Genomic DNA, 57,671 nt, shown 5'->3' on the forward strand with positions numbered 1-57,671 from the left:
TATTCAAAGTGTTATGATAATTCTAACTTTGTTTGTGGGGATAGTCAATAAGTACAGGAAAATCAGTAAGAGCTGTTATCAATTTAACAGCTCCCTTATCAAGTGCATAACTATTAAGTTTTAACGGCAAATTTCATAACAATTTTAGTCTATTTCATAGAAGCACTTCCGGCAGCAATATTAGCCTCAAGTATATATTTCTGTCCAAAAAAGTAAGTAATAAGTGGAGGAATGGTTAAAAACATTGCTCCTACCATAACCAGATGCCAATTAGGAACTGCGTTTCCGGAAGATGCCTGCATATACTTAAGCGCCACTGCAAGAGGATATTTTTCTCTATCTTGTATGAATACCAACGGACCGTAAAACCATCCCCAGTTAAACTGAAAGGTAAATAACGCAACCGCTATCAGTATTGGCTTCATCAGGGGAAGAACAATTCTTCTGTATATTCCAAAATATCCCAGACCATCTATTTTTGCAGCATCATCGAGAGTAGTAGGAATTGTCATAAAAAACTGACGCATAAGGAAGATGTTAAATGCTCCTCCACAAAAATTAGGTACTATTATCGGGAGATAGGTGTTGAGCCAGCCTATTTTCTTAAATAACATAAACTGCGGTATAATATAAACATCCTGCGGTATCATTAAAGTAGCTAAAAGCATAAGAAACAATATATTTTTCCCCTTTGCCCTAAGCCTTGCAAAGCCAAATGCTACAAATGAACTTGAGAATACCTGCCCAACTATGCAGAAAAATACAAAGATTATACTATTTCTCAAATGAGCACCCATAGCGGAATTCTTTTCAAATATTTTAAGATAATTTTCAAAATGAAATTCCTTAGGTATTAAGGTAAATGCTCCTTTTACATTAGTCGAGTCTGAGGCAAGTGAAATAGATATCATAAAAATAAATGGTGATAAAAACATTATTCCTATGAAAATGAGTAAAGCATATACAATAATCTTTTCAACCGGCTTTCTTTCTTTTCCCATTTATTTTCACCTCTCCTTCGTAAAATACAAACATTGCAGATGAACGAAATACTATTGCACTTAAAATTATGATTATTATGAAGATTATCCAACCCAGTGCACAGGCATATCCCATCTCGAAGTCAGAAAATCCCTTGAGGTATAGATAGTTACTTATCATCAGTGCTGCATTGTTGGGCTTGTAATATCCATCAGTAAGCACATAAGACTGTGTGAATACCTGCAAAGAACCAATAAGACCTGTAATAAGGTTGAAGAACAAAACCGGCGAGACAAGTGGAACCGTAATCTTCCAAAACTGTTTCCATACACCCGCTCCGTCAAGGCTTGCCGACTCATATAAGGCCCTTGGCACTCCGTTTATGGCTGCAAGTACCAGTACAAGGCTTCCACCTCCTTGCCATAAGCCCATAAAAACGATGACATATTTTATAAGATTTTCATCGTATAGCCAGGATAGTGGCTCTATGCCGAACAGCCCCAAAAACTGATTCGCAAGACCTATCTGTGTATTAAATATCCAAAAGAACACAAAGGCCACAGCTGTGAGAGGCACTAAAACCGGCAAGTAGTATATGGTTCTGAATATTTTCATCCCTCGAACCCGGAAACTTAATAAAAAAGCTAGAAGCAAAGATATTATCAATGAAAGTGGAACGGTTAATCCCGCATAAAAAAATGTATTAAATAGGCTCTTGTAAAAATTTTTATCCCCAGTCAGCAGCTTTATATAATTTGAAAATCCTATAAAGCGTGGTGTTTCAAACATATTCCAATCTGTAAAGCTATAAAAAAAAGAGGCTATCATTGGACCAAGAGAAAAAAATAAAAAACCTAATACCCAGGGCGAAACAAAAATATAAAACCAAATCGCTTCTCTCCTTGATGCTTTCATTTTGGAGCCCATGGTCTCCCTCCTTCCATTTCAATAAGGGCCACCGTGGCGGTTCTTATCCGTCACGACAGCCCTCCATTCTTAATACAAGTTGTTTATTTTATTACTTCATTGAGTTCTTTTTCTATCTTTTTAAGTGTTTCAGAACAATCTCCTCCTTCAGCAAACAACACACTGAAGTTTTCATCAAATACACGCTGTATCTCATTCCACTTTGGATGAAGAGGAGGAGAAACTATAATATCAGCTGATTCAGCGAACGCATTAAAGTTCATGTTCTTTCCCTCTGCCCATGCAGGCTTTAAGAAAAGGTCACTTTGAAGAAGTTCTACATTTGCAGGTGCATCCTGCTTATTCTCAACTATAGGCTTCTGTCCTTCAAGACTTGTCAAAAATTCAATTGCTTGAAAAGCTGCCTCAACATTTTTTCCTCCTTTAGGAATTGCTAACCCACTTCCAAAGGAGAAGGTCGCTCCAACTTTATTTTTCCACATTGGCGCCATATCCCAATTAAGTCCTTCTACACTTTCAAGAGAACCTACATTCCAAAATCCAGTAATATTTATAGCGCAATGTCCCTGCGCAAATAAAGGATCAGGCTGTCCATCTTTAAGTCCAAAGCGGCTATAGTCATCAGCTGAAGGTGCTACTTTATACTTATGCACAAGGTCAGTATAGAAATTAATAGCTTCTACATTTTCAGGAGAGTTAACTGTAACCTTTTCTAGATTGCTATCTAATATGCTTCCACCGTTCTGATACATAAAGCTCATCCACCAAGGCCACCAGCCACCGGCTGCAAAACCGTACTGCTCTACAACTCCATCTTTAGTAATTGTTAGTTTCTGTGCCGCTTCAAGCAAGTCTTTCCAAGTCCAATCTTTTGTAGGATAGGATACTCCCGCCTTATCAAACATATCCTTGTTATAATACACTATCATAGCTCCGCCTCTATCAGGCATTGCATACAAGGTATTCTGCCAGGTATATGTAGAAGTTGCTGTTCCAAATCTCTTTGCAAGATCAAGTCCTGCGGCTTCCGATAATTTGGTCAAGTCTTCTAAGACTCCCTTAGAAGCGTAGGAGTTACTTGCTTCTCCTACCTGTATAATATCAGGTGCATCACCCGAAGCTATCATGGTTTGTACTTTAGTGTCATATCCATCATTTGGTATAGCCATTACCTCAAGCGTTATCTCAGGATATTTTTCATGTACCAATGCTGCTCGCTCTTCATAAGTCTTAATGTCATTTTCACTTCCCCAGCAAGCCATCTTTAGGGTTACTTCTTCCTTAGATTTTTCGCCCGAGGTTTCAGTCTTTGCTACAGATGCTGTCTTCGCACTTCCATCTGATGCCTTCGACTCCTTCTTAGAAGAGCCACTACTTGAGGCTGCCCCACACCCTGACAGAATCATTCCTGTGACCAAAGCTACTGCCAGTACCCGTAATTTAGATTTTTTCATACCTTTCCTCCTCCATTTTAGCTAAGAATTTTTAATACTCCTCCTATTTTCTGATTTAATTACCAAGTTTTTTACTAGGATAACCAGGCTAATAGTTTAAGTGTATTAGGATAACATTATTAATTATGTCTTTTGAAACCCATTTCATATTTTGATTATAGTTACTTTTTTACAATGTGTCAATAATAAATTCATTATTTTATAAATATTTTTCTTAAATCTTCTTAGGTGACAAGTTTACCTCACTATCAAATACGTCCACAAGAATCTTTAATCAACACCTCAGTATCTATAATATATTTCCTTTTTACTTTGTCTCCAATAGTAAGCTTATCAATAATTTCTATCGCTTTTGCTCCTAGTTCAGAGTAATTTTGTGAAACAGTTGTAATCCTTGGACGAACTGCATCAGTCATATAAATTCCATCAAATCCTGTAACTGAAATATCCTCGGGTACCCTTATCCCTCTGTCTTTTGCTGCATTAATCGCTCCGATGGCTGTGAAATCATTTACCGCCATCACAGCTGTAGGCAGCTTTTTACAATCTAATAACTTATTCATACTTTCATATCCGTCTTCAACAGAAAAGTTACTATCTATTATCCATTCTTTCCTGCTTTTAAATAACTTATTATCAACGGCCTCCATGAAAGCTTTAAGTTTTATATCTGTTGAGGTAATACCTTTTCGACCACCAATAAAGCCCACCTTTTTATGTCCAAGTTCTGCTAAATAATATATCAGTTCTTTCATTCCTTTTTTCTCATCTGCTGCCACATGATAACTTTTAACCCCTGACATTGCACCGTTTATAAATACAACCGGTATCTTTTCAGTTATAGCCTTAAGTTCCTCAACCTGATCTTTGCCTGACTTTTTTTCATTTGCCCTGCCCCCCATTATGACTATACCATCTACCTGTTTTTCACGAAGCAGGTCTAAATACAGGGATTCTACACCGGTACGATTCATCCTGTTATCGTTCATAGAATTGCATAAAATCATTGTGTATCCAAGGCTTAGTGCTTTTTTTTCAGCCTCTAAGAACACTCCCGAAAAAAATGGATTTGTAATATCAGGTACTATAAATCCTATTGTTTTCGTTGCTTTATTAATCAACCCTCTTGCAAGAGCGTTAGGCTTAAAATCATTTTCTTTAATTATACTTAAAATCTTCTCTTTTTTATCTTCTTTTACTCTTGCATTTCCGGTTAAAACCCTTGAAACAGTAGCAGGAGATACTCCTGCTGCCTTAGCTATATCATAAATAGTCATTATCTTTTCCTGCATACTTTGCCTACTTTCCTTATGTTTCATCATCAAATACTAAAGTTGTTACAGAATACGGAGTAATCTCATATATACCACTTGTATCTGCTTTTATCTTCAGCAAGCTCTCTGTCTCAGAGCTCCTGTATAGATTACAATTGTTAGGTTGATGAGTACTCACATTCTGAATTTTGAGTATCTTGGCTTTCTCGCTGTCATTTACAACCACTATAACCAACTTCCTATTATTTTCATTCATCGCTATTACAATGTTTGAATCTTCACTATCATACACCATCATTCCAGGTCTTATAAACTTGGCATAGTTTCCTAAGATATAATACTGCTTGGTCAAAAAGAACTCTTCTTTTCCTTCAAAATTTGCGTGCATAAGTCCATGGTTATGCTTCATTAGTTCATTTTCGACCGCTTGCCAATAAATCCAGGAGGATGCTTTCATTTCATTTAAGTGAACTCCTATGTTTTTTGCCAATTCCATACCAGCGCTGACATCACCATGATTATGCTCCGCATTTCCACCGCAGCTTATTTCAGACATACACAGCGGTTTATTAAGTCTCCGTGCTATTTCGCAAAGTTCTTTTCTACTCTGTTCATTGCTGAAATAAGAATGTGTATTTATCTGTTTTACCTTACTCAATGCATGTGCAGAATAATGGTTGATACAATATATAGTCTCAAAAGTACTCCAACACTCAGGTGCACTTATCTTAGTTTCGTTAAGACCTGCATCTTCTATTGCTTTTGCTAATACCTCAATAAATCTACTTTGTTCATCTACATCAAAGTGGCAGCCTTCCTGATTATTGCCGCTTTTCCACCAAAAAGACACAGGTTCATTGAATGGAGCTATACTCGATATTTTCATACCAACTTCATTTTCTATAGCCAATGCACTTTTTACTATAAATTGTGCTAAGTCTTCTTCCATCCCTTTTCTTAAATTACAAAGTCCGTCATCTGCACCTGCAGTCGATGGATATTTTAACATAGCTAACGGTGGACTATTCAAGAACAATTCAACAGTATCAAGTCCATATTTAATCGCCTTCTTTAATATACTTAACTGTGCTTTATCAGCTTCCAAGTTAATACTGCCATCAGGCATTAGTATACATGGTATATCTGCCCCTACCCTAAAGTTTTTCTTATTTGGTGGATTTTCACCTCCTCCTAAGTTATAGCGTAAAATATTAAGCCCAAGTCCATTAGTCTTGTCAAATAATAGGGCACAGATTTTCTCAACTAATTCCTCATCTTCCCATCTCCCTATGACATTACCCCACCAACAAAGGGAAGTTCCGAATCCTTCAAATCTTCTCCCCTTATCTAACTGCGAAATATCTACAGAAATAATATTATTATCCGACATAATATCCTCCATATTTGTAAATTTGAAATGGGTTAATTAAATTATATGAAATGGGTTTCATGAAGTCAATATAGTTTTAAAAATATGGCAGGAACAAGCCAAATTGTTTGTTCCTGCCATGTTAAAATGCTAATTCAAAATGCAAATTAAAACTCGTAACAACTCGCCTTAATTATTGACGGTTCTTCTTCTAGTCTGATATATTGCTCATCTCCATTTAAATCCATATATTTCTTCCAATTACAATATTCATCATATGTTCCCTTTTCCAGTGACAAGAAATCCACTTGTTTCCCTTCATTTATACTCTCTAACTCGACCCTATATCCATATCCTATGAATAAAAGTTCATCTGTCGCTATCTGGATAACCATTCCTGCCCCTGGGATAAATTCGTTATTATCATCTATCTTATGATAAAATTCTATATTCAATACATATTTTCCTATATTACATTTATATTTGCTTTCACCCTCTTTTTGTGAAAAACCCGTCATTTTATCTGTCCCATAGTATTTTGTAATTATAGGAATCATATGATTAAATAATCTATAGCTCTTTGAAAGATAATCTTTTACCGCCTCACTTGATACATTTTTATCATTAACATCTGTGTGAAAGATTCCCGTTATAAATGATTTATCCTCGCCAATACTCTCTGCTCCAAAAGGTGAATAACATAATGTATTATACTTTCCTATAGCCACATATAAGTTCGGTATAGCCCACTTATCCCTCCTTGTTTCCGGTATGAACAAAGGATTGTCTTCTCCTGAATATAAATCTGCAATTTTCTCAAATTCAAATGCGTATATGTCAGGTGATAAAAAGTCCAAGTTTGGTGCCACAGCTTTCCATATTCCTAACATCTCAGGCTCAGGTCCTCCACTAGGATACGTTCCCGCCTCTTCGCCTTCACCCTTAAGCCATACATTAGTAAACAACGGTAGTCTATATACTTCCTTTCCTGTCCTTGCCAATTTATCCAAGTATGAAGCATAATTTGCACACATGAATGCTTCAGCAGCATTTTCTCTAAATACTTCTTCCCAGTTACCATTATCTGCTGCTATCAAATTTGTAGTACTATTACTTTTAATGTTTTCTATTAAATCTTCATTTATGTATCCCTTATATGCTTCGCCTGCTTCTTTTCTAAAATCCCTTGTAGGGCCAAGAATACCTACTTCATTTTCCACCTGAATTGCTAAAACCGTCTGTTCTTTTTCATCAAAATCTTTTATAAATTTCATAAAAGTTTTAAATGCATTGATTTCTACTGATAAGATATCACTTTTAAACATGCTTAAAATTTTTGTTTTCATCCCTGCTTCGCTCTCTACTCTCGGAAATCTGGCTAAATCCAGTTTAACCCAGTTAGGAGTATATGTTGACAAACTATTTTTCCAGCTTCCAAACCATAGTAGTACAAGCTTAACCCTATTTGTACGCGCTTCTATAATTAAATGTTTTACCATAGTAAAATCAAAATCATTCTCTTGCTTTTCTATCATATTCCAGTAAACAGGCACAAGAAGTGTATTACAGTTTAACTCCTTCACTCTTTCCCAGACGATTTTCATATACTCTGCTGAGGATGCAGCAGAATTATGCACTTCCGCAGCAAGCATGATATATGGCTTACCTTCAACAAAAAGCATATATCCCCCATTAAATCTTTTAATCTGTGGCAAGTCTTTCATTCTACCTTTCTCCTTTTCAGCTTATTTTCGTTGAACCTCTTACTATAAGCTCTGTACTAATTGATTTTCTGGTATTTTTTGCAACACTTTCAATATTATTGATTATATTAACTATAGTTTCTGCATACTCCTTAAAATTGCAAGCTACTGTAGTTATACCGGGATACACAAAGCTTGATATATCGAGTCCATCATAGCCTGAAATTGCAATATCTTCCGGAACCTTTATATTATTTTTATAAGTCTCACTAAGTGCTCCTATTGCCACTAGATCATTTATACATATTATTGCTTCGGGCATTTTCCCGCACTTTAAAAGCTGTTGCATTGCAATGTTGCCACCTTCGACAGAATAATCGCTTTCTATTATTTTTTTTCTTATCTTTATTCCATATTTTCCAGCACTTTCTATTATCTCATTTCGTCTCTCTGCTGTGGTTCTGATGTTCCCAAAGCCCCCAAGCAATGCAACATCTTTATATCCCTCTTGCGCCAAATGTTCTAAAAGCTCTTTACTGCTTAACTTTTGTTCCTGATATACTTGAACACAATTTAATTCAGCAACGTCTACACAGGCAATAATTGGGATTTTTTTATTGATTTTTTTCAATTCATCCAGATATTTTTTATCAATGTTTGTATCGTCTAGCCTACCTCCCATAAAAACAATTGCTCTCACATTTGCAGACATAAATGTATTCAATATATTACTCTCAAGGTGCTTATCTGATTCTGAATTGCACAACAAAATCGTGTATCCCATCTTTTTTGCTGCAATTTCGGTCTCATAAAATATTCTCGCGTAATATGGGCTGTTTATGTGCGGAACAACGAAACCAACTGTATTCGACCTGCTTGCCTGTAGAGCCTTAGCTATTTGATTTGGTCTGTAATCATATCTATCGATTAACTCTAGTATTTTTTCTTTCTTTTCTTTTTCAACTTTTCCCGTATCGTTAATTACCCTTGAAACCGTTGCTGTAGATACTCCAGCCATTTCAGCTAATTCTACAATAGTAATTTTCTTATTCATATCATTTTCTCCGACGTTCTTATATTTAGCTTTTCAAGCATTCATTGTTTATCCTTTTAATCCACTTGATACTATACCTCTAATAAAATATTTTTGGAAGCAAGAATAAAGTATTATTATAGGTAAAACTGTTAATAATGCCATTGCCATTACCGGTCCCTGATCTAATGCGTCTTTATACCCACTTATTGAAGAATTTAAGAATATAAGTCCAACTGCTAAGGTATATTTTGGCTCATCATTTAAAAAAATTGCAGGACCAAAGTAATCATTCCACGTCCACACAAACATAAAAATTGCAACTACAAATAAAATTGCCTTTGAATTTGGAATAACCATCTTGAACAAAATTTTAATTTCACTGCAACCGTCTATTCTGGCCGACTCTTCTATTTCCTTTGGGAAACTCTTAAAGAACTGATGTAAAAGAAAAATACTAAAGCTGCTTCCAGCCAGCATATTAGGTAGAATTAACGGTAATATGGTATTCGTAAACCTAAGCTTAGCGTATATGTTGTACAAGGGTATTATTGTTACAAAGTAAGGCACCATCATTGTTGAAATGAGGATAGTAAACCAAAACCCCTTTAACTTTGCATCGTACTTTGCAAATCCATAAGCTACTAAAGTGGTACTTATTAGAGTTCCTATAATATTTAGTATTGTTATTATACTACTATTCTTAAAATACATAAAGAAGTGCGTGCTTTCAAATATATATTTAAATGATCTTAATGTAATTGGAGATGGAAATATCTCAGGTGGATATTTAACTATCTGCTCGGTTCCCATTAATGAAGTGGATAGCATCCAAATAAATGGAAGTAGAAATATTATTCCTAAAATACAGCATATTATAATCCAAACTAATAAGCTTGCTTTCTTAAGCATAGTCCCATCCCCTTTCTATTCTGTATAATTCATAAGTTTTCTTAGCGACCTTAATACAACTAAACTTATGAATAAAATGATTATATACATAATCCACGCAAGAGCAGCTGCATATCCAAATCTACCATGGCTAAATCCACTGTCATATATATACATTCCATACATATAGGTCTTCTTAAAAGGTCCTCCCTCAGTCATGATAAGCGGTTGAACAAATACCTGAAAAGCTCCTATTATTCCCATAATCAGGTTAAATACAAACACATTGGCTATGAGTGGAAATGTTATCTTAAAAAAGCACTTTATACTTCCAGCCCCATCTATTTTTGCAGCCTCATAGTAAGAGACGGGGATCTGCTTAATGCCTGCTAAAAATATAAGCATTTGCTGCCCACAGAAGATAAGGTTTGCAATTACAAGGGAGGTCATTGCCCATTTTGTATCGGTTAACCAGAATGGACCTTCTATATGGAATATTGATAATATATAATTTATCAATCCTCCCTCGCCTCTTAACAAGTATTTAATAACCGCAAAAACCGCTGCTCCTGCTGCAATTGAAGGGAAGTAGAAAATTATTTGAAAAATATTACTTATTTTAACTTCCTTGGATAATAAAAATGCCATAAACAGTGCTAGTATCAAGCTTGTAGGAACAGCTAATATAGCATAGTGAAAAGAGTTTATAAGACTTTTCCTAAATAAATCATCATAAAGCAATAAATCAATGTAGTTTCTTAGTCCTATAAATTGTGGCATAGTAATACCATTGTACTTCGTGAGCGAAAGATAAATTGAATACACCAGTGGCATAAAGGTTAACAGAAAGAAACCCAAAAACCATGGCATTATAAACAGATAAAAGTATTTCGCCTGATTCTTCTTATGCCTCATAATCATTCCTCCAAATATTACTTTCTGTATTTTTAGTTAAATTTTGGTGCCTTGTGCTAAATACTTTACCACAAGGCACCGGAAAATAATGTTACTCTTTCATTCTATCTAACTTAAGCTGTCCCTTTGTCTGGATATTCTTTAATGTTGTATCAAGATCCTGTTCGCCTGAAAATAGCAATTCAAGTTCAACCTTAATTATTTCATCCTGTATTTCATTAAGTACCACTCCATCCACTGCGTAATCAAGAGCATCAAAAAATACTGATTTATTAAATTTCTTCCATCCCTTTGGTATATTGTTAATAAAGTTACTATCCTCGCTTATTGCCTTTAACGCAGGAAGGCCTATAACCTCCATTTCTTCCTGCACTTTTCCTTGGGCAGACATATATTTAATATATTCCCAAGCCTCATCCTTATGAGGACAGTCTGCTGAAATACCAATAGCTGTTGTCCAAAGCGGTGATCTCCATTTACCGTACTTTGAATTTGAAGGAAAGGTTACGATATCCCATTCAAATTTATCTCCAATAGCCTCGTTAAAGCTTGCCATATCCCAAGAAGCTCCTACAGTCATTGCGTACTTGCCTGTTTCAAAAGTTCCTCCTACATCCTTAGCCATTGTAGGAGTTGGGGAAATCTTGTGAACTCTATACAAATCTGTCATAAACTGGACACCGTCCTTAAATCCCTCGGTATCAGCGGTCATCTTTCCTGACTCCCAATCCCAAGCCTTGTATCCGTCGTAGAGATTTCTCGCAAGGGAATATGCCCACCAGGATGAGAAATCTGCTCCCCAAACCTTGTTATCACCTTCTCCTTTTGTTAATGCCTTGGCTGCCTTTAGAAAATCTTCTTCTGTCCAATCGTTAGTTGGTAGAGGCACATTGTTTTCTTCAAACATTGTCTTATTGTAAATAATGAAGCCTGAATAAAAAGTGGTTGGTGCAGCATAAACGCTTCCATTGTAAGAAAGCCCACTCATAAGGCTATCTACCCAAGCACCTTTTAACCCGTCTTTTTCAATATATGAATCTAATGGAGCAAATATGCCCTTCTTAAAATATTCACCGCCGAAGTCTCCGGCAATCTGTACTAAATCAGCAAGTGTGTTTGAAGAAACTTGTACTGTGAGTTTGTCATGAAAGCCTTCTGGTATCGCTTCGAGATTTACTTTAATATTATCATGTGTTGCATTAAACTCATCTGTCCACTTGGTTTTGTACTCAATTTCTTTCTGGTTTCCCCATAAAAGAAATCTAAGCTCTACTTTCTCATTTGATGCAGTATCATCGCTCTTAACAGTACTCGTTTTTGTGACACTACTGTCTGCTTTAGCTGTATCTGCTTTACTTCCGGTCTGATTTGGTGTTGACTCTCCACAAGCACTTATTGCAAAAATAGCTGCCATAACAGCTGCCAGTAGTTTTACACTTCTTAAATGTTTCATTGACATTTCCCCCTTTGTATAATATAATTAATTTGTACTACTTGTAAACGTTTACATTTTATCATATTGCTGTATGTTTGTCAATATCAATTATTATCAACATTATTTTTCACAATAAACAAGGAGGTTTTATGAATAAATTGAAAAGTATTACCAAGGGATTAGTCAGCTGCTCACTCGTGCTATTTGTTATATTATCTTTTTTGTTTTCACCTACACAAGCTAAGGATACAATAAATGTCATCATTAGCCCTGAGTACTCTTTTCAAACTCTTAAAGGATGGGGAACTTCTCTGTCTTGGTGGGGTAATGCAATCGGTAGTTGGAAAAATGAGACAAAGAAGAACGAAATACTGGATTTAATATTTGACGAGTCGAATGGTTTGGGATTTAATGTTGCTCGTTATAATATCGGTGGTGGTGATAATCCAAGTCATACGCATATGAGAAATGGTGCTATGCTTGAAGGTTATCAGCCATACCCCGGCGTTTGGGATTACAATGCGGATGCCACACAACGACAGATTTTAAATGGTGCAATTGAAAGAGGTGTCAACATAGTTGAGGGATTTTCAAAAACTCCACCTTTCTGGATGACTTATAGTGGTTGCTCTGCTGGGAATATCGACGGAAAAAGCAATCTAAGACCTGATTATTATGATGATTATGCAAATTATTTGGCAGAAGTCTATTTACTTTTCAAAGATAGATTTGGCGTCACATTCGACTCTATTTCTCCTATTAACGAGCCAAACGGTCCTTGGTGGAAAGTTAACAATAGACAGGAGGGATGTCACTACACTAGAGAGGAGCAAAATAAGCTATTTAAAGTCATGAAAGATGTATTTGCTTCAAAGGAACTTTCTAATGTTACTTTAGCGGGTCCTGAGGGGTTTGAATTTAAATCTACATTATCATCTTGGGATACCTATGATGACAATGCAAAATCTGCTATTGGCAAAATCAATACTCATTCATATTTTGGAAATGAAAGATTGCTTCTTAATTCAATCTCGCTTTGTACCGGAAAACGCTTGTCTGTGTCAGAATTTGGAGTAGGTGTAGGCGAACATGATCATAATGCCATTGATAGCGCGCTTGTCTTAGCGCATAAAATTAGAGATGATGTTAGGGAGTTACAACCTGAGACTTGGGTATATTGGCAAGCTGTTGAAGAAGAGTTTTACACTAACAATTGGGGCCTTATTCATGCTAACTTTAAGGGCGATGAGGAATATGAGATAACCAAACAGTACTATGGTATGGCTAATTTTTCAAAGTTCATAAGACCCTGTTCCACTATTATAGGCGCCAATAACCCAAACATTCTGGCCTCATTGAATAAAGATACAAACAGGCTATGTTTTGTTGTGATTAATGATTCTAAATATAGTCATAACTACACCTTCGATTTGTCAAAGTTTTCTACTTTAGGGAGCGATGTTAGCATATACAGAACATCCCCTAATGAGAATCTAAACATGCTTGACAATATGCCTATTGACGGTAATTCACTTAATGTTGTTATTTCTCCTCAGTCAATAACTACGTTTGTCATCGAGAATGCTATGACTAATCTCGAACCTGCTTTTGATAGAAATTCTGTCTATAAAATAGTAAATAAATCAGACAACACTAAGGTTTTGGACATAAGAAATTCTTCTCCTGAAAATAGTGCAGAAATAATAATAGCAGAAAAATCAGACAGTAGTAAGAGTCAAGGCTGGAAACTTATTTGTAATGACTTAGGTGAATATTATATAGCAAATGTTAATGCAGCAAAGATGCTTGATGTCCCTCGAGCATCAAGGAGAAACGGTGTGATCATGAAGTTATGGCAGGCAAACGGCGATAGTAATCAATTATGGAGTATTATTGATTTACATAATGGTTATTTCTCTATAATTAACAAAAATAGCGGGAAGGCGCTAGGTATTAAAAACGGAGACATGACTGATGGCAATAACATCGACCAATATGATTATTATGGATATGAAAATCAACAATGGAAATTTGAGTTGGTAAAATAGAAACTATTGAATTATATGCAGAATAAGTACTATTAAGACTAAAAGGGTGAATATCTGGTTGACTGGATTTTCACCCTTTTACTATTTACTTAGTGTCACAAAATTAGAATCTATTATATATAAGCTTTCTCCTATCACCTTTCCCATATCTTTTCCCGGTAATGGCGTCTGATAGTGTAAAAAACCATCTGTTTTTTATTGTTAAAACATCTCCAAAGCACTTAATTTAGACAAAATGAATCTAAAAAGAGCGATGCAATTACCTTGAAAATAACATTTGCTTTAAGCAGTATGTTTTATTTCAATCACATACTTTTCTTTAAGTTTTGAGCATCTGTTCTGGGCAATTATTCCTTCGTGCTGCAATCTTCCAACTACAATTCCAGGGTGAATTCCAATTGTATTTGCAAATTCAACTATTTCATCATCAGAAGTATATTTAGATGGAGCAAACCTTTTATAGTCCGCAGGAGAAATCAGATAATTTGTAGCAAATTTATCTGCTTCTAATTCAAGGTTATTATTAATATCCATCATCTCCTCAACTTTAGTACTAATAAATACCATTTTAATTTTCTGCTGCAGCACATGCTTTATTTCATGAAATAATGAAAACCAAAACTTATCTGCATTAAGTCCTCTATTATTCATCGCAAGCACTACTCTATCCTCTGTCACCCACTTAACTGCTCCATTCACTCCTGAATTCTTCAAATGCGGTAATAGGACAAATGCGATACCACATTCGGCAAAAATTTCATTCATTCTTGGCAAGAACTCTTCAGGTTCCTTTAGAGTCATACCTCTAAGCTCCGGTAAATATCCTTTTAATTTTACTGCATTGTAAGGCTTAGTCTCAATGCTTTTTGAAAAATTCATAGCTGTTTGAATCCAAGCTCTGGAATTAATAATGTGTTTCTCTTTATTGCAAGATGAACTTGTTCTAAAGTTCACTAAAAAATCCTGTTTCAACATAATTCTTAAATCTGCAACTTTGAAAAACTTACATAAGTTTGCCACTTTATCCTTGATGCTTCTTGTCGTTGGCAAACCAACTACGTCAATAAAATACTTATAATCTATCTCTTTCACAAGTTCTGCCTGTGCATCAATATCCTTGGCCAGTTGTATCTCAATAAGTTTCTGATCATAAGTATTCTGTAAATTCTGCCATACATCTAGACTGGTACCAAGCATTACAGAAAGCTTCTTCGCTAAGTCATTAGATATATTAGCCTGCCCATTTATCAACTGGCTTAATGTCTTTGCTGTTGTCCCCATTCTTGTTGCAAACTCAGCCTGACTAATTTCCATGTCTTCAATAACATCTGCAATATAATACCCAGGGTGAAAGGCCACTATATCTTTGTATTCATTTACATTACTCATAATGGTTTGACACCTCCGTCACCTTTACAATTTTAATCATTTTACACTGTGCTAAAATATCTCCTTCTGTGATTTCGTTTTCACTGACATCACAAGGAATCATTGTAACTCTATATCCTGTATTCCCTAAGCGTATGCTCCATTCATCTTTTCTGTCACCTTTTAAGTGTTCAAAGTGAAAAGGAGGAAAATTAGTATCTTCATCCCCAATTTTAATTTTTGTCCCCCTTCAATTTCATTACTATTTTGGTAATAAAAATTATAGCACAGTTTATGTTCAATGTAAATATTTTTAATATATGTTATTTAAAGACAATAATGGTAAATAAGGGCTACAGAAAAGGCAGATAATATAAAGACTTTATAAAATTATGAGCAGACACTCAGATTTTATTGTGTCTCACTTGATACTACCAAAATATTCATTAGGCTATAATTTTAACTGTTTTCAACTTCAATATACGAAAAGCAGGAATATAATGATATTTTTCAAACTTATAATTCAAAAAAATATAATTCATTGTCTAACCACCTCTCTTTTTACCAATATGTAAGCGATAGGATAGATAATACATGCAAAACTTATCTTCTTTTTGACGAACTTCAGGTAGTATCCGATTGGGAAAAAGCAATAGAATCTTTTAGGTTAGACTATGACGTTGATATATACATTACAGGTTCAAATGCCTATTTATTATCTTCAGAGTTTGCTACACTGCTTTCCGGCAGGTATGATATAAAAGGAAAACAGCTGCTTAAAACTCTTGATAAAAACTACATTGTTGATTTAGGTTTTAGAAATATGCTTCTTGGATACAGAGATGCAGATAGAGGACATATCTTGGAAAATATTGTATTTCTGGAGCTTATAAGGAGACATTACAGGGTTTTTATTGGAAAAATAGGAGATACCGAAATAGAATAACTATGAAAAAATCATACTGACTTTCGATAGAGATTTCATTATCTCCGAAAATGGAATTAAAATAATCAATGTTATTGATTGGTTGATAGAAGATATTTAATCAAATTAGTAAGTTCAACTCCTGTATTCAAGTATTTGTTTGAATAGCGGGTTGAACTTACTTTTTCTAAGCCTATATTGCAGACTGATATTTTTCCTTTTTACACTTTAATAACTTGATTTACTGCTTTCTTCCATCCTTCGTATTTTTTATTCCTTAAATCATTGTCAGCACTCGGGCTATACTCCTCATACTTTATTCCATCAAATATTTGATTAGAGTCGTAAATTCCCATTTTGATTCCAGCCATAAATGCTACACCCAACGCTGAAAGCTCTTTGAGCTCAGGAATCCTAACATTTATATCAGCAATATCGCTTTGAAATCTCATTAAATATTTATTACTTGTAGGTCCACCATCAACATTGATAACTCTTATATCTTCATTTGATTCCTCTCGCATAATTTTTATCAAGTCTGTAATCTGATATCCTATGCATTCCAAACAGGCTTTAACAATTTCATTACGTCCCGTAGTTCTCGTAATACCTGTGAGACATCCTTTAGCATCAGGTTTCCAATAAGGTGCACCTAGCCCTGTAAATGCAGGAACAAAAAAAGCCTCGTCTGCCTTGTTAGCTTTTATTGCTAATTCTTCTGTCTCTGCTGCACTATCTATAAGGTGTACCTCATCTTTTAACCAAGAAATAACTGCACCGGTATAATTCAAATTTCCTTCAAGCACATAATTGATTACACCATTCATTCCCCAAGCTAACGATGTTGCCAAACCTTTTTTGCTGATGATTATTCTTTTGCCTGTATTTAACATGACAGATGAACCCGTGCCATATGTTGCCTTTATTCCGCCCTCTGCTCTACAGTTCTGCCCAAACAGTGCAGCATGACTATCTCCCATTACAGCACAAATTGGAATCTTATTGTCAAAAATACCTCCTACATCTGTGTAACCAAAAACAGAGTCTGACATGACTACCTCAGGTAATGCAGATAAAGGTATTTTAAAACTACTGCAAAGATGCTCATCCCATCTTAGCTTATTAATATCAAATAGCTGAGTTCTGGAAGCATTTGAATAATCTGTCTTATGACTTTTCCCTTCCGTCAACTTATATATAAGCCAACTATCTATAGTTCCAAAGGCAAGCTTGTTTTCCTTTGCCAGTTTTATTGCATCCGGTATATTATCAATTATCCACTGTAGCTTTGACGCAGGAAAGTATGGTGATAGTGGAAGTCCTGTAGTATTTTTAACGTATTCTTCAAGTCCTTCTCTCCTATGTTCTTCACATATCTGTTCGCCCCTTCTACACTGCCATACAACAGCATTACATAGGGGAATTCCATTTTCCCTGTTCCAAGCTACCGAAGTTTCTCTTTGATTAGAAATACCCAGAGCTTTAATATCATTAGGCTCTATTTCATATTTACTAATAATTTCCTTACATACAGCGATTACATTACAGTATATTTCTTCCGGATTATGTTCAACAAATCCTTTCTCTGTAATAATTTGCTTATGTAACTTATCTGCTTTGCAAGCAACCCTTCCTCTTTCATCAAAAAGCAAGGCTTTAGTTCCTTGTGTACTTTGGTCTATAGATAAAATATATTTCATAACTACCTCTTCATAATATCAATGACTTTATCTACAATCCCATCTGTATCCAGCCCGTAGTGCTTAAAGACCTCTGATGATGTTCCAGTGATTACCGGCTCATCTGGAAGTGAAATGTTCACACAGGTCTTAGGACAATTTTCCCCTATGATTTGAGCAACCATTGAACCAAGCCCTCCAAAAGGGGAGTGTTCCTCAACTGTTAATACAAATTTTGCTTTTCCTGCAGCCTTTATGACTGCCTCCTTATCAATTGGCTTAATGCAATACATGTCAAGTACAGATGCAGATATTCCCTTATCTTCAAGTATTTTTGCAGCATTATAAGCATGATAAACCAGTTCACCACAAGCAATAATTGCGACATCATTTCCTTCTTTTAGGATGGTTGCCTTATCCATTTCAAATGGGCATTCGTTCTCACTATATATGTCCTCGACCGGATTTCTTCCAACTCTTATATATGCACACTCCTCATCTTCAAGAAGGCTTTCAATTAACTTTCTTGTTTGATGTCTGTCACTTGGCAGATATACCCTCATTCCTGGAATAGACGACATAGCAGCTATATCTTGAGCAGAATGATGACTCATCCCTAAAGCACCATAACTTATTCCACCTGATATTCCAATTAGCTTTACGTTAGTTCGTGAATATGCGCAGTCTACCTTGCACTGCTCGTAACTTCTTGTCGTAAGAAAAGCTGCAGGACTGGCAGCAAAAGGCTTTTTCCCGCATTTAGCCATGCCTGCTGCTACTCCAACCAGATTTTGTTCCGCTATCCCCATTTCAATAGACTGCTTAGGAAATTCTTTGAAGAAAGGCGAAAGTGAAGCTGAACCCCTCGAGTCACTGCATAATACTACTATATCACTATCATCCTTTGCCTTCTCCATTAGCACATCACATATAACTTTTCGATTTGGAATCTTATTCACGTTCGAGTTCCTCCTTCCTCTTATTAAAATCATTTATTATTGACTCATACTCTTCATCATTTGGGAGATGGTGATGCCAATCAGCCTTATTCTCGCAAATGGAGGCACCTTTCCCTTTGATAGTATTGGCTACTATACATACCGGCTTTGTCTTTACCATCTTTGCCTGTTCAAATGCATTGTGTAACTCATCAAGATTGTTTCCGTCTTTTACCTCAATGGTTTCCCATCCAAACGCCTCTATTTTATTTGTTAGGTCATCAAGCGCCATTACATCCTCAGTTCCACCCGATATCTGCAAATGATTTCTATCTATAACCCAAATTAAATTATCCAACTTGAACATAGCGGCAGACATTGCAGCCTCCCAATTTGAACCCTCTGCAAGTTCGCCATCACCTGTTACCACAAACACCCTATTATGTTTATTATCCATTTTACAGGCAAGTGCCATGCCCACAGAAACAGGAAGACCGTGTCCTAATGAGCCTGAATTCATTTCTATTCCTGGAAGCTTATTATTAGGATGTCCTATATAAGGTGAACCTAGTTTTGAGAACCCATCCTTTACATCGTTTAGTTTCAGAAATCCTCGTGCACAGAGCACTGCATAATATGCTTCCATCGCATGGCCTTTACTCAAGACGAATAGGTCTCTGTCTGGAGATTGAGCTGTTTCAGGAGTAATATTAAGCTGATTAAAGTAAATTTCAGTTAGGATATCAATTACCGACAAATCGCCTCCAATATGACCACCGCCACCTGCTCTAATAATGTCTACAATATCCTTTCTAAGCTCATACGACTTCACTTTTAATTCATTCATATCATTCTCCTCTTAAATAAGCCTTAACTTCCTCTTCAATCGGATCATATAAATCAGCCTTAATTCCCATATACTTACATGCTTCATATAATACCGGAACTACATCTTTATGTATACCTACACAATGATGAATGTAAGGTCCTTCTACAATTTTTGCCTCCAGCCTCTTAAGGTTAGCAACCTCAACCCAAAGATATGTGCCCATTCCTTTTGGTCCCGAAACACCTTTGGCATTACCTAACAGCAAGCTATATTCACCGTTGTCTCCATCAAATCTGCAAAGTGTCAAATTACCATACTTTGCTTCTGCTGTCACAGCTCCTGGATGTTCAAACGCCAGAGGGTAAGTAATGCTAGGTTTCTCCCTGCTCACTGATATTGGCCAAGGTCCACAGTGCTGCAGGAGTTCACCATTCTCGCTGTCAGGATTACGCACTGTCCAGTCTGCGAAGAATCCTCTTGTTCCATCATTTGCAGCAGCTTCAATTAGAAGTGCAGTAATAGCCCCATGTATATCAGTCTCACAAACAATAGGTATTCCCTGCTCGTTAAGTATAGAATTTGCAGCGCAAGGCATTATACCAAGTTCACCCTGTAAAGCATTCCAACACTGGATGGCTCCAGCATTACAGTGATATTTCTTTATAAGGTTTTCCATTGCTGCTGCAAGTCCTGCTACATTTACAAGCTTATCCTCCTTGATTTTTATCTCCATATTTTTATGGCAATACTCAATAATTTCGTCTACCCTTGAGCCCTCAGCAATGCACTTCTTAACCTCTGCAGTAAGCTCAGGAAGCGGGATTGGTGATAGTTGAATGTTGAATTTTTCCAGCAATTCTCCCTCATTGCACATAGTTGACCAGAAATCAAAAGGCCTTGGTCCTATTTGTAATATTCTTGTATTTCTAAATGTTCTAACTACATTACAGACAGCAAGAAAGTCTTTTATTCCTCTTTCAAATTCAGGGTCAGTAAGCCTGCAATTAGTCATATATGTGAATTTAACCCCAAATCTTCTGAGTACTTTTCCTGTAGCAAATAGACCACATTGTGAATCTCTTAGACGTCGTCCCTCTTCATCCGGCCTTTCGTCCCTAGGTCCCCATAAAAGTACAGGTACATTTAGATCCTTTGCAAGCCTAGCGCATTCATATTCAGTCCCGAAATTACAGTGAGGCAAAAACAGTCCGTCTATTTTCTCTCGTTTGAATTTTTCCACTATTTTTAGTCTGTCATTTTCATCATACAGAAGACCTTCTGAATTAATGTCTGTGATATCTACAAAATCAACTCCAAGTTCTTTTAATCTTTCTGCTGTTAAACCTCTGTATTTAATTGCATCAGGTGCACTAAATATACTCCTTCTTGTGGGTGCATATCCTAATTTAATTCCCATAATTATACCTCTTTTCTTCTAAGACTATTAAACGAGAAAGAATCCTGCTTCGCATTGCAAAATATTCACGCAACTAAATTTAGCGTGAATATTTTGACATGGTTAACCGGTTTTTATTAACTTCCATAATTTATTTTAAGTTTTGCAAAGAAATCTGATAGAGTCAGCCTTGAATCGATGAAGTTATAAACTCTGACATCTTTCGCCTGTTCGGAAAAGCTATAGCTTTCATCTTCATAACTTATTGTCGGTGCCTTGAATATATCATAGACATCATCCCTTTCACTTTCCATAAGAAGCACACCAACAGTAGGACTGTCTCCCAATCCCCATACTTCGCCATGTGGCCACTCATAATCTGCACATTCATTATTTAGCTCAACCATCTGCTCAAAGAGATATTTCCCAATCTTACCACAAGGCTCCACATTCAGCTGAAGCTCAGCCAGCGTAACTGCGTTCTGCTTATAACAGTTCTTAGTTATCTGCCATACCGGTATTTTCGACTTCATAACTACATTTGCTGCCGCTACATCCTGATGCTGGTTAAATTCCCAGCCTCCCTTAGGATAATTTCCACCACCTATCCATATCACAGTCATCCTTTCACAGATTTCCGGTTTCTTTATTATGGCTGAAGCTAAGTCGGTAATCCCACCCAGGCAGGCTATAAACAGAGGACGTTTATCATCCTTCATAGCCTCTTCAATTATATAATCCACACCGGCAGCTTCTCGTGGTGTTGTTTCATTTTCAAGCGGATACTCTGCTCCTCTGTACACCTTATATTCATCATCAAGATCCATAAGCTTTAGAATTTTGTTTATTTCATCTTCACTTGCTTTTGCAGTATTGCCCTCACCAAATTTTTTCGGGTTCTGATTAAAATGGGCGGCAACTATACCTGTAACAATAAACTTATCTGTCATAAGATGATGCACCAGCGCAAACTGATCGTCAGCCTCATTTTTACAATCGGTATGTACAATCACTCTAACCTTCTTCTGGGCAGGTACTTCAAAGTGATAATTCCATTTTTTCATTATTTTGCCTCTTTCATTATATTTTCAATTTCCTCTATATATTTAATATCAGTAAAGCGCCTAAATATTCTCAGGAAGAATATGGCACTGATGTATCCCACCGCCGAAAATCCAAATAGTATCCACATGGGCAAAGCTATAAATATAGTTAAATATGTTGTCATTGTTGCCAACACCAGAGACGCAATCATAAGAAAAATTACTATAATATAGGGAAATCCAGCTATCCCGATAAAACTTGCCTTAACTATGGTATCTGTAAGCCCGTTATCAAATCTTGCAAGCATTGCCAGGGCATAAATAACTACTGTCAAAACTATAGCTGTAGCAATGCCCAACACTATCATAAGTCCTCGATTTAACCCCCCTGAATTTACTGTCATGATTAGTGAACCAAGGTAAAGCAGGAAAACTATCCATATTATTGTGCTATTCTTGAAATTATCCCTGAAGACAGTAAAATAGTCATCTGTAATATATCCTGCTCTTTTTTCCTTTATTTTGAAACACACCGAATCCATTGCAGTTATTGATGCGCCTACAGTTATTATTGGTAAGGATGTTAAAATAAAAAGAAGATTTAATTTTACAAGTTCCAGTAAAAGCTCCATAAATTTCCAAACCGGGGCTTCGGGTTTGAATAAGTTATTTTTCATACTAAGTTTTCCCCCTAAAAGTTTGATATCTTTTAATTATTTTACAGCTCCCGCCATTCCTTCCACAAAATAACTTTGGAATATAAGATAAACTATCATAACCGGTATCACCGATATAAGCACCCCTGCACACAAGTATCCGTAATCGGTTCCATGCTCACCAACAAAAGTCAATAGTCCAACCGGAACAGTTTTTAGCTTATTATCATTTATAACAACAGATGCCAAAAGATATTCATTCCAGGTTGCAAGAAAATCAGTTATTAAAAGTGTAGCTATTGCAGGCTTAGCTATTGGCAATATAACCCTTGTAAATGTCTGCCACTTAGTTGCACCATCTATATAGGCTGCTTCATCTATAGCCTTAGGTATACCTTTTAAAAATCCATGTAAAATAAGTATTCCAAACGATATTCCAAATCCTATATAGATATAAAATAATCCAAAATATGTATTGGTCAATCGTAACTGACTATAAACAATACTGATTGGAACTAATGCCACCTGCATAGGGAGCATCATTCCTACCAGAAAGAATACCAGCCATCCGGTTTTACCTTTTAATGTTAGTCTTGTAATTGCAAATGCGGCCATGGCCTCAATAAAGATTCCAAGTGGCACCTTCATAAGACAGATAATTAGACCATTTTTCATATATGTAAATAGTCTGCCCTTAGTAAATGCTCCAACAAAATTCTCAAGTGCCGGCTTTTCAGGTAATTGAAACAAGCTTAACCCACTGAAAAAATCTGGTTTTGACTTTAGAGATGTCAGAATAAGGGTAAGAATAGGCACTACCCAGATTAGAGCAAGAACCGTTAGCACAAAATATTTTAGTGCCGAACTTCCAATTTTTTTAGCCTTAGCATCCATCCTTTTCCCCTTTCCTTAACTTCTTTTTGCTGTAAATACAAGATACGGAACAATAATAACCAGCATAATAACAACCATAAATATAGCTATAGCAGTACCGTATCCAATATTATTATATTGATATACCTGATTATACATATAGGATGCAAGCACCTGTGTTGAATTGTTTGGTCCTCCATCTGTAAGACCTTTTACTATATCATACACCTTCATAGCTGCTATAACCAAAGTTGAGATAACCATAATAAATGTTTCTTTAATCATTGGAGCAGTAATATTAAAAAACTTTCTTACCTTACCTGCTCCATCAATATCAGCGGCTTCAAGTATATCTTCCGGAACAGCCTGTATTCCTGCTATGAACAGTATCATCGGTTGCCCAACCGCCTGCCATAAGGACGCTGCAAATAATCCATATAATGCCACTTTTTCATTAGAAAGCCAGGTCTGCGAAAAATCAATGCCTAAGGCCTTTGTAAACTGGTTAATAAAGCCAATTTGCGGATTGTATATCCATCTCCAAATAATAGCTACGGAGATTCCAGATATTACACAAGGAAAATAGAAGAAAGCTCTAAAAAATGTTCTTCCCTTGAAAGCCCTACTTAGCAATAATGCGAGAACAAGAGCAACTGTCATTGTAACAAACACAGTAAGTAATATCCATATAATAGTATTCTTAAATGATATCCACATAACAGGATCTTTAAACATCTTTATATAGTTACCAAAACCTACATACTTCATTTTTGCAATGCCATTTCCTGAATATGCACTTATGTAAAGCGAATACCCTATTGGAAAAACAATTACTGACAAGTATATAATTAGAGCCGGCAGCATAAACAAGTATGCTGATACAGAACCCTTCTTTTTCATCTTTATCACCTGTTTAGCTGCCTATACAGCCCCTTTTATCATTTTATCATTTTATTTTGCTTTGTAATCTTCAATAGCTTTCTGAATTTTCTTTGCCGCTTCAGCCGGTTGCATGGAACCACCTGCTATTGCATCCTGGCACTGGAAAAGAACATCTGCAACTTCAGCAGGTAAAGCCTGGTCAGTAATTGTAAATGTACCATTTTTATTAGCAGCTTCGAATAATCCCGGTACATTTGGCTGTCCTTCCGGCATACTTGCTCCATTGACTGGCAATGGTAAGTTATATGCATCAGGATACTGCTTTGCATTTTCTTCGCTGTAAATATAGTCCATATATTCTACTGCTGCTGCAAGTTCCGCATCGGTCAATTTTGCATTGAACTGTGTCATTTCTGCAAAAGCCGACATACGATTTATTCCGCTCGGAAACGGAAACCATCCTACATTGTTCATGTCTATACCATTAGAATTAATCTGGCCATCAAACCACTGTCCTTCAATATCCATTGCTCCAATTCCCTGCCCAAAGTGTAATATTATATCTTCAGGACTGGCTGTTACAAAACCATCAGGGTAATAACCTGCTTCACAATGTTCCTTATATCTCTCAAATGCCTTTACTACAGCTTCATTATCCCAGCTTTCAGTAAGGCTTTGCAATTTATCATGGAGCTCCTTTCCGGCAGCAGTCTCAATGTACTGTTCAATCCACCTCATTGTATGCCAACCATTAAGTCCGGCTGTAATCATTGGAGTAGTGCCGCTTTCCTTAAGCTTTTTGCAAACAGCTTCAAATTCATCTATAGTTGTAGGTACTTTCACTCCGGCCTTTTCAAACAAGTCTTTTCTGTAGTAGACTCCGATAACATTGAAGCTGGTCGGATATCCCGCTACTTTACCTGACAATTTGCAAAGGTTTAGAGCTCCCGCACTAAATTTATCTGCCCATTTATTATCTTCTGCATACTTAGTCAAATCGTAAGTTACATTATTATCAACATAATACTGACCAAGAGCGCCACCCCAGTTGAACCACATACTTGGCATAGAATCCGATTGTGAAGCTGTTTTACAAGCATCCTTAATTCCATCTGTATCATAATAGGATACTGTCACCTTTTTATCAGGATGATCCGAATTCCACTTTTCTGTCAGTGCATCTAACGCAGTTTGTCTCGACTGCAGAGCCCAAAATGTAAGCTCAACATTTCCACCATCTGCAGTATTGGCACCACTTCCTGAAGTTGTACTTCCTGCGCTCTTTACATCACCACCACTCTTACTTGATGTATTTCCACCACCTGCACAACCTGCGAGCATTGTTGCTGAAAGTATACACGCTGTAATACCTGAAAGCACTCGCTTAAACATTTTACTTTTCATACATTTCCTCCCTTTACCTAAAACTGAATAGTATCTAAACTTATTAAACTTTTGATTAGTTTAATTACGGTTTAAATTTTAGCACCATTGTCTATATTTTTCAATATAATTTTTTGGCTAATTGTATTTTTGTTTATTATGTTTAATTCTTCTTTTCAATTTTGTGCATTCTGTATAGGTTTTTCTGTTTCTTCCAGCATTCCGCCATTGTTATTCAAGAATATTACATTATTAAACTTTCTAAACTTTTATTGAGGAGCTGTCGATGCTGTAAGGCAAACTTCCCTGCTGCGAGCTGTGTATTTCTTTTTTTGAGAGATAATTTTTCTCTTACAGAGAAATCAAGAAAAGCCCGGTTTACAAGGGCTACAGAAGTTGTGAAATGTTGTCAAATGTGTTGGAAATAACATCATATGCAACACATATGCAGCAGGTATGCAACAAAGATATTGATAAGTATAGGACATTTTTCAGTAGAAATACTGGGGAATGTCCTTTTTACACGTTACTACAAGCGGTGCATCAGACAGTGAATACTTTGAGATGATGCTTGCATCAAAACTTGCTTACCGTCAGGTGCAGCGTGAGAATGAAGACGAGCTTAGAGAAATCAAACAAGAGATTTCTGAACAGCAAAGTGAAAATCTGAAACTGGATTATGCGATTTCTTATAAGAGGGAAAAGCTGGAAGAATACGAGGATGAAATATCTAAGTGGGAACAGTTTCAGAATACACTAACAATACTTAAAGAGTATATTTCAGCATATCTTCCCCTATCGCCGCTATTAGAAGAATTTGCAAATTGTGTAGAGCATAAGAAGGATATTGAAGCCGGAAACAGTTTTAGAGGTCTGCTAAATGCATTGGGACAGTTTCTGAGAGCATTTAAGGAATTGATTGTTGATGGTGTGTGTTGGTTCCCAAGGCTTATGCGATGGAAAACGAGTAAAGGAGAAGTTGCACCGGTATTCTCGGACTATCAGAATGAAGGTTATGATTACCGATTGAAAGCATATATGAATGTTGTAACAAAAGAAAAGTACAGCATAGACAATATTCAGGAGGAAATTAAGCCAGAGAACCGAATTGGTACGTTGGAACAGTTGGAACAAGGGATTGTGGCAGCGGAAGAGATGGTACGAGAGGTGGAGAGGATGAGGATACGGAAGAGGTAATATGATAGCCCTGCGTGAAAACACGCAGGGCTATCAGTTATGGAAAAGTATATTGGATTATACTAAATTACAGCGATGTAACTCTTGATAAAACATGGCTCGTCCAGAATAATTCCAATATGCACAATCTTGTTCCATAAACAACCATTTTATAGCTAATAAAATAATTTCTATAGGATGTTCTGTGCCTGCATAATCACAGAATGTTGCACCTGAAGGAGTGCGGTTGACCGGTTGGCAATCATAAATAAGTTGTATTTGTTTGGCAACAGAGGGATATATATTAGGAAAATTGTTTTTACAGTCACATAGTGCGTCTATGATGTCTTGATGACTAGGGTTAGAGTATCGACGACTCTTTTTAAAAAACAGTCCATCAATGTTTACGGTGAAATCAAATCCTTTATTTAATTGGGTTGGACGTTTGAGAAAAATACCATAATTGCCAAACTGTTCAACATTATAATGATAACGAGATGCATTATTGCCTGTACCAGTACCGGGATTTTCATATAGAAAAGTTTGAATTAGATTTTCGCGCATGGAAATGCGGTTACCCATAGGTAATGAGTAGTTAATTATTTGGGCCATAATTAGAAACCTCCTTAAAAAATTCCATTATTTCAACACCAAGTACATTTGCAATCTGATTGAGTACAGATATAGAAAAGCTCTTATCACATCCGGCAGCCTCAATTTTAGATAGATAGCTAATGCTGATTTTAGCCTGCTCTGCAAGTTGTACCTGTGTTAATTTTGCTTGTTCTCTGTAATGTTTTATATTTGCACCTATAACACGATATAGGTCTGCATCATTGTTGAAATACATATAAAAACCTCTTTCACTATTTGTGAATATTATCGCATAAGAGTAAATAGATATAAATTCACTTATAGTGAAAGAAAATAACTGTGGCATTTTGTGAGATTATGCGTTACAATGATAAAATCAAGAAAGTGAAGGAGGCATGACTTATAAGTTTACAACCAAATAATTTTCAGCTTGAATCAACGACGGTCTGGTCATTTCCAGATAGAGGCAGTTGGGCAACGCATTCAGGAAAGTATCGAGGTAATTGGTCACCATATGTGCCGAGAAATCTGATACTTCGCTATTCAAATCCGGGAGACTGGATCTTAGATCAATTTATGGGTAGTGGAACAACTTTAGTAGAGGCAAAGCTGCTCAATCGCAATGCGGTAGGTGTTGATATCAATCCGCAGTCAGTTTCAATCTCTGAAACAAATTTACAATTCCAATGTGAAACAAATACAAAGATATTTACGCGAAATGGCAATGCTACTGATTTGCATTTTATCAAAGATAGCCATATTGACTTTATCTGTACGCATCCACCATACGCAAATATCATCAAGTATAGTAAAGGTATCGAAGGAGATGTTTCGTTACTTGGTGCGGATGAATTTTTGTCAGAAATGAAGAAAGTAGCAGAAGAATCTTTTCGGGTACTGAAAAAAGGCAAAATGTGTGCTGTAATGATTGGGGATGTAAGAAAGTATGGAAAGGTAATACCATTGGGCTTTCGGATGATGGAATGCTTTCTTCAGGCTGGATTTACAAATAAAGAGATTATCATTAAGGAGCAGCATAATTGCAGTTCTACGGACTATTGGAAAAAACAGAATCATAATTTTCTTCTACTTGCACATGAGTATATTTTTGTGTTCCAGAAGTGATTTAATTCACAAAAAGTGAAAGTTTTGGTTGTTATTTATTATGTTTGCAAGTATAATAAATGTGTGAAAGTTTGTTCTTGGTTGAACATAGAGAAGAGGAATCAAAATGAGTAATTCGAGTATCGTTCCATTTGTGAAATGGGCTGGTGGAAAGCGTCAGCTCTTACCACAGATAAAAGAGCGTATGCCAGAACAATATAATAATTATTTCGAGCCATTTGTAGGTGGTGGTGCGGTAACATTTGAATTGCTACCTGCAAATGCTCTGATAAATGACATTAACAAAGCATTGATTAACACATATAAGCAGATTCAAAATGTTCCAGATGCATTTCTAAAAGCGGTAAACAAGCTGGATGAGGAAATGTGGGAGGATGGAAAGGAATACTATTATTCCCTTAGAGAGCATTACAATGATAAGCTGATGAAAGCAGAATATGATGTAGAACTAGCAGCGTTGTTTGTGTTCATCAATAAGCATTGCTTCAATGGTTTGTATCGGGTCAATGGGAAAGGACTTTTCAATGTGCCATATAACAATAGTCGTAGGGCATCTGTGGATGAAAAGGCTATTATGGAGACTTCGGAGTATCTTCAGAATGTAAATATCATTGATGGCGATTTTGAGGCTGCTTGCAAAGATGCAAAAAAAGGTGATTTTGTATTTATTGACAGTCCTTATGCACCATTAAATCCAACTTCTTTTGAGTCTTACACAAAAGAGGGATTTGATATTGAAAGCCATAAGAGATTGGCAAAGTTATTTGATGAATTAACTGCCAGAGGCTGTTACTGTATGCTTACAAATCACAATACGGAGTTGATAAATGAGTTGTATGGTAACAAAGGTTATAAAATAGATGTTGTAAGTGTGAAACGTATGATTAATTCGGATGCATCCAATAGGGTTGGAGAAGAAGTGATTATATGCAATTATTAGGAGAAGAGTTGATGGGATACAATGAAGAAAAACAAATAGTAGTTGATTATGTAACTTGTGATGGAAATATAATAGAATTGACGCGAAGCAGAGATAATTTAAAAAGTTATTATCAGGTGTTGGAGACCTATAATGATTATATGCAACTGGCAATAAGATATCCAGGATATAAGACAACCAAAACTAAATGCGATTATTGTGTATATCTGGTTGATGAAGAAGGAGAACATCCAATTTCACACGTTGAGATTATGAATGATTTGTACAATAAAACTACTGCATATAATTTTCAGCATATGAAACGGTATATTGAGCAGGTTGCTACAGTTGGAAGAAATGTGAATATAGATGAAACCTTGATACCAGCATTTAAGCAAGGGTTTCCGTTTGAAGTGTTGACGGATTTGATGTTTTACATTGCAATTCAAGAGGATATTAATTATCCAAATGATAGATTTCAAGGAAGAAAAATGTGTTTTTATAGATATCTTGAGGCAATATATTGTAAAGTAAATACGAATCATCAAATTGAGGAAGCAATAGATAAAGCCACAGCACGTGGGTATATTCCGCGGAATTGGAACGATGTAGGAGAGTTGTATAATATTGTTTCAAGAATACACCGTTAATTAAAGTGAGGCGAAATATATGAATGGGTTATTTAGCGTAAAAGTGCCATTATATTTCGAGACAGATGAATCACAATTAGTGTTGGGTGATTCATTCAAAATTCTAACAAAAATGGAACCGGAATCTGTGGATATGATATTCGCAGACCCACCTTACTTTTTAAGTAATGATGGTATTACCTGTCAGGGTGGAAAGATGGTTTCCGTTAATAAAGGCTCATGGGATAAACTTTCGGAGAGTGGAACCAGTATCGAAGAAAAACACAAGTTTAACAGAAAGTGGATTAAGTTATGCAAGAAAGTACTAAAGCCGAACGGCACGATTTGGATATCAGGAACATTGCACAATATATATTCAATTGGTATGGCATTGGAGCAGGAAGACTTCAAAATAATTAACAACATAACCTGGCAAAAAACAAATCCACCACCAAACTTAGCGTGTCGATGCTTCACACATTCTACGGAAACCATTTTATGGGCAAAGAAGAATGATAAGAAGTCTCGGCATTTTTTTAATTATGAAAAAATGAAAGAAGAAAATGGTGGTAAACAGATGAAGGATGTCTGGACGGGTGCGCTGACAAAGCCATCTGAAAAGACGGAAGGCAAGCATCCGACACAGAAACCGGAATATTTGTTGGAAAGAATTGTATTAGCTTCTACAGAGGTGGGGCAGGTTATCCTGGATCCATTTTGTGGCTCAGGAACTACCGGAGTAGAAGCTGTGCGATTGGGAAGGAAATTTATTGGAATAGATGTAAGTGAAGAATACTTACAGATAAGCAGGAGAAGATTGGAGAAGGTAGCAAATGACAAATAGAGATTTTGACGAATGGCTGAGTAAGTTCAGACCGAGTATATCAAGTTATGATTACTATATTGACTTTGATAAGGTTGTCAGAAATGTAGAAGAAATCAAGGTGGAATTGAATATTCTGAATTCCTTGATTGGTTCAAAGAATATAGAGGAAGATTTTGAGAGAATTGTGTCAAAGTATCCGGAAACATTGCAGTGTGTACCACTGTTACTGGCAGTAAGGGGATATGAAATTTATGCTCAGGATGAAGATGGTGCTTTCCTTTATAACTTCAAAAATATGGATTATGATGTAAAACAGTATAAGGTATTTATGCATAAAACTGGATTGTTTGAGATGATTGCTAACCATTTAGTGAATAATCTTGTTGATTATGCATTGGGAATTGAAACTGGATTGGATTCCAATGGTCGTAAAAATCGTTGCGGTCACCAGATGGAAGATTTGGTTGCGAAGTACATACGAGCAGCAGGATTTGAAAAGGATGTTAATTACTTTAAGGAAATGTATCTTAAGGATATTGAACAAAAGTGGGATATAGATTTATCTGCACTTTCTAATCAGGGCAAAGCTGCTAAAAGATTTGATTTTGTAATCAAGACAGATAATCAGATTTATGGCATTGAAACAAACTTCTATGGTGGCGGTGGTTCTAAACTGAATGAAACTGCTAGAAGCTATAAAATGCTTTCGCAGGAAGCGGACACCATAGATGGATTTACTTTTGTGTGGATTACAGATGGAATTGGATGGAAGAGTGCTAAAGGTAATTTGAGAGAGACGTTTGAGGTCATGGATACAATTTATAGTATTGATGATATGGAAAATGGGATTCTGAACGAAATGTTTTGTGTTAAAAATAGCATATATACAGAAGTGAGTTATACAAGATGAGTAAGAAGAACCGAAAAACACTATCAACCCAATATTTATTAAGAATAAAGGACATATTCGAAAGGAATAAATGGACAATAGAGCGTTCAGAAGATAAAAGTATGTCACAATTTAATAGATTTTGCCAAAGAATTTTAGATATTGGAGAAAATGAAAAAAGAGATTTATTTTTAGAATTGTCAGAAAGATATTTGTGGTTGACGCAGGAACACTACCTGGAATGGCTGATTGATGTTTTAAGAAAATTAGTTAAGAATATAGAAGAGGATATTAAAATTTTTGTGATGCCGTTAATTGCACCGGAAGATATTGGAAAAGTAAAAAGTTCAATGCTTTTGACATATTTATTTAATGACGTGAAAATAAGATATGACAGCGTTTTGGGAAGATATAAATATGAATTAATCTATGATGGTGCAAGTGTTTGTGGTAAGATGTCAGGAGAAAAATCAATACTAGTTCTGGTTGATGATTTTATTGGGACTGGGAAGACAGCAGAAAAGTGCTTAAAAAGTATGAATTTGCCAAATGACATTGTTGAAAGAACAAAAGTGCTTGCATTAGTTGCACAGGAAGAGGGAGTGGATTATATACAAAAACTTGGAGTTGAAATTTATGTAGGTGAAACTAGAAGAAAGGGAATTTCAGATTATTATAAAGATGAAGAAGCTGAACATAGATTGAAGTTGATGAAAGAAATTGAAGATAAGATGTCTGTAAAAATGAACTATAGATTAGGATATGGACAATCAGAAGCGCTTGTTACAATGTGTAGAACGCCCAATAATACCTTTCCGGTATTTTGGGAAGAAAAAGGTAATATGAAACTTGCACCATTTCCGAGGAGGTAATGATGGACGATAGAATGAAATATATGTTGTTGAAAATATTGAGTACGGAAGGAAATGTAGATGCATTGGAAAAAGCTGGTTATCAATATGCACAAATCGCGAGTGCATATTCACAGATTATAAATGAGAGATTAGTAGTGATAGATGATAATCAGAGATTTGTTTTATCAGATAAAGGAAAAGAGGAAATGGAAAAATTAGCAGAAAAAATTAAAAATGAAGCAATATGGAAAATTGAACCATATATTGAATATAAGATTGAAAAAATGGATATATATGATATATTTATAGAGTAGATATTAGTCTTGGTGGCATAATTAGCCTCATTCACGCAAGTGATGATTGATGAGTTCGTCAATCAGAGAAGAATTTACTTTTCTAGCCTGTGTTTAAACTCATTTCTTTTTCGCAGGAGCGAAAACTCATGAGTTTAAACAACTGCACAAATTTTTCAAATTTGTTACGTGACTTTATCACGCATAGAAGCGGTTCTATGTGCGATAAAGTCATCGATATAAATTAGTAGTTATGCCACTAAGTTAATATGTTTTAGGAGAAATATGAATTGGAACGAATATGAAAATAATTATATCAGATTAGCTAAGCTAAATAGTAAATCAGATGAATATTGTATTAAACAGCTAGAATATGCAAAGAGACTGTTTGAACAAGATTTGCCAGTAATTTATAATCAAGAACACTTGTGTCGATTGGTTGGTTATGCAGAAGAATATGTATATGCGGTATCAAATTCGCCAAATTGTTTTTATAGAACTTTTAGTATATTAAAAAAGAATGGAAAAGAAAGGGTTATAAATGAACCATTACCAAGTTTAAAAGAAATACAGGATTGGATACTAAAAGAAATATTAGTAAAGATTAGCATAAGCCCATATGCCAAAGCATATGTAACAGGTCGTTCAATTAAGGATAATGCAAGATTTCATAGACGACAGAATAAAGTTTTAACAATGGATTTGAAAGATTTTTTCCCAAGTATAACATTTGGCAGGATATTAAATGTGTTTAAGAAAGTCGGTTATAGAGAAAGTGTAGCAGTTATGTTGGCAAATTTATGCTGTTTGAATAATGAATTACCACAAGGCGCACCAACAAGTCCCGCTTTATCCAACATAATTGCAAGTGGATTGGATTATAAGATTGCTGATTTTTTAAAGGGAAAAGATGTAAGGTACACACGATATGCGGACGATCTCACGTTTTCAGGAGATTTTAATGAAGGAGATATGATAAAAAATATAGAAAGGATAGTATGCAGACAAGGTTTCAATGTAAATCATAGTAAGACAAGGGTGAGAAAACGAAATCAGAGACAGGAAGTTACAGGGGTGGTTGTTAATGAAAAGCTTCAGGTCAGTAGAGAATTGCGCAGAAGAATTCGTAGTGATGCGTACTATATAGAAAAATATGGATTATCTTCACATATGGATAGGACAAATCAAACTAAAAGAAACTACTTATACTATTTGATTGGAATATCATCATATGCGCTATTTATTAATCCGTATGACGATAAGATGAAAAAATACTTAAATGTATTTAAAAAAGAGCTGGATAGATGCAAAAGGGAGGAACCCTAATTCCACTTCCCCATAGCCTCCACATACCCTTGCAGACCACCTTTCCTTGAGGCAAGGCTGGTATAGAATCCCGGTTCTTCTCTTGCAAGACGGATAAGATAAGCAATATCAAGCGGATCAGCCAATTTGACCTGAGCATTGCAGTTTTGGCAGTTGAAGGTGACATGGAATTGATTATCAAGAGTTACTTCGACACAGTCGGTTTCGGGTTTATACAGTGCAGATATTATTCATAGCCATTATCCTTTCTTTGAAAAGCGTTGTTGGTAGTTTTGGACAGATATAAGCAGCTTACCGTAAGATTCAGGTATGCAATATTTATTGCCACAAGCCCTTTAATTCCGGGCTTTTCAAGATACCAAAACGTTCTCGGAGAGATTTTTGTTTAATAGGAAATTGTGAAGATATTTCCTATTAAACAAAAAAATGATCATTCCTAATCAGTATAATTAAATTCTAAAACATAATTACACTATTCAGAAATGACCTAATTTAGTGCTTCCCCTCTGTTCATTAGTTCATCTTCACTTGTTTGACCGTATCCCCCGGTATCAGAGAGCAATTGGTATATAATCTTGACTTTAATGATGATGGCTCAAACATCTCTTTAAACAGCAACTGCATTACCCAATAAGCCCTTTCAGAGTGTGGTACTCTTATGCTTGTAAGCTTACAGCTACCTGTCACATATGGTGGCAACACATCTACTCCAATCAAACTTATCTCTTCCGGAATTTTTTTTCCCAATTCACACAATGCCCTTATGGTTCCTATTGAAACATGATAACTGTCCATTATAAATGCATCCGGAAGTTTATTTTTTTGTAAGTAAGTAATCATAAACTCATAGCATTCCTCTACGCTACTTCCAACAGGAATTATATATTCGCTTCGAAACTCTTTACCGTTTCTTTCCAATACCTCCTTAAATCCCCTTCTACGACTGGTATAATTATACATATACATAGTATTCCCCAGGTATATAACATTCTCAAGACCATTATTAAATAATTCTTCAAGTGCAAGAGAGATACCCTGTCTGTTATTAATCATAACGCAAGGGTATTTAGTCGTGGTCAACTCACAATCATAAATTATAAGCGGCTTATTTATTTCATAAAATTTCTCTTCATCCCCCTCCTGCAGTTCAGTTCCTATAACTATAACTCCTGCGACTCTGTCTTTATTACATTCTGCGGTCATTTCATCTATGTTATCAGTTGCAAAATCCACATACATAATCCCCAGAGTATAGCCCTTTTCTCTGGCATTTTTTTCAAAAACCTCATTTACATCTGTCCATAGGTCCATTTCTGCACCCTTTATATTCTTTAATCCATTGCTTACAAGCAGCACTTTTATTTCATGACCATTTGTAATCCTTGATTGCTGTGAGACATTACTCACAACCTTTGTACCTGCTTCCAGTTGCTTTTTGCATTCAATGACTTCCATTCTCGTCCGCTCACTTATCCCCGGTTTACCATTAAGTGCCAAAGATACCGTAGCTTTAGAAAGTCCTGTCATTCTTGCAATATCAACCGCTTTTACTCTCATACTTATTTTTCTCCAATTAATTATATTTCATATGGGTGAATATTTAGTCGTTCTAGCAATGTTTCTAAACTAATTAACATATATTAAACAATTTGTATAAACAAATAAACTTCTTCAATTATACCTATGTCAATATATAAAATCAATATATATAATTCTTGAGTTTACGTATTTTATCCACAAGTCATTCTTAATTACAGTTTTACAACAAATTTTTTTCAAAAAATCCCATAAATATAAGGAATCCTTCTCATTTTTGATGTATAATTTAATCATCACAAAAAAACATACTAAACAAAAATTAGGAGGACTACCTGTGATTAATTTTACATCAAATACTTATAAAATGAAACGGGAAATTTTAACTTTTTCAAATAAAATTTCAAAAAAAACTTCCAAAGCCCGAAAGAAAGTTTATGGCTGATATGAATTATGGCATGTTAGCATCAGGAAGCTGCCTACTTACAGACATAGCCGACAAACTTCACGAACCATCCAGAAAAATCAATGTTGTGGACAGGCTTTCCAACCACCTTGCAAAAGGAATACCCGCATACGCTCTCAACTCTTATCTTTCATCTGTTAAAAAATGGTGCCCTGAACATCCCGTGGTACACATTGATGACAGCGATGTTGTAAAACCAGGCGGATATAAATTTGAGTCGCTCTGTTTAGTGCGTGACGGTTCTGAAAGTACTGCCAAGAAAAACATTTATAAAAAGGGATATCATGTAACAGAAGCAACCATGCTGACTAATAACGCCCATCCGGTCAGCCTGTTTTCTAAAATCCATTCATCAAATGAAAAAAACTTTACATCAATTAATGATGTTACTTTTTCTGCAATAGAAAGGGCTGTCTCATTGTTTGGAAAGGCAAAAATGTACTTTTCCAGATGGCAGATTGAAGAATATTTCCGTTGCAAAAAGCAGATGTTTAAGTTTGAAAATTTCCGTATACGTAAGCTTAAGGCAATCAAATCACTAAATTTTTATATTACGCTATGCATGGCATTTCTTGCTCAGACTTCAATGAAATCTGAAACAAATGCCATGAAGGCTACAATAATAAAGGCTTCATATCCCATAAAGGAAAAAGTTTTATTTTATTATTACAGGCTTGCAAAAGGTATACAAAACGTTCTTTCATATTCCAAAGAAGGTGCAAGACTGTGGTTTAAGACAGAACGCCCGGTATACAGGTAGCTTTGCTTTAAATTTATAAGTTAACTTAAAGAACAAATATACATCTCACAAGTCCTGCTTAAGTAGGGCTTATTAAGTATGTTTATTTTTAATAGTACCACTTTTTAATGTAAAAAATTCCTAAATCTTCTTTGTGTATAAGGATTTACTAACTTTATTAATGCAGTTTACGGAAACTCAAGCGTCTTCACAGATTGAAAAATTCATCTTTGCGTGATATAATATATTTTAAAGTTATACGAGATGTTTTTGGAGGTGTGAAAATGGCTGTAAGCTACAAAAAACTATTCCATTTATTAATAGAGAAAGATATGACGAATGCACAATTGCAGCAACAAGCAGGATTTTCTGCCAATATTATCACAAGATTAAAACGAAACGGATATATCTCGCTTGACAGCATTGAAAGCATCTGCCGAGTTTTAAATTGTGGCGTTGATGATATTTTGGAATTTGTACCCGATGAAAAGGAGGAAGTATAATGGACAAAAAAAGAGTCGGTCAAATCAAAGAACAGTTTGACCTTGTTATACACATTGGCGAAAACGCCAATTTTGAGTTTTGGTTTGCTCGTGAATTAATGCCTTTGCTTGGTTATGAACGTTGGGAAAATTTTGATAAAGCAATAAGCCGTGCGATGGAATCCTGTGAAACCAGTGGTATTGAGGTATCTGACCATTTTCGTGAGATCACGAAAATGGTTCCCTTGGGTAGCGGCGCACATAGAAATGTCAAGGACTATATGTTGACTCGTTATGCCTGTTATTTAATTGCACAGAACGGCGACCCAAAAAAGGAAGAGATTGCATTTGCACAGAGCTATTTTGCTGTACAGACCCGAAAACAGGAATTAATTGAAGAACGTATTGCCCTTATTGAGCGGACAGAAGCTCGCAGCAGATTGCGCGAATCTGAAAAACGTTTATCGCAGAACATTTATGAGCGTGGCGTCGATGACACCGGATTTGGCCGTATTCGTTCTAAAGGTGACCAAGCTCTGTTCGGTGGTCATAGCACACAGGAGATGAAGTCTCGCTTGGGAGTGAAAGACAACCGCCCTCTTGCTGATTTTCTGCCAACTCTGACGATAGCTGCAAAAAATCTGGCAACAGAAATGACGAATTATAATGTAGAAGAAAAGGATTTGCAGGGAGAAATAGACATTACAGGCGAACACGTTCAGAACAATCTGTCTGTTCGTAAAATGCTTGGACAGCGTGGCATCAAACCAGAAGAACTGCCTCCGTCTGAGGATATCAAAAAATTAGAACGCCGAGTAAAGTCGCAGGAAAAGAAAATGGCATCACAGGCTGGAAAATTGCCAGAGTTGGATGATGGAGGTGAAAATTAATGGCAAATCTATCACAACAGAAACGTCAACGAATGCTTGAATTTCTGCAAACCATTCGTGAGGAACATAAAGACGATGATGATGTCTTAATTGCCATAGGCGAAATTGAAAGTGAACTCAACGCCAAAAAATATGGTCTTGTGTGGGAACAGCACGAAGAGACTGTGGATATACGGATGCGTGATAATATTCCTGTATTTACTGAATGCACAGATAAGGAAATCAACGCATCAGCTGATGGTGTCTATAATTTTATCCTTGAAGGCGATAATCTGCATTCGCTTCGTCTTCTTGAAAAGACACACTCAGGAAAAATTGACCTTATCTACATAGATCCACCGTACAATACGGGCGGTCGTGATTTTATATATGATGATGCTTTTGTAGACAATACGGATACTTTTCGACATTCCAAGTGGCTGTCTTTTATGGCAACTCGACTTGGGAGAGCAAAGGAACTTCTTAGTCCAGAGGGATTAATTTTCATAAGTATCGATGATAATGAAGTTGCTCAGTTGAAATTGCTTTGTGATGAAATTTTTGGAGCAAACAACTTCAGAGGACAAATCGCTCGTAGTACAGGTACTCCTACTGGACAGGGAAATGCAATTATTTCTAATGAAATTGACTATATGTTGGTTTATGCACGTACCGAACAAGCTGTCTTCAATGGTCTGCCTTTTGATGATGAAAGTTCGAAAATTTATAATTTAGAAGATGAATATGGGCGTTATTTAGTGCGTCCTTTGAGAAAAACTGGCGGCGAGGACAGGCATGAAGACAGACCCAGTATGTATTATCCTGTTACTGCTCCAGACGGTACACAGATATACCCGATTGCTCCTGCTGGCTATGAAAGCAGGTGGCGTTGTCAAGAGAGCACTTATATTAGTTTACGAAATGAACATAGGATAGAATGGAAAAAAGATAAAAGTGGTTGGAAAGTATATCAGAAGTTTTATCTTGAAGGCCGCACCAAACAGTCCGGAAATTTGTGGACAGGGATTGAAGGTAATAAAAAAGCCACTATCACTATTAAGAATATTTTTGGAGACAATGTATTTTCGTTCCCAAAGCCTGTTGAACTCATTTCTCGCATTATTCACATTGCAAGTAAACCCGATAGTATCGTTCTTGACTTTTTCGCAGGTTCTGGTACTACTGGACAGGCTGTTTTGGAATATAATCGTGATAACGATGGAAGCAATCGTACTTTCATTCTATGTACTAATAATGAAAATAATATCTGCGAAGAAGTCACCTACGAGCGTATTCGCCGTATAATTTCAGGTTATGGTAAAACTGCAGGTATTCCTGCTGATGTGAAATATTATCGTACCGACTTTGTATCAAAGGATGCAGAAGACATCAGTGAAGAATTACTTGCTCATATAACTGAAATGGTACAGTTGGAACACGGCGTAAAAATTGATGGCAGCGAATATCTCATTATTATGAATGATGATGAACTGGATGCAATAGAACAGAATTGGGACAACTGTGGTAATGTGAAAGCAATGTATGTATCCAAAAATGTGTTGTTTACTACGGCACAGAAGAAATTGTTCGGAAATATTGACATACACATTATCCCGGATAATTACTTCCAATTTGAGTTAAAGGAGGTTGGCGAAGCATGGTAGTTCCCGGATTAAGTATAGAACTCTTTGAGTTCCAAGAAAAAGCTGTTATAAATCTGCTCGACCTCACTACAAAAAAGGATGGCAAACAGACCATTGTGATGAAGGCTCCTACCGGCTCCGGTAAGACCATCATTCTCGTTGATTATGTGGATAAGTATCTGTCCAATGTTAGTGAAAACACAGCGATTATTTGGTTGTGCCCCGGGAAAGGCAATCTGGAAGAACAGAGCCGTGACAAAATGCGTAAGTTTGCTTCTGGCAGGAAAACGCAGAATTTATTTGATGCATTGCTCAATGGTTTTGAGCCGGGCAGCACTACATTCATAAACTGGGAATTGGTTACTAAGCGTGATAACACCGCCATACGAGATAGTGAATGCAAAAATTTGTTTGACCGTATAGCTGATGCACACAGAAAATGTATTGAATTCATTATCATTATTGATGAGGAACATTCTAATAATACTGCAAAAGCCAAGGTTATTATCGATGCTTTTGCTGCAAAAAATATTGTGCGTGTCAGTGCTACTGCTATCGAAAATAAACGATATGAATTCTTTGAAATCGATGAAGTGGACGTTATTGGTGCTGGTCTGATTACCAAGGCTCTCTATGTCAATGAAGGCATTGAGGACAATCTGGAAATCACAGACGATTACGAATATCTGCTCGATTTAGCTGATGCCAAGAGAAAAGCTATCTTAGGACGTTATAAAGAAATCGGCAAAAACATACGCCCTCTTGTGCTTATTCAGTTTCCAAACGGACAGCCGGAAACTATCGTTGCCGTTGAACGCAAGTTAGAGAGCATGGGATATACCTACGATAACGGTATGGTCAGCAAATGGATGAGTGAGGACAAGAAAGATCTCCCGGACAATCTGACAGAAAACGATGCTATCCCTGTGTTCCTGCTTATGAAACAAGCTATCAGCACAGGGTGGGATTGCCCTCGTGCTAAAATACTCGTTAAGCTGCGTGAAGGCATGAGCGAAAGTTTTGAAATCCAGACTATAGGCCGTATCCGCCGTATGCCGGAGGCTACGCACTATGAAGATGATTTATTAGACTTCTGCTATGTTTACACCTTTGACGAAAAATATAAAGCAGGTCTGCTTTCCAATATGGACAAGGCATACGAAACACGCAGACTGTTCCTTAAGGATAAATGCAAAACATTTACCCTTGAAAAACAAATCAGAGACCTCGATTTTGATGGTCTTGGTGAGCGTGAAGTGTTAAACCGCATCTATGACCATTTTGTGAAAAAGCATAATCTCGGCAAAGACAAGGCAAATAATAAACTGCGTCTTACTGCTGATGGGTATGTGTTTGGAGATGAAATTATCGGTCACGCTCTGCACGGTCAATTTATCCGTACTGACAAGGTAATGGAAAGCCATGACTATTTTACTACTCGTAAACGTGTGAATACGCATAAGCACGGTATGGAGCTTCTCCACTGTGTAGATGCAATCAAAACTACAATTGATATGCCTTCGGCAAAGGTAAAAACTATTTTAGAGCGTTTGTTCCGCAGAGGCGGCAATAATTACAAAAAGCTGTTGTTACTGGATACGTCAGAATTTTATGCATTTGTTATTAACAATGAGCATTTGCTTAAAGAAGAATTCCGAGCAGTCACAGCGGAAATGTCCGTACAGATAAGTTTTGCGGTAAATCCAAAGGTCTCTGCTTTCCATATTCCAGAGCAGGACTTCTTCCGTTATGACCCCGGCGTTAAGGACGAGGTTGAATACCTAACTAACGCTTATCACGAATACACAACCGGCTATGCCACAAGTCTTGTACGCAGCACTTCTGAAATGCTGTTTGAACAATACTGTGAGGGCTGTGATGACATCGAATGGGTTTATAAAAATGGCGATACCGGGCAGCAGTACTTTTCAATTGTATATATGGATGGCTTGCAACACCAGTGGCTTTTCTATGCGGACTACATCGTTATGAAGAAAGATGGCACAGTTTGGGTAATTGAAACCAAGGGCGGCGAATCCAAAGGAAAGGATAAAAATATCGATACGCAGATAAGAAATAAATTTGAAGCCTTCAAACGATATACAGCCGATAAAGGTTTGCATTGGGGATTTGTTCGCGACAAAGATAATCAGCTATATATCAACAATACTGAGTTTGCCATTGATATGGCAGATGAACATTGGGTGCCATTACAGCAAGAATTTTGATAGAGATGGAGGGAAATAAATATGACGCTCGAAAAAATGAAAACAGTGTTTGCTTCTTTATCAACTTGCTCAACATGGTCATTACAATTGTTACAGATAAAGAATTCAAGACAACACGGTACTTCTTACTCGGGGAGAGAAATCACACTCTCTCCAGAGGGTACATTATCAGCATTTGTTTCTGAAATAGCTGAACGCTATATTGCTGATACAAATGGAGTTATTAACTCATATCAAGATGTTATAGAGTATGATGGCTCTACCATCGACAAAGTTATCTATTGGATAAAAACAGACAATGCTTTAATTTCCGAGGAATATAAGACATTGATTGCAGCCATTGCTACCCCTGATACGGAAATTGACCCTTTAGAGTTCAAAGCACGTGCTTACCTACTGCGAGGTATTATTAAGATTGGCAACGAAGAAAAACCTGTTAAATTGATTTCTATGCAGAATCCGGTTACATCATTAAAGCATAAATTCTTAAGAGCAAGCGGAACTTTTAAGGAAATTTCTGATAGGGTCATCTCGTTGCGCACATTAATTGATGTAATCATGATTGATGACACTGTTTATATGCTTACACTCGTAGGAGAAAATCTATTTAACATGGAACGCGCATATAAAGCAACTTGTAGCGAAAAAATACAGGATATTCAGCAATGCAGTATTGTAACAGATTTTGATGCATTTGCTTCAATTGCCGGAAGTGGTCATAATCCAAGAAAATTTGTTTCATTTCATGATGGTCATCTCCAAAAGCTAAAAAATGCAAATAGTCGAAAGAAAATGGCGAAAAAATTTAATATCCCATTAGACGGAGATAAGTTTGAAACCAGTCAACCGGGAGCCGCTGACAAAATCGTAAAACTCCTTTGTGACAGAGGGATGATTGACCCGTTTGATGATAATCCTATGGAAGTAGCTGGGTCAAAGAGATGGGAATAATATGGAGGTTGAATGAATGTCAAAAATATTTTCATTAAGCCTTTATCACACATCGTTCGCCCCGCTGTGGATATCCATTCTTTTTATTGATATAAAGAGTTGCATAGAAAACACATCGAATCTATGGACAGAATATATCAGCATAGGCTGCATTCTGGTTTCATGTCTTATAGCACTTATTGTGTTACTGGTGACATTGCGCACAGGCGGTAAAGAAGGGACAACACCACAGATGCTCATGTCTGCGACAGAGGAGAAGACAATCACTGCAGAGTATCTATTGTCATATATTCTTCCACTGTTTGCATTTGATTTCACGCAATGGAGCCAAGTGATTTTGTTCTTGATATTTTATCTGACATTAGGTTTCCTCTGTGTTCGCCATAACTATTTCAGTGTAAATATTATTTTGGAGATAACTAATTTTCGCTTTTTTATATGCAAATCCAAAAATGAAGATGGACAAGTTTTAGAGCAAAGAATCATCAGCCATCGTCAACTGACTGGATGCGTAGGCGAAACCCTATACCTAAAATCGATTAACAACGAATACAAGTTGGATATAAAACAATAAGAAAACACCCACACAGGAGCATTTCTACTCTTGCGTGGGTGTTCTCCTTGTCACACTCTTTGAAGGTGTCACTCAAAAATTCTCGTTTTACGAAAATCCCTTTGTTGCCCCGACTAACCGGAGGCATTAACAAAATTGTATTTACTTTTTCTGTACATTCTTTAAGCAGTCAAGAGTTACGGCTACAAGTATGATGATACCTTCAAATACGAACTGTAAGTTGGTATCGATACCAAGGATGGTGAGGGAGTAGGTACTTGAAGTTCTGTCTGGCTATTTTCATCATAAAACCCCTTCTTAATAATCAGCTTATTTAAGAACTGTTCTCTAAGCACAGGGAGGCTTGCCTTGTATCTTTCTCTAAGGCTGTCTATGTTTCTTGCAGACTCTATTTCTTCATCAAGTTTTGATCTGACTTTTTTGAGGATTTCAGTGAGTTCATCCACATTTACAGGCTTTAAGATGTACTCTGTCACCCCAAGCCTAATCGCCTCTTTTGCATAGGTAAAGTCGTCAAATCCGGAAAAAATGATAACTTTAATAGACGGAAATCTTTGCCTAAGGCTTTCTGTAAGTGCCAGCCCATCCATATACGGCATCCTAATATCCGTAATTATCACATTTGGCTCTAAGTTCTCTATCTTTTCGAGCGCATCTCTGCCATTTTCAGCATCTCCAACCACTTCAAAGCCATTTGCTTCCCAGTTGATTTTCTTGATGATGCTGGTACGCACTTCTTCCTCATCATCTACGAGCATTATTTTATATAAATCCATATTCTTACCGGCCTTCTAATTTGTATTCAAAGTGTTATGATAATTCTAACTTTGTTTGTGGGGATAGTCAATAAGTACTGCCACTCCCCAGTCTTCAAGCCTTAGTTTATCCCCTTTTACATAACTTATCCCGGTAATGGCATCTGTGCAGCCCTTCACATCCTCTACACATATCTCTACTTCCATAGGCTTACAGGAGTAGTTAAATACATAGGTTAACTCCTCGCTCAGTTCATTTACACCTCTTCTGGTTATCACCGGGAAAGTGGTCTGTACAGGGAGATTTTGTCTCTCATACACAGCTTTTAATGCCTCTCTTAAGACATCCTTTAGCAAAGTTTTGTCCAGATATGAAGCTATATAATAAGCCTTTCCCCTTCCGTATTCATTGCAGGTTACTGCAGAATAATTATTCCAGTATATATGTTCATATGGATGGATTTCTTTAGCTGTATCAGCAGTTACAAGCTCTGCCACATACTTTACTTCTTTTCCTCCTGCTCCCATATTAAGAGTATGTGTAAATTCATCATAATGTACTCCAAAGCAGTCAGTAAGCCCCGCAGGAAGAGTTTTAGTATATACACTAACCCTTCTGTCTGCTACAAATGAGCGAAAGCTACCTATGAGGATACCACCGTTTTTCACAAACTTGTCAAGCTTTTTAGTAAGCTCTTTAGATACGCAGTAAAGTGCAGGGCAGATAATGGCTTCATACTTATCAAGATTTACATACTCGGAGAAAACGATATCACATTCGAGGTTTTCTTCATAGAGGCTGTCATACATATATCTTACAACATCATTATAACTAAGCTCTTTATCGATTGGAAACCACTTAAGCGCACTTAAAGATAGGGTATCAACCAAAAGGGCAATCCTGTTTTTCTTTTTTATGCAAAGCTTTTCCTTTGTAAGTTTCTTGATTTCATTGCCAATCTCGGAAATCTCATTGTATATTCTAGATGGCTTTAAGTCATGGCTTAAAATGCCCTTCCAGTAAGTCTCAAAGCTTTGATGGATGGAATGCCAGTTCCAGTACATCACTCCATCTGCACCAGATGCAATATGGCTAAAAGCGTGAAGCCTGAGCTGTTTCGGGAATGGGCACCAATACTTAAATGCCTGCGACTGGCATTCAAGTACAAAGTAGTTGTCATTTTTAAGACTTCTTACTTCATCTCCACAAAACGCTATCTCAGCACCTGTCAGCTGAAATCCGGTAGGATGATAGATGTCAGTTCCTGCATGCGTGAGTGCATAAGAAGCTCTTAGGTGATGGATACCATCCTGTACCCCGTAAGAATAGCCATCCTGAGCTATATCAGCACCAAACTTTCTCCATTCAAAGTCAAAGTTGTGCGTAATAAACTGCTCCGGTTTTTTATATTCATTTACAATCTCTGCCTGCATTTTAAGGAAGTTAACTGCCATATCTCTCTGAAATTCTTCAAATTCACAGGCAAGGCTTGCATTTATTGTCCCGGAAATATCAGGAAAATCCTCCCACGAGCGGATACTGTTACTCCAGTAAGCAAGTCCAAAATCTTTGTTAAACTCCTCTATGTCTGTATATCTGCTTTTAAGCAGACGGATAAACGCTTCCTGAATCTCTGCTCCGAAGTTGTCATAATGCTTGGTTTCATTGTCTATCTGAAATCCTATAACCTGTGGATGCCTCGCTGTATGCTCTAAGAGTTTTCTGATTATTCTACTGCTATAGAATATATATGTATCTGATAAAAGGTTAAATATCTGCCTTTTACCATATTTTACATCGCCGTTTTTGGTATGGACAAGTACGTTTTTATCAAGCTTTGCAAGCCAAGATGGTACTGCATATGTAGGAGTACCAATTATTACCTTGAGACCGTACTTCCCGGCTCTTTTTAGAACTTCATCAATATGGTAAAAATCATACTCTCCCTCCTTTGGCTCTAGTGTACTCCAGGTAGATTCCGCTATTCTTACCACGTTCATCCCAGCCTTTTGCATAAGGGCAAAATCTTCGTCTATCCTCTCATAAGGCATATATTCAGGATAGTACGCACAGCCATACAAGAATTCATTTTCCATTATCGTTCTCCTTATCAGGTTAAACAAAACATCTGTAGACAGTATAACTCAAAATGTATGAAATTACACTGCTACAGATGCTTTTGGGGTTCAGGTTGGACTTAACCATAGCTTTATTCTTCTTTATTAGTTACACTAAAATAATCAAAATCAGCTTCCTTCTTGTGGAACATACTGTCTACTGCGAATATACCTACCATCGTGCCCGTAAACTCACCGTATTTGCAATATTCATCCGAAAGCTTATCCGTAGCAAAAACAGGTCCAATAGGCTTGGTATCCTCGCCCTCATATCCCCATTTGAAATAGCTTTCTCTGCCCGATACGATTAGTTCAAATCTAAGCATACGGCAATCAACAGCTGTTCTTGTGTCCAGATGTTCTTTCTTTTCACCATTTTCAAGGGATATAATTGCAACCACAGGCTGCTTAAGAGTATCTGAATAATACTTCCTAAGTGCTATATAATTCATATTGTCATAATAAAGCACCAGGCCGGCACTATGTTGATATATCTCAGGGTTAAAATCTAATCCTGCATTAGCCTCAACTTCTACTGATGGTAGTTTTCTGCAAAGGAGGCTCACTCTATTAAGTGAAGAAAGAGATTCCTGCCCCCTAAGTCTGATAAAACCTTCTCTACTTGTGCAGTCTGTAAATTCGTTTGGAAATATTCTTGGGGAATAGTAGTCCTTTCTTAATACCGTCTCATCAAAATCATCTCTGTCTGGCAGTATCTCTGCATCAAAAGCAGGCAAGTAAGCTTCCTCTGTTTCAATCTTAGCCAGATTAGTGCCATCAGCCATTCTAAGCCATCCATCATCAGTCCATATCATTTTCTGAATAGCACTTTCTCTCCCCAGAGTACATCTAAGCTCCGGCACAAACGGTCTTGCACATAGATGAACCAGATAAGCAGTTTTTTCATCCAGATTAATATAACTACCATGCCCTGACTTTTGCAAAGCCGACTCAGGATTATAGTATCTTGGCTTTAGGTGATCCCAATCCGCCCTTTCATTTGAATTATTTGGCGATGAGGTCAGTATGGGATTCATAGGGTCCTTTTCAAATGGCCCATATGGAGACTTTGATCTTGCCATAGTAACACAGTGATTGTATCCCGTTCCGCCTTCTGCACACATTAGATAGTAATACTCTCCCCTTTTAGTAAGGTGAGGTGCTTCAATACAGCCTCTATCAGTACCACCGTTGTATACCCGCTTAGGATATTCCTTCAGGCATTTGTTCTTAGTATCATACTCTGCAACACAGATTACACCTGGCTTTTCATAACCGTCTCGTATCTCCCACTCCAGAGAAACTATGTATTTTCTTCCATCATCATCGTGTAGTATAGACGCGTCAAATCCCGCAGAATGCAGATATACAGGTTCTGTCCAAGGACCTCTTATATCCTTTGCTTTTATAAGATAGTTATCTACATCAAAGTATCTGGCATTCATAGAGTTCATCACACCATAGATAACATAAAAGCTATCCTCTTCCTCACAGTAAGTAAGGCAAGGAGCCCACACTCCTTTTGCAGATGGAAGCTTCCTAAGTTCAACCTGCGAATTAAGAGTTAAGACATGTGTGTATAACTCCCAGTGTTTCAAGTCTTTGGAATGATATATGGGGATTCCGGGTAACCATTCAAAAGAAGATACTGCTATGTAAAAATCATCTCCCTTTCTGCAAATGCAAGGATCCGGGTTAAAGCCTGTAAGTATTGGATTCTTTATCATAGTCTACTCCGTTTCAAACCACCCAAAGGCTGCACTTCTGCCAAGATCCCAAGAATCCCAGCCTTCCCAGCCTTTGGTATTTACAGTATCTGTAAGTAACTTATAGCTCCAGTAATAATATCCGCTTCCTTTATTCCAAGCCTTAAGCTGTGCCTTACAAAGAGTTTTGTAAATATGCTTTTTTTCTTCATCACTAAGCACTTTAGTTATATCTTCCATCTCACCATTTAATACAGACCGACCGCCCTTTGTATCCCTTCCACAAGCGAGAGAGTTAAAAAGGCACCACTCTCCGCAGATTACAGGAAAATACTCCTGCATTTCCTTTACGTCCTCTTCATACACATCTTTTATATACTTTACATAAGAATCAAGAGTTTGTGCGGTTCCCTGCATCTCAGCCACCATCAGATACTGATGGGTATCAAGTACAACATTTTCAAACCTATCCTCCCTCATAAAGTCCTTCCACTCTTTGAGGCGGAAGCCATCGTGGAATACTACATACTTTTCCTTAGGGAGGTATTTTCTTAGCCTGTCATAAGCTTTTACATAAAATTCACGTAAAAATTTACTTGTAACAGGACCTGAGCCCTCAGCCTTTTTACCATCAACAGGCGGATATCTCTTTTGAACCATGTCCCACAAATCCTCAGATACAGGTTCATTTATTATCTGGATGCCCCAAAGCCCTATTCTTTCTCCATAGCGGTGTGCAAGCCTTTCAAGTACAGTCAGCACAAATTCAACCTCTTCGGGTTCGCTAGACCACTTGCATACTCCACTTATTCCGCCATTGTCAAAGCCGTTCTGACTATCAGGTGCAGTATGTAGGTCTATAAGAATACTGAGCCCATATCGCTCTGCCCAGTTGAATGCCTTGTCAAGCTCTTCAATACAGCCTATAAATGGTTCTCTGTCACCAAATATGAAGTATGGAACGGGTATCCTTACTGAATTTAAGCCAAGAGACTTTATGTATACAAAGTCTCTCTCAGAAATATACTCAGCCCTGTGCTGGCGTATTCTTGCTTCATATACTTCTTTTGGAAGCTGTGTAGGAAGATAATATTCATCTTCCGCTGTAGTCCCTGCAAAGAGCTCCGGACTCATCCATTTCTCTAGAACCAGCCAGTTCCCTAAATTTACACCTTTTACTTTATCAATTTTTGTATTCATTTTTTACCTTTCTAATATTTGCTAGTTTGTTAAATGTATCACGATCTTTACTTTATAAATATCAACCCTTTACAGAACCCACTGTAATACCTTTTACAAAGTACTTCTGTACAAAAGGATATACAAGGAGTATAGGGCCGGTTGCAACTATTGCCATTGCCATCTTAAGACTGTTAGACGGCAAATCAGCCACACTGATGCCGGACTGCGAGGCTATTCTTGCGAGCGCCTGCGTCTGCTGTAAGAGATTGTATAGCATATACTGTAGAGGGAACTTAGTATTACTGTTTATATAAAGCATTGCATTGTACCAGTCATTCCAATATCCAAGCGCCATAAACAGTCCTACAGTAGCAAGGCCCGGCTTAAGAAGCGGGAAGACTACCTGAAAGAAAATCCTGTACTCCCCTGCTCCATCTATCTTTGATGCCTCTATAAGTGATGGCGGTATTGTGTTTACAAAACTCCTCATTATAAGCAGATAAAATACATTGAATAATCCGGGCAATATGAGAGCCCAAAGGCTGTCCTTTAATTTCAAATACTGAATGTAGAAGATATAGGTTGAAACCATTCCACCGTTAAAAAGGGTGGTAAAGTAAAAGAAAAATGAAAAGTGGTTTCTGTACTTAAAGTCTTTTCTACAAATTACATAGGCTGTCATAGTGATTAGTAAAGTACCTAAGATAGTACCAACACCTGTTATTAAGATAGATATACCATAGGCACGAAATACTGTAACCGGATTCCTGAATATGAGACCGTAGGCCTTGGTTGAAAAATCATTGATAAAAAGGCTGTATCCCTGTGTCCTGATATAGTTCTCGGATGTAAATGAGCCTGATATCAGCACTATAAATGGTATTATACATATGAGAGCCATAAGTCCAACACTTACATAGGCTAATATATAAAATAACTTTGAAGAAGTGCTTAGCTTAACCTTAGAGCCTAAGCCGCTGCTTTCTATGTCTTTATTTTTAGCTGCCATATTTTCCTCCTTTAGAATAAAGCGTTTGATTCATCTACCTTTTTAACTATCTTATTGACGATTATAATTATTACAAAACAAAGTACCGACTGATACAGCGATGCCGCCGCACTCATCCCCAGGTTCGAATTCTGCAAGAGGGAGCGAAATACATAAGTATCAATAACATCGGTTGCATTAAACAATTGACCGTTTTGTCCAACTATCTGGTAAAACATTTCAAAGTCTCCACGAAGAATACGGCCTACATTTAGAAGAAGCATTGTGATAACAGTTGCTCTTATCGATGGTAGGGTGATATTTCTTATCCTCTGGAAAATATTTGCTCCATCAACTGAAGCAGCCTCATATATCTCAGCATCTACACCAACTATTGCGGCTATATATATAACTGAGTTGTAGCCACACCATTTCCAGGAGTTAAAACAGGCTATGATTACAGGCCAGATACCGGGCATTTCATAGACATTTACCGGATCTCCTCCAAAGGCTTTTATGATGCTGTTTAACAAGCCTGTTTCATAGTTAAATATTGCAAATACAAAGGTTCCTACGATTACCCAGGATATAAAGTAAGGCAGGAAAATCAATGACTGAGACACTTTTTTGAATACCTTTTTGTTAATCTCTGAGATGAAGATTGCTATAGCTATCGCAAGCAGCTGCGAGGTAATAAGATTAACCAGATTATATACTATGGTATTCTTTGTAATCAGCCATCCCGTGCCTGATTCAAAGAGATATCTAAAGTTCTCTATACCGTTCCAATCACTTCCAAATACTCCAAGGTCAAACCTATAGTTCTTGAAAGCCAAGACAAGTCCTGACATAGGAAGATACGCCATAACAATAGTAAGAATAACTGCGGGACAAATCATCACAAACAGCGGTTTATTCTTCTTAAATTCCGCTAAAAAACCGTTAGTTTTCATTGCTGCCTCCTCATAATATTTCATTTTCTTAATTGTAACTTTTTATCAAATGAGTTTACACTTATATAATTATGAAATAGGGGAAAATTTTAAGTTTTTAGTTCATCTATGCATAAGTCCTTTAATAAAGGAAAAAGCACAGCCCATAATAGGCTGCACTTTTCCTGTCATTTTATAAATTTTTATTTACCAAGACCTGCTACATATTCATCAAGCTGTCTCTGTATTTCAGCTCTAACCTTGTCAACACCTGCTGCCTTCATCTTTGCTTCATACTCAGCAAGACCCTTGTCAATATCGGTATAACCAAGCTCTAATGGCCACCAATACTGCTGATGTACGCTGTTGCAGGCTGCATATTCTGTCTCAATCTTAGATGTATCTATAATAAAAGATGAGAACTTCTCTGCTGTATCATCAGCCTTTATCTTCTCTTCCCATTCCTTACGAAGTGTCTCGTAGGAGTCAGGGTATTTAGCGTCCATACGGTGAAGCTCATTGGTTCTTACAGCCCACATAGCTGATGTATTGTAATTGTTAGTATCAAGCAATGTGAAACGTCCCTTGTCGTCAAGCTCGTAGCTTGTTCCAAGTACACCAAAGTAGAAAGCATCGTAAACTTCTCTATCAGTAGTTACAAGATTCCAGAATGCCAGAGCTCTCTCAGGGTTCTTTGAGGTATGGGATATAGCAAGGGCATCCTGTGTATAAGGAAGATGTGCCTCATACTTAACAAAGTCAGCAAATTTAAAGTTCCAGTCAGGATGCATTGAATAATACCCTCCATAGGTATCTATGTTGTGAAGCCTTGTAGCAGCTACACCATTCTGTGTCTTTGTTGCGTCTGTATCAGACAGGGCTGACTTTGAGAAGAAGCCTTTTTCATTCCAACGCTTCATCATGGAAAGATAATCCTTTACCTGAGGGTACTCATAATATGTGAAAAGCTTAGGATTTGCTTCCTTAGGGTCGAAGAAAAGGAAGTCGTTTGTGGCACCCTTTGAGTTGCAGAAGCCATTGATGTACATCCAGTTATCATCAGCTGCTGTTCCTTCTGAATATACTTCAAAAGGCTGTATTCCAGGTTCATTCTCTTTTACCCAATCTAAGTATTTCTCATAGCTTTCAAAGTCTTTTACTTCTTCTTTGTATTCCTTGCCATCGTCAAACTTTGTACGGTAGATAGGTCCATATCCCTTATAAGTAGCGAGCTGGGTAGGGATTACATAGTAGTGGCCATCTACCTTTGCCTGTTTCTTAGCATTGTCAGTGGTCGCCTTAAAGTTATCAGGTGCATACTTCTCCCAGAGGTCATCTAGGTTCATAAAAGCACCTTTTCTCGCAAGCTGTGTCCAGTTAAGCCAGTTTGATGTATAAGCCATGTCAAACTCTTCTCCTGAGGAGAATAAAAGCGGATACTTGTTTGCAAAGTCAGACCAAGGTATCCAGTTAATAGTAAGAGTTGTATTCATCTTCTCCTTTAGAAGCTTGTTGAAATTCTCATCTATTAAATCCTGTCCTGCCGGTCTGTCACTTACAACATACATTGTAAGGTTTACTTCATCTGCGAACTGGTTTGCAGCACTCCCTGATTTTGCTGTGCTCGCAGCAGTTGAAGCTTTTTCTGTACTACCCTTACTTCCACAGCCCGTCAAACTGCAGGCTATGAGACAAGATGCAACAAAAGCAGATAATAATCTTTTTTTCATTTTTTTCCTCCTTTTTACCGCCTTAAAGTTATTCCTGCGGATTACTGTTGGTATAATTTTAATTTATTTTTACCGCATTTTACACAGACGATTTTAAGAAAAGGGGGAAATTTTTGTGTATCTACATCAATGCTTCTTCGAGCTCATTTATTGTAAGTGCTTTTATCCTTATGGTTACGTCAGTTCCATGAGGCTTTATATTGTCATAATGTATACCGTAATCCTCTCCATAACAGAGCTTAAGTCTGAAATTTACGTTATTTATGCCAAAGCCTCTATATCCGCCAACAGGCCGCTCGTTAAGAAGCTTTTCTATCTCTTCCCCGTCTACGCCCAATCCGTCATCAATTATATGAAACTCTATATCATCCTCTAACTTGTTAGCGGTTATCTTTATATTTACCTCTTTGATGTCAGGATGCTCAGCTATTCCATGTACAATTGCGTTTTCTACAAATGGTTGTAGAAGTATGTTTAGACAGGCGAAATTTTTTATACCTTCATCTACCTCTGTCTCAAGATGAATAGCACCTTCATAATGTACATTTTCAATTCTTATAAAGCACTCTACATGTAAAAGTTCCTCTGCTATACTTATAACGGCACTTCCATGGTTTAAGCTAAGCCTGTAAAACTGCCCCAAATCTCTTGCAATTTTGGCAACTGATTCAGCCCCGTAGTCAAGTGCTCCCCAGTTGATTAAGTCGAGTGTGTTATATAGGAAATGTGGATTAATCTGTGCCTGTAATGCCCTCATTTCTGCTCTTGTCACATCTTTACCAAGTCTGTACTGCTCTTTCATAAGCCTCTTAACTTCCGATACCATGAATTCAAAGTTATTGTAAAGCTCATCCATTTCATCCTTTGTACTTGAATCCACTTCTTCATTTATAACCGATAAATTACCTTCGGTTATATCATTTACTCTCTTTTTTAGAGCAAATATCTTACCTGAATAATACTTAGAAAACACAAAAGAAATAGTGAAAACTATTGCAATCATAATTACCGTTGCTGCTATATAGATTGTTGTCACTATGCTGCTCTGCTTCTTTATTTCCGCTTTAGGTATAAGGCTTACTATCTTCCAGTCATTATCCATGATTCTCCTGGTATAATAGAACTCCCCATCCTCAAGCTTAACCAGACTCATCGCTTTGTAATTCTTTACATTTGGAAGTTCCATATTAGCCCTGTTATTTGGATGAACAAGTACAGTACCTTTTTCATCGACAAGATAGAGAAGGGCACCTTCCACGCTCTTTGCACTTTCAAGCACCTTTTTTAGCTTCTCAATGTCAACCTGCGACATGACAGAATAAGTTTCTAACTCTCCGTCAGTCTTTTGTACGTTATATTTAGTTATGAAGCTTAGATATTCATAGTTATTATTTTTTTCTTTTACCTTAAATATGGCATAATAATTTTTACCTATAGGCCCTGGATGTGCAAATAAATCAGATTCCGGATAAAAGAAATGTTTATTGTTTGAATATAGTATCGTATCTTTTAAAAACATTCCTATCTTAAAATTAGGATGAGCAACCTCAATGGAGCCAAATGCAGAGTTAAGCTTAAGGAACTCCCTATAATTATCTCCCAAGTCCTTCTTATTGCCGAAGTTCTTATCTGCAAGGACACTTCTTATATCTCTGTCAGACTTAATCTGGTCTGCTATAAATCTTAGATTACTAAGGTAATTGCTAATAAATGCATCAGCCTGTGTATTTGCTCTTTCTATGCTGTAATTTATTTGTTTTTTATATAAACTTTCAAAAAGAGAACCCATACCTAAAAGCAGTACTCCCAAAAGTAGAACTATCGGAAGCACAAAAGAGATATGCATCTTCTTATTCATTGGGAGAGCATTAAACTTATTTTTTAATTTGACTAAGAGTTTCATGGCATATTATCCCTATATTCTGATGGTGTTAGTCCCATCTTCTTCTTAAATGCTTTGGCAAAGTACTTGGCATCATCATAGCCTACCATTTCAGCAACCTCATACTGCTTATAAGCAGGATTCTTTAACAACTCACATGCCTTATTTAGTCTCATTTCCTGGATATAAGAGCTTATTGTATTACCTGTCTTTTTGCGAAAGAGTGCGCTCAGATAGGTAGGCGCAAGGCAGGCAATCTCAGAAAGCTCAACTATTGATAGGTCAGTTTTTGATATGTGGCTGTTTATATAGTTGCAAACTTCTTTGATAATATAATTACTTGAGACATTTTGCTTTACAGTCTTAATTTCCTTAATATAACTGCATATATAATCACAGATTTCCTCTACCGACTTTGCTTCTTCTATGAATACATAACTGCCTTCATAAATAGTATCTTCCGTTTTGCTTCCATAATGTTTTTCAATCATATTATGCAGGGTATAAAAGCTATTCTTTACCGACAGATTCATGGCGGCCCTATCCTGTATCAGCTTGTTACACCAGTAGTTTACCCTCTTTATCATACTCTCAGTCTCACCAGCATTTATCAACTTTTGAAAGTCTGCAAGCTCTACATCCGATAAACTAACATATTTATCAACAGCCTCATCATCCTTTGTGGATATTTTATTCCAACCAAGATATGAAAGTGAATTAAGCTGTTTCTTTAATCTTGCAATTTCTTTTTTTAATTCTTCAGGTTCAGGGCAGGTAAAGCCTCTCATTTCGGTGCCAAGAGCAACAAACCATTGCTCATCATTTTTTCTGACTGAGAGTAACTTCTCACCAATCATCTTGGCATTATTATCACCCAAACTCTCATTGCTCTTAAGAAGAATGAGGTAAACATTGCCTCCAAGAGAGTCCGTAAGGGCAGTGTACTCCTTAGCTGTTTCTTCTGATAACAGCTCTGTAAGGCCTTTAGCTACCGAGCTAAGGCTTACAATCCCTTCCTTAGCTGTAAATAAAATTGGAGTAAAAATGCCTTCCGCCTCCCCGTTTTGATGCAAAGAATCCTTTATAGCTTCTTCCGGAAGTGTAAGCACACTATGTAAAAGGTTCTTATGCTGTCTGTTTATCTTAACTACAGCATCTACGGCCTTTTTAATTGACTTTTTTAATTCTTCAATGTCAATAGGCTTTTCAATATAGTTAACTGCACCCAAAGAGATTGCGGTAGTCAGATACTCCTTATCCGAAAATCCGCTTATAAAAATGATTTGGCAGTCCTTTGCCTTATTTTTATAAGTCTTGCAAAGCTCAATACCTCCCATCCCAGGCATTCTTATGTCTGAAATGATGATATCAGGCTTATATTCGCTCATAATCTCCAGTGCTTCTTCAGCACTGGAGGCACTTCTTACTTCATCTACGCCAAGCTCTGCAAAGGGAACATGTCTTATGATTCCATTCCTTATCGGAGCTTCATCTTCAACAACCTGTAGTCTAATCATCTTTTATCCATTCTAAAATCCAAACTGTTTATTATAAGCCTCTATATCCTCCATTCCGATTGTCTGGAAGATGACCTTTATAAGTCTTGCTGCACAGTCTCTTGCTATGCCTCTTGGAAGAGAACCGTCCTTAAGTGCAGCCATTATGTTGTCAATGTCTATCTGATTTGCCGGCATTATAAGATCATTTCCCGCTATAGCGCAAGCCGATGATTTGCTTCCGCCCGCAGTTGTCGTAGTCCAGTCTGTCATTATTATTCCTTCAAATCCCCACTCATTTCTTGCTACTATCGTACAAAGGTCATAGCTGTTTGCTGTATGTATGCTGTTGATGAGGTTATAGGAGGTCATAATGCACATTGGCTGGGCTGTTTTAATGGCTATTTCAAACCCTCGGAGATATATCTCTCTTAAAGCTCTTTCAGATACTATGCTGTTCGAGCTCATTCTGTTGTCTTCCTGATTGTTGCAGGCAAAATGCTTGATTGTGGTACCCACACCCGGAACGGACTGTACTCCATGTGTAATAGCCGCCGCCATCTCCCCTGAAAGCAGCGGATCTTCTGAATAATACTCAAAGTTTCTTCCACAAAGAGGATTTCTGTGAATATTAAGTCCCGGAGCCAGCCACCAGGCAATACCAAACTCAGTCATTTCATCCGCTACAAGCCTACCGAGATTTCTAACCAATTCAAGGTCAAAGGTCTGTGCAAGATGAGTGCCTATAGGAATAGCAGTCG

The 57,671-nt window shown here is 36.9% G+C and carries 51 protein-coding genes and 1 pseudogene (1 of these 52 running past the window's edge); 18 read left to right on the forward strand and 34 right to left on the reverse strand.

Annotated elements, in window-relative coordinates:
• Positions 1–149: 149 nt before the first annotated feature.
• The 10 genes from ACO6HM_RS09010 to ACO6HM_RS09055 form a co-directional block, all read right to left on the reverse strand.
• A complete protein-coding gene (locus ACO6HM_RS09010) occupies positions 150–1,001 on the reverse strand; it encodes a carbohydrate ABC transporter permease (protein ID WP_485390723.1) in 852 nt (283 codons plus the stop codon).
• The gene (locus ACO6HM_RS09015; RefSeq protein WP_485390724.1) at positions 976–1,908 is read right to left on the reverse strand and encodes a carbohydrate ABC transporter permease; all 933 of its coding nucleotides are present in this window, start codon (positions 1,906–1,908) and stop codon (positions 976–978) included. The genes ACO6HM_RS09010 and ACO6HM_RS09015 overlap by 26 nt, the downstream gene beginning before the upstream one ends.
• A gap of 83 nt (positions 1,909–1,991) precedes the next feature.
• A complete protein-coding gene (locus ACO6HM_RS09020) occupies positions 1,992–3,362 on the reverse strand; it encodes an ABC transporter substrate-binding protein (protein WP_485390725.1) in 1,371 nt (456 codons plus the stop codon).
• 248 nt (positions 3,363–3,610) lie between these two features.
• Positions 3,611–4,639, reverse strand: coding sequence for a LacI family DNA-binding transcriptional regulator (locus ACO6HM_RS09025; RefSeq protein ID WP_485390726.1), 1,029 nt, complete (start codon positions 4,637–4,639; stop codon positions 3,611–3,613).
• 31 nt (positions 4,640–4,670) lie between these two features.
• Positions 4,671–6,026: a glycoside hydrolase gene (locus ACO6HM_RS09030; RefSeq protein WP_485390727.1), complete on the reverse strand. Its 1,356-nt coding sequence runs from the start codon at positions 6,024–6,026 to the stop codon at positions 4,671–4,673.
• A gap of 146 nt (positions 6,027–6,172) precedes the next feature.
• On the reverse strand, positions 6,173–7,729 hold the full coding sequence (locus tag ACO6HM_RS09035) for a GH35 family beta-galactosidase (RefSeq protein WP_485390728.1): 1,557 nt from the start codon (positions 7,727–7,729) through the stop codon (positions 6,173–6,175).
• Between the two features lie 16 nt (positions 7,730–7,745).
• Positions 7,746–8,762 carry a LacI family DNA-binding transcriptional regulator gene (locus tag ACO6HM_RS09040; protein WP_485390729.1) on the reverse strand — a complete coding sequence of 339 codons (1,017 nt, stop codon included), beginning with the start codon at positions 8,760–8,762 and terminating at the stop codon, positions 7,746–7,748.
• Positions 8,763–8,810: 48 nt separating this feature from the next.
• A complete protein-coding gene (locus ACO6HM_RS09045) occupies positions 8,811–9,653 on the reverse strand; it encodes a carbohydrate ABC transporter permease (RefSeq protein WP_485390730.1) in 843 nt (280 codons plus the stop codon).
• 15 nt (positions 9,654–9,668) lie between these two features.
• Positions 9,669–10,547: a carbohydrate ABC transporter permease gene (locus ACO6HM_RS09050; protein ID WP_485390731.1), complete on the reverse strand. Its 879-nt coding sequence runs from the start codon at positions 10,545–10,547 to the stop codon at positions 9,669–9,671.
• 91 nt (positions 10,548–10,638) lie between these two features.
• On the reverse strand, positions 10,639–12,000 hold the full coding sequence (locus ACO6HM_RS09055; RefSeq protein ID WP_485390732.1) for an ABC transporter substrate-binding protein: 1,362 nt from the start codon (positions 11,998–12,000) through the stop codon (positions 10,639–10,641).
• Positions 12,001–12,131: 131 nt separating this feature from the next.
• Here ACO6HM_RS09055 and ACO6HM_RS09060 point away from each other — a divergent pair, with 131 nt between their 5' ends.
• Positions 12,132–14,030, forward strand: coding sequence for a glycoside hydrolase (locus ACO6HM_RS09060; RefSeq protein ID WP_485390733.1), 1,899 nt, complete (start codon positions 12,132–12,134; stop codon positions 14,028–14,030).
• 282 nt (positions 14,031–14,312) lie between these two features.
• Here ACO6HM_RS09060 and ACO6HM_RS09065 read toward each other — a convergent pair whose 3' ends face one another.
• Positions 14,313–15,419: a HigA family addiction module antitoxin gene (locus ACO6HM_RS09065; RefSeq protein ID WP_485390734.1), complete on the reverse strand. Its 1,107-nt coding sequence runs from the start codon at positions 15,417–15,419 to the stop codon at positions 14,313–14,315.
• 520 nt (positions 15,420–15,939) lie between these two features.
• On the opposite strand from ACO6HM_RS09065, the gene ACO6HM_RS09070 reads away from it, so the two are divergent.
• Positions 15,940–16,344 (forward strand): AAA family ATPase, encoded by a 405-nt coding sequence (locus ACO6HM_RS09070; RefSeq protein WP_485390735.1) that lies wholly within the window; start codon positions 15,940–15,942, stop codon positions 16,342–16,344.
• Positions 16,345–16,544: 200 nt separating this feature from the next.
• On the opposite strand, the gene ACO6HM_RS09075 is transcribed toward ACO6HM_RS09070, so the two are convergent.
• From ACO6HM_RS09075 to ACO6HM_RS09115, 9 genes are all read right to left on the reverse strand, one after another.
• Positions 16,545–18,023 carry an FGGY-family carbohydrate kinase gene (locus ACO6HM_RS09075; protein ID WP_485390736.1) on the reverse strand — a complete coding sequence of 493 codons (1,479 nt, stop codon included), beginning with the start codon at positions 18,021–18,023 and terminating at the stop codon, positions 16,545–16,547.
• 2 nt (positions 18,024–18,025) lie between these two features.
• Positions 18,026–18,961: a transketolase family protein gene (locus ACO6HM_RS09080; protein WP_485390737.1), complete on the reverse strand. Its 936-nt coding sequence runs from the start codon at positions 18,959–18,961 to the stop codon at positions 18,026–18,028.
• Positions 18,954–19,787, reverse strand: coding sequence for a transketolase (locus ACO6HM_RS09085; RefSeq protein ID WP_485390738.1), 834 nt, complete (start codon positions 19,785–19,787; stop codon positions 18,954–18,956). Before ACO6HM_RS09085 ends, ACO6HM_RS09080 begins: the two co-directional genes overlap by 8 nt.
• Position 19,788: 1 nt before the next feature.
• Complete coding sequence (locus tag ACO6HM_RS09090; RefSeq protein ID WP_485390776.1) at positions 19,789–21,189, reverse strand: L-fucose/L-arabinose isomerase family protein; 1,401 nt, start codon at positions 21,187–21,189, stop codon at positions 19,789–19,791.
• A 113-nt stretch (positions 21,190–21,302) separates the two neighbouring features.
• Positions 21,303–22,229, reverse strand: a complete 927-nt coding sequence (locus ACO6HM_RS09095; RefSeq protein ID WP_485390739.1) for a nucleoside hydrolase — start codon at positions 22,227–22,229, stop codon at positions 21,303–21,305.
• Positions 22,229–22,885, reverse strand: a complete 657-nt coding sequence (locus tag ACO6HM_RS09100; RefSeq protein ID WP_485390740.1) for a DUF624 domain-containing protein — start codon at positions 22,883–22,885, stop codon at positions 22,229–22,231. Before ACO6HM_RS09100 ends, ACO6HM_RS09095 begins: the two co-directional genes overlap by 1 nt.
• A 36-nt stretch (positions 22,886–22,921) precedes the next feature.
• Positions 22,922–23,758: a carbohydrate ABC transporter permease gene (locus tag ACO6HM_RS09105; protein ID WP_485390741.1), complete on the reverse strand. Its 837-nt coding sequence runs from the start codon at positions 23,756–23,758 to the stop codon at positions 22,922–22,924.
• Positions 23,759–23,773: 15 nt separating this feature from the next.
• Positions 23,774–24,637: a carbohydrate ABC transporter permease gene (locus tag ACO6HM_RS09110; RefSeq protein ID WP_485390742.1), complete on the reverse strand. Its 864-nt coding sequence runs from the start codon at positions 24,635–24,637 to the stop codon at positions 23,774–23,776.
• Positions 24,638–24,688: 51 nt separating this feature from the next.
• Positions 24,689–26,023 carry an ABC transporter substrate-binding protein gene (locus ACO6HM_RS09115; RefSeq protein ID WP_485390743.1) on the reverse strand — a complete coding sequence of 445 codons (1,335 nt, stop codon included), beginning with the start codon at positions 26,021–26,023 and terminating at the stop codon, positions 24,689–24,691.
• A 489-nt stretch (positions 26,024–26,512) separates the two neighbouring features.
• Between ACO6HM_RS09115 and ACO6HM_RS09120 the strand changes: the two genes are divergently transcribed.
• On the forward strand, positions 26,513–27,199 hold the full coding sequence (locus ACO6HM_RS09120; protein WP_485390744.1) for a hypothetical protein: 687 nt from the start codon (positions 26,513–26,515) through the stop codon (positions 27,197–27,199).
• A gap of 57 nt (positions 27,200–27,256) precedes the next feature.
• Here the strand turns inward: ACO6HM_RS09120 and ACO6HM_RS09125 are convergent, their stop codons facing one another.
• Together ACO6HM_RS09125 and ACO6HM_RS09130 are read right to left on the reverse strand one after the other, a co-directional pair.
• Positions 27,257–27,790 carry a hypothetical protein gene (locus tag ACO6HM_RS09125; RefSeq protein WP_485390745.1) on the reverse strand — a complete coding sequence of 178 codons (534 nt, stop codon included), beginning with the start codon at positions 27,788–27,790 and terminating at the stop codon, positions 27,257–27,259.
• Complete coding sequence (locus ACO6HM_RS09130; RefSeq protein WP_485390746.1) at positions 27,774–28,028, reverse strand: helix-turn-helix domain-containing protein; 255 nt, start codon at positions 28,026–28,028, stop codon at positions 27,774–27,776. The genes ACO6HM_RS09125 and ACO6HM_RS09130 overlap by 17 nt, the downstream gene beginning before the upstream one ends.
• Positions 28,029–28,174: 146 nt before the next feature.
• On the opposite strand from ACO6HM_RS09130, the gene ACO6HM_RS09135 reads away from it, so the two are divergent.
• The 8 genes from ACO6HM_RS09135 to ACO6HM_RS09170 all read left to right on the forward strand — a co-directional run bounded on the left by ACO6HM_RS09135 (position 28,175) and on the right by ACO6HM_RS09170 (position 34,633).
• Positions 28,175–28,897, forward strand: a complete 723-nt coding sequence (locus ACO6HM_RS09135; RefSeq protein ID WP_485390777.1) for a TRM11 family SAM-dependent methyltransferase — start codon at positions 28,175–28,177, stop codon at positions 28,895–28,897.
• Positions 28,898–29,003: 106 nt separating this feature from the next.
• Positions 29,004–29,837, forward strand: a complete 834-nt coding sequence (locus ACO6HM_RS09140) for a DNA adenine methylase (protein ID WP_485390747.1) — start codon at positions 29,004–29,006, stop codon at positions 29,835–29,837.
• A gap of 11 nt (positions 29,838–29,848) precedes the next feature.
• Positions 29,849–30,466: a hypothetical protein gene (locus ACO6HM_RS09145; protein ID WP_485390748.1), complete on the forward strand. Its 618-nt coding sequence runs from the start codon at positions 29,849–29,851 to the stop codon at positions 30,464–30,466.
• Positions 30,467–30,485: 19 nt separating this feature from the next.
• Positions 30,486–31,289 (forward strand): DNA-methyltransferase, encoded by an 804-nt coding sequence (locus tag ACO6HM_RS09150; RefSeq protein WP_485390749.1) that lies wholly within the window; start codon positions 30,486–30,488, stop codon positions 31,287–31,289.
• Positions 31,279–32,181, forward strand: a complete 903-nt coding sequence (locus ACO6HM_RS09155; protein ID WP_485390750.1) for a type II restriction endonuclease — start codon at positions 31,279–31,281, stop codon at positions 32,179–32,181. The genes ACO6HM_RS09150 and ACO6HM_RS09155 overlap by 11 nt, the downstream gene beginning before the upstream one ends.
• Positions 32,178–33,032, forward strand: coding sequence for a phosphoribosyltransferase (locus ACO6HM_RS09160; protein WP_485390751.1), 855 nt, complete (start codon positions 32,178–32,180; stop codon positions 33,030–33,032). Before ACO6HM_RS09155 ends, ACO6HM_RS09160 begins: the two co-directional genes overlap by 4 nt.
• A gap of 2 nt (positions 33,033–33,034) precedes the next feature.
• Positions 33,035–33,328: a hypothetical protein gene (locus tag ACO6HM_RS09165; protein ID WP_485390752.1), complete on the forward strand. Its 294-nt coding sequence runs from the start codon at positions 33,035–33,037 to the stop codon at positions 33,326–33,328.
• Between the two features lie 264 nt (positions 33,329–33,592).
• Entirely contained in the window at positions 33,593–34,633 is a 1,041-nt protein-coding gene (locus ACO6HM_RS09170; RefSeq protein WP_485390753.1) for a retron St85 family RNA-directed DNA polymerase, read from the forward strand.
• On the opposite strand, the gene ACO6HM_RS09175 is transcribed toward ACO6HM_RS09170, so the two are convergent.
• Both ACO6HM_RS09175 and ACO6HM_RS09180 read right to left on the reverse strand, forming a co-directional pair.
• Complete coding sequence (locus tag ACO6HM_RS09175) at positions 34,630–34,758, reverse strand: hypothetical protein (RefSeq protein WP_485390754.1); 129 nt, start codon at positions 34,756–34,758, stop codon at positions 34,630–34,632. The genes ACO6HM_RS09170 and ACO6HM_RS09175 overlap by 4 nt on opposite strands.
• A gap of 388 nt (positions 34,759–35,146) precedes the next feature.
• Positions 35,147–36,190, reverse strand: coding sequence for a LacI family DNA-binding transcriptional regulator (locus tag ACO6HM_RS09180; RefSeq protein WP_485390755.1), 1,044 nt, complete (start codon positions 36,188–36,190; stop codon positions 35,147–35,149).
• Positions 36,191–36,606: 416 nt separating this feature from the next.
• Here ACO6HM_RS09180 and ACO6HM_RS09185 point away from each other — a divergent pair, with 416 nt between their 5' ends.
• The 7 genes from ACO6HM_RS09185 (at position 36,607) to ACO6HM_RS09215 (ending at position 44,121) form a co-directional block, all read left to right on the forward strand.
• A complete protein-coding gene (locus ACO6HM_RS09185; protein ID WP_485390756.1) occupies positions 36,607–37,395 on the forward strand; it encodes a transposase in 789 nt (262 codons plus the stop codon).
• 263 nt (positions 37,396–37,658) lie between these two features.
• On the forward strand, positions 37,659–37,877 hold the full coding sequence (locus ACO6HM_RS09190; RefSeq protein WP_485390757.1) for a helix-turn-helix domain-containing protein: 219 nt from the start codon (positions 37,659–37,661) through the stop codon (positions 37,875–37,877).
• A complete protein-coding gene (gene dinD / locus ACO6HM_RS09195; RefSeq protein WP_485390758.1) occupies positions 37,877–38,746 on the forward strand; it encodes a DNA damage-inducible protein D in 870 nt (289 codons plus the stop codon). The genes ACO6HM_RS09190 and dinD overlap by 1 nt, the downstream gene beginning before the upstream one ends.
• Complete coding sequence (locus ACO6HM_RS09200; RefSeq protein WP_485390759.1) at positions 38,746–40,389, forward strand: site-specific DNA-methyltransferase; 1,644 nt, start codon at positions 38,746–38,748, stop codon at positions 40,387–40,389. The genes dinD and ACO6HM_RS09200 overlap by 1 nt, the downstream gene beginning before the upstream one ends.
• The gene (locus tag ACO6HM_RS09205) at positions 40,383–42,596 is read left to right on the forward strand and encodes a DEAD/DEAH box helicase (RefSeq protein ID WP_485390760.1); all 2,214 of its coding nucleotides are present in this window, start codon (positions 40,383–40,385) and stop codon (positions 42,594–42,596) included. Before ACO6HM_RS09200 ends, ACO6HM_RS09205 begins: the two co-directional genes overlap by 7 nt.
• A 21-nt stretch (positions 42,597–42,617) precedes the next feature.
• Positions 42,618–43,547 carry a Kiwa anti-phage protein KwaB-like domain-containing protein gene (locus ACO6HM_RS09210; RefSeq protein WP_485390761.1) on the forward strand — a complete coding sequence of 310 codons (930 nt, stop codon included), beginning with the start codon at positions 42,618–42,620 and terminating at the stop codon, positions 43,545–43,547.
• A gap of 16 nt (positions 43,548–43,563) precedes the next feature.
• Positions 43,564–44,121: a hypothetical protein gene (locus ACO6HM_RS09215; RefSeq protein ID WP_485390762.1), complete on the forward strand. Its 558-nt coding sequence runs from the start codon at positions 43,564–43,566 to the stop codon at positions 44,119–44,121.
• A 302-nt stretch (positions 44,122–44,423) separates the two neighbouring features.
• Here the strand turns inward: ACO6HM_RS09215 and ACO6HM_RS09220 are convergent.
• From ACO6HM_RS09220 to ACO6HM_RS09265, 10 genes and pseudogenes are all read right to left on the reverse strand, one after another.
• Positions 44,424–44,897: pseudogene (locus tag ACO6HM_RS09220) on the reverse strand (response regulator); the annotation flags it as partial.
• A 45-nt stretch (positions 44,898–44,942) separates the two neighbouring features.
• Positions 44,943–46,973, reverse strand: coding sequence for a beta-galactosidase (locus ACO6HM_RS09225; RefSeq protein WP_485390763.1), 2,031 nt, complete (start codon positions 46,971–46,973; stop codon positions 44,943–44,945).
• A 113-nt stretch (positions 46,974–47,086) separates the two neighbouring features.
• The gene (locus tag ACO6HM_RS09230) at positions 47,087–48,721 is read right to left on the reverse strand and encodes a glycoside hydrolase family 43 protein (RefSeq protein WP_485390764.1); all 1,635 of its coding nucleotides are present in this window, start codon (positions 48,719–48,721) and stop codon (positions 47,087–47,089) included.
• Positions 48,722–48,724: 3 nt separating this feature from the next.
• On the reverse strand, positions 48,725–49,900 hold the full coding sequence (locus ACO6HM_RS09235; RefSeq protein WP_485390765.1) for a glycoside hydrolase family 5 protein: 1,176 nt from the start codon (positions 49,898–49,900) through the stop codon (positions 48,725–48,727).
• 61 nt (positions 49,901–49,961) lie between these two features.
• Complete coding sequence (locus tag ACO6HM_RS09240) at positions 49,962–50,891, reverse strand: carbohydrate ABC transporter permease (RefSeq protein ID WP_485390766.1); 930 nt, start codon at positions 50,889–50,891, stop codon at positions 49,962–49,964.
• 11 nt (positions 50,892–50,902) lie between these two features.
• Positions 50,903–51,823, reverse strand: a complete 921-nt coding sequence (locus ACO6HM_RS09245; protein WP_208430245.1) for an ABC transporter permease — start codon at positions 51,821–51,823, stop codon at positions 50,903–50,905.
• A gap of 182 nt (positions 51,824–52,005) precedes the next feature.
• Positions 52,006–53,532 carry an ABC transporter substrate-binding protein gene (locus tag ACO6HM_RS09250; RefSeq protein ID WP_485390767.1) on the reverse strand — a complete coding sequence of 509 codons (1,527 nt, stop codon included), beginning with the start codon at positions 53,530–53,532 and terminating at the stop codon, positions 52,006–52,008.
• A gap of 121 nt (positions 53,533–53,653) precedes the next feature.
• Positions 53,654–55,435, reverse strand: coding sequence for a sensor histidine kinase (locus tag ACO6HM_RS09255; RefSeq protein WP_485390768.1), 1,782 nt, complete (start codon positions 55,433–55,435; stop codon positions 53,654–53,656).
• Complete coding sequence (locus ACO6HM_RS09260) at positions 55,432–56,931, reverse strand: response regulator transcription factor (RefSeq protein WP_485390769.1); 1,500 nt, start codon at positions 56,929–56,931, stop codon at positions 55,432–55,434. The genes ACO6HM_RS09255 and ACO6HM_RS09260 overlap by 4 nt, the downstream gene beginning before the upstream one ends.
• Positions 56,932–56,943: 12 nt before the next feature.
• A protein-coding gene (locus ACO6HM_RS09265; RefSeq protein WP_485390770.1) for a beta-glucosidase crosses the window boundary here: on the reverse strand, positions 56,944–57,671 show its 3' portion. 1,807 nt of this gene lie beyond the right edge of the window; 728 of the gene's 2,535 nt are visible here — the last part of the coding sequence; its start codon lies beyond the right edge, outside the window; its stop codon occupies positions 56,944–56,946.

This window comes from Catonella sp., assembly GCF_057250765.1.

What these genes read in the sequence shown, in the direction of transcription:
- ACO6HM_RS09200 (WP_485390759.1), top strand. Translation starts at nt 38,746, where the DNA reads ATGGCAAATCTATCACAACAGAAACGTCAACGAATGCTTGAATTTCTG.
- ACO6HM_RS09110 (WP_485390742.1), bottom strand. Translation starts at nt 24,637, where the DNA reads ATGAAAAAGAAGGGTTCTGTATCAGCATACTTGTTTATGCTGCCGGCT.
- ACO6HM_RS09035 (WP_485390728.1), bottom strand. Translation starts at nt 7,729, where the DNA reads ATGAAAGACTTGCCACAGATTAAAAGATTTAATGGGGGATATATGCTT.
- ACO6HM_RS09025 (WP_485390726.1), bottom strand. Translation starts at nt 4,639, where the DNA reads ATGACTATTTATGATATAGCTAAGGCAGCAGGAGTATCTCCTGCTACT.
- ACO6HM_RS09225 (WP_485390763.1), bottom strand. Translation starts at nt 46,973, where the DNA reads ATGGAAAATGAATTCTTGTATGGCTGTGCGTACTATCCTGAATATATG.
- ACO6HM_RS09030 (WP_485390727.1), bottom strand. Translation starts at nt 6,026, where the DNA reads ATGTCGGATAATAATATTATTTCTGTAGATATTTCGCAGTTAGATAAG.
- ACO6HM_RS09155 (WP_485390750.1), top strand. Translation starts at nt 31,279, where the DNA reads ATGACAAATAGAGATTTTGACGAATGGCTGAGTAAGTTCAGACCGAGT.
- ACO6HM_RS09145 (WP_485390748.1), top strand. Translation starts at nt 29,849, where the DNA reads ATGGGATACAATGAAGAAAAACAAATAGTAGTTGATTATGTAACTTGT.
- ACO6HM_RS09150 (WP_485390749.1), top strand. Translation starts at nt 30,486, where the DNA reads ATGAATGGGTTATTTAGCGTAAAAGTGCCATTATATTTCGAGACAGAT.
- ACO6HM_RS09160 (WP_485390751.1), top strand. Translation starts at nt 32,178, where the DNA reads ATGAGTAAGAAGAACCGAAAAACACTATCAACCCAATATTTATTAAGA.
- ACO6HM_RS09190 (WP_485390757.1), top strand. Translation starts at nt 37,659, where the DNA reads ATGGCTGTAAGCTACAAAAAACTATTCCATTTATTAATAGAGAAAGAT.
- ACO6HM_RS09180 (WP_485390755.1), bottom strand. Translation starts at nt 36,190, where the DNA reads ATGAGAGTAAAAGCGGTTGATATTGCAAGAATGACAGGACTTTCTAAA.
- ACO6HM_RS09015 (WP_485390724.1), bottom strand. Translation starts at nt 1,908, where the DNA reads ATGGGCTCCAAAATGAAAGCATCAAGGAGAGAAGCGATTTGGTTTTAT.
- ACO6HM_RS09075 (WP_485390736.1), bottom strand. Translation starts at nt 18,023, where the DNA reads ATGAAATATATTTTATCTATAGACCAAAGTACACAAGGAACTAAAGCC.
- ACO6HM_RS09205 (WP_485390760.1), top strand. Translation starts at nt 40,383, where the DNA reads ATGGTAGTTCCCGGATTAAGTATAGAACTCTTTGAGTTCCAAGAAAAA.
- ACO6HM_RS09130 (WP_485390746.1), bottom strand. Translation starts at nt 28,028, where the DNA reads ATGTATTTCAACAATGATGCAGACCTATATCGTGTTATAGGTGCAAAT.
- ACO6HM_RS09095 (WP_485390739.1), bottom strand. Translation starts at nt 22,229, where the DNA reads ATGAAAAAATGGAATTATCACTTTGAAGTACCTGCCCAGAAGAAGGTT.
- ACO6HM_RS09250 (WP_485390767.1), bottom strand. Translation starts at nt 53,532, where the DNA reads ATGAAAAAAAGATTATTATCTGCTTTTGTTGCATCTTGTCTCATAGCC.
- ACO6HM_RS09050 (WP_485390731.1), bottom strand. Translation starts at nt 10,547, where the DNA reads ATGAGGCATAAGAAGAATCAGGCGAAATACTTTTATCTGTTTATAATG.
- ACO6HM_RS09210 (WP_485390761.1), top strand. Translation starts at nt 42,618, where the DNA reads ATGACGCTCGAAAAAATGAAAACAGTGTTTGCTTCTTTATCAACTTGC.
- ACO6HM_RS09170 (WP_485390753.1), top strand. Translation starts at nt 33,593, where the DNA reads ATGAATTGGAACGAATATGAAAATAATTATATCAGATTAGCTAAGCTA.
- ACO6HM_RS09240 (WP_485390766.1), bottom strand. Translation starts at nt 50,891, where the DNA reads ATGGCAGCTAAAAATAAAGACATAGAAAGCAGCGGCTTAGGCTCTAAG.
- ACO6HM_RS09235 (WP_485390765.1), bottom strand. Translation starts at nt 49,900, where the DNA reads ATGAATACAAAAATTGATAAAGTAAAAGGTGTAAATTTAGGGAACTGG.
- ACO6HM_RS09120 (WP_485390744.1), top strand. Translation starts at nt 26,513, where the DNA reads ATGTCCTTTTTACACGTTACTACAAGCGGTGCATCAGACAGTGAATAC.
- ACO6HM_RS09040 (WP_485390729.1), bottom strand. Translation starts at nt 8,762, where the DNA reads ATGAATAAGAAAATTACTATTGTAGAATTAGCTGAAATGGCTGGAGTA.
- ACO6HM_RS09105 (WP_485390741.1), bottom strand. Translation starts at nt 23,758, where the DNA reads ATGGATGCTAAGGCTAAAAAAATTGGAAGTTCGGCACTAAAATATTTT.
- ACO6HM_RS09215 (WP_485390762.1), top strand. Translation starts at nt 43,564, where the DNA reads ATGTCAAAAATATTTTCATTAAGCCTTTATCACACATCGTTCGCCCCG.
- ACO6HM_RS09055 (WP_485390732.1), bottom strand. Translation starts at nt 12,000, where the DNA reads ATGAAACATTTAAGAAGTGTAAAACTACTGGCAGCTGTTATGGCAGCT.
- ACO6HM_RS09125 (WP_485390745.1), bottom strand. Translation starts at nt 27,790, where the DNA reads ATGGCCCAAATAATTAACTACTCATTACCTATGGGTAACCGCATTTCC.
- ACO6HM_RS09185 (WP_485390756.1), top strand. Translation starts at nt 36,607, where the DNA reads ATGGCTGATATGAATTATGGCATGTTAGCATCAGGAAGCTGCCTACTT.
- ACO6HM_RS09020 (WP_485390725.1), bottom strand. Translation starts at nt 3,362, where the DNA reads ATGAAAAAATCTAAATTACGGGTACTGGCAGTAGCTTTGGTCACAGGA.
- ACO6HM_RS09245 (WP_208430245.1), bottom strand. Translation starts at nt 51,823, where the DNA reads ATGAAAACTAACGGTTTTTTAGCGGAATTTAAGAAGAATAAACCGCTG.
- ACO6HM_RS09165 (WP_485390752.1), top strand. Translation starts at nt 33,035, where the DNA reads ATGGACGATAGAATGAAATATATGTTGTTGAAAATATTGAGTACGGAA.
- ACO6HM_RS09140 (WP_485390747.1), top strand. Translation starts at nt 29,004, where the DNA reads ATGAGTAATTCGAGTATCGTTCCATTTGTGAAATGGGCTGGTGGAAAG.
- ACO6HM_RS09010 (WP_485390723.1), bottom strand. Translation starts at nt 1,001, where the DNA reads ATGGGAAAAGAAAGAAAGCCGGTTGAAAAGATTATTGTATATGCTTTA.
- dinD (WP_485390758.1), top strand. Translation starts at nt 37,877, where the DNA reads ATGGACAAAAAAAGAGTCGGTCAAATCAAAGAACAGTTTGACCTTGTT.
- ACO6HM_RS09100 (WP_485390740.1), bottom strand. Translation starts at nt 22,885, where the DNA reads ATGAAAAATAACTTATTCAAACCCGAAGCCCCGGTTTGGAAATTTATG.
- ACO6HM_RS09115 (WP_485390743.1), bottom strand. Translation starts at nt 26,023, where the DNA reads ATGAAAAGTAAAATGTTTAAGCGAGTGCTTTCAGGTATTACAGCGTGT.
- ACO6HM_RS09230 (WP_485390764.1), bottom strand. Translation starts at nt 48,721, where the DNA reads ATGATAAAGAATCCAATACTTACAGGCTTTAACCCGGATCCTTGCATT.
- ACO6HM_RS09260 (WP_485390769.1), bottom strand. Translation starts at nt 56,931, where the DNA reads ATGATTAGACTACAGGTTGTTGAAGATGAAGCTCCGATAAGGAATGGA.
- ACO6HM_RS09085 (WP_485390738.1), bottom strand. Translation starts at nt 19,787, where the DNA reads ATGAATGAATTAAAAGTGAAGTCGTATGAGCTTAGAAAGGATATTGTA.
- ACO6HM_RS09065 (WP_485390734.1), bottom strand. Translation starts at nt 15,419, where the DNA reads ATGAGTAATGTAAATGAATACAAAGATATAGTGGCCTTTCACCCTGGG.
- ACO6HM_RS09255 (WP_485390768.1), bottom strand. Translation starts at nt 55,435, where the DNA reads ATGAAACTCTTAGTCAAATTAAAAAATAAGTTTAATGCTCTCCCAATG.
- ACO6HM_RS09045 (WP_485390730.1), bottom strand. Translation starts at nt 9,653, where the DNA reads ATGCTTAAGAAAGCAAGCTTATTAGTTTGGATTATAATATGCTGTATT.
- ACO6HM_RS09060 (WP_485390733.1), top strand. Translation starts at nt 12,132, where the DNA reads ATGAATAAATTGAAAAGTATTACCAAGGGATTAGTCAGCTGCTCACTC.